Raw genomic sequence first — 56,874 nt, forward strand, 5'->3', positions numbered from 1 at the left:
CCAGTCCCCACCCACCAGGACACCCGTGCCGGAGGGCAGGTAGCGGGAGGCCACTTCGAGATCGCCGTGCGGGAAGGTGGGCTCGGACAGCAGCGCCTGCTGCAGTTCCAGGGCCATCCCCTGCTCCCGGGCGAACCGTTCCGCCTTGGCGAGGCTGGCGGCCGCCCGCTCGGCCAGCGTCCGGGCCACGACGACGTCCTCGCGCCCGAAGGCCGGCGAGTCCCCGGCACGCACCAGGGTGAGGGTGCCGATCGGCCGGTCCTGGGCGATCAGGGGGACCACGACACCCGAGTGGATGCCCGCATCCCGGTACGCGGTGACCCGGTCCGCGCTCGGCGCCGCCCGGCTGAAGGCCTCGTCGGAGGAGAAGTTGCCCAGCCACGGCTCGCCGCTCTCCAGGCACTGCCTGACCGCCGAACCGGGCTGGTAGTCCACGTACTCCCCGGCCGCGCCGAGCGCCCGCACCCGCGGGGAAAGATCCCGTACCGAGGCCACCGCGACCCGCCGCAGCCGCAGGGCCCCGCCGTCGGGCAGCTCCCCGCCCTGCCCCTCCCGCGGGATGAGCTCCACGCTCGCGGCGTCGGCCAGCCCCGGCACCAGGAACTCGGTCAGCTCACGACAGGTGGTGTCCAGATCGAGGGTGGTGCCGACCCGCACCGCGGCGGTGTCCAGCAGGAGCAGGCGCCGGTTGGTGCGCGACAGCTCCCGCTGCCGCTCCCTGGGGGCGCTGACCTCCAGGCCGATCCCCGCCAGCCCCAGCACCCGCCCGTCCTCTTCCAGCCGGTGGTAGGTCCCCCGCCACACCCGCGACTCGTACGGGGAATCGGCCAGGGTACGGCCCTCCAGGACCAGCTCCCGGGGTTCCCCGTCCCGCAGCACCGCGTGCAGCACCTCGTCGGGACGCTCGACGTCCGGCAGCACCTCGTTCAGCGTCCGCCCCAGCAGCGCCTCGGCGGGCAGGCCGTTCATCACGGCCATGTGCGGGCTGACGTACAGATAGCGCCGGTCGGTGTCGAGCAGGGCGATCCCCGCCCGGGCCCCGTCGAGGACCTGCCGCAGCAGCCGGTACTCACGCACCAGCCGGTCCACACCGGACGGATCACCCGCCAAGGCGGCGGCGACCACCTCGTCCGCGTCCTCGCCGAACAGCGGACGCGGGCCGGCACCCTCAGTCCACATCACGGGACCTCCATCAGCCGGTCTGCCCCTCCGATGTGGTCCCAACATAGCAAAAGGGCAGGTCAGGGCGGCATTGCGTCGCTCTGACCTGCCCTGTTGCGCCGATCAGGACCGGCGGGCCGACGGTCTGCGGCTCAGCGCCAGCAGGCTCAGGGCAAACATCAGGACACCCAGGGGGACATGGACCGACGGCACGCGCGCGATGCCCAGGACCACCTGCACCGAGGCGAGGACCAGGAAGCCCGACGAGTACAGGATGGGCCGGGGCGACCCGCCGCCCGGCCGCCACGCCAGCACCGCGGCGATCACGTACAGCATCGTCGCCCCGTACATCACGCGCGCTCCGATGCCGTGCAGCAGCTCGCCGTGGGCCGAGGACAGCAGCACCCCGGCGGTGGCCGCCTGGAAGAAGATGGCCAAGGTCTGCAGGGCGACGGTGACCTGCAGGAAAGTGAAGGTACGCGGCTTCTCCGTGGTCAGTGTGGCCATGGTGACGGTCCCCTCTTCTGCCTCACGGCGTAGATCGATATGGTCTCGGTAGTCCGACGACGTGGGCCCGCGAAATGTGAGGCGAGGCACCGAGAGGCGGGCCAGGGGGAGCAGCCGTGAGCATGGGTACGTCGTCCGATCCGCACCTGGACGTGATCGTCGGAGAGCGGGGACACCTCACCAACCTCGCCTACCGGCTGCTCGGTTCGCTGTCCGAGGCCGAGGACGCGGTACAGGAGACCTACGCGCGCTGGTACGCGATGCCGAGGCAGAAGCAGGAGGCCGTCGAGTCACCCGGCGCCTGGCTGACGACGGTCGCCGGCCGCATCTGCCTGGACCTGCTCGGCTCGGCGCGGGCGCGCCGCGAGCGCTACGTCGGCGAATGGGTACCCGAGCCGCTGCCCGACCGCGCGGAGTGGATCGGCGGGCCGGCGGGCGGCGGGGCGGGGCCGGTCGACCCGGCCGACCGGGTCACCCTGGACGAGTCGGTCAACATGGCCTTCCTCGTCGTACTGGAGTCGATGACCCCGGCCGAACGCGTCGCCTTCATCCTCCACGACGTCTTCCGCTACCCCTTCGCCGAGATAGCCGAGATCGTCGGCCGGACGCCGGCGGCCTGCCGGCAGCTGGCGACGTCGGCCCGCCGACGGGTGAGCGCCGCGCAGGTCCCGACGGCCCCGACGGCCGGACAGGCCCCACTGGTGCGGAACTTCAAGGAGGCGTGGGAGGCCAGGGACATCAAAGCCCTCGTCGGCCTGCTGGCCCCCGACGCCGCGATGATCGCCGACGGCGGCGGACTGGTCGGCGCCGCCCTGCGACCGATCGAGGGCAGCGCGCGCATCGCCGAGTACCTGATCCAGATCGCCGACAGGGCTCCCGGACTGGAGCTCCTGGAACGCTCGGTCAACGGCCGGCCCGGCCTGGTCGCCCAGCACACCGGGGTCACCGTGACCGTGGCCGCGTTCGAGCTCGGCGGCGATCGCGTGACCCGCATCTGGGCGGTCCGCAATCCGGAGAAGCTCCGCCCCTGGGTGGAGGACGGACAGGGCTGACCCGGCGCGCCCCCGGTGACCGGCACCACCGGCCACACCGGGGGCGCCACGTGCCCCGTGCCACGGGACGACGAAAGAGCCGGTCAGTGCGACTTCGCGTCGCTCTGACCGGCTCTTCCTGGTCGTTTGACCATGGTGTCCGAGGGGGGACTTGAACCCCCACGCCCGATAAAGGGCACTAGCACCTCAAGCTAGCGCGTCTGCCATTCCGCCACCCGGACAAGGTGTCTGTCTCGCGTCCCTCGCGGGCCGTTCCGACGTGGAAAACATTACCAAACATTCCGGGGTCCTCGATCACACCCCCCGACGGCCGGGGATCGCCCTTGGGGAGAACGGCCCGGAGCGGGAGGATGGGGGTTCGGTACTGATCAGTGGGAGGAAGCAGCGTGAGCGAGTCGAGCACGGGCAGGACCGTCTCCGGCGAGGACGAGGTGGTCGACCTCTGCCGGGACCTCATCCGGATCGACACCAGCAACTACGGGGACCACTCGGGCCCCGGGGAGCGCAAGGCGGCGGAATGGGTCGCCGAGAAGCTCGCCGAGGTCGGGCTGGAGCCGCAGATCTTCGAGTCGCACAAGGGGCGCGCCTCGACCGTGGCGCGGATCGAGGGGGAGGACCCCTCGCGGCCGGCGCTGCTGATCCACGGGCACACCGACGTGGTTCCGGCCAACGCCGCCGACTGGACGTACGACCCCTTCGCGGGCGAGATCGCCGACGGCTGCGTGTGGGGCCGCGGCGCCGTCGACATGAAGGACATGGACGCGATGACGCTGGCCGTCGTACGCGACCGGATGCGCAGCGGGCGCAAGCCCCCGCGGGACATCGTGCTGGCCTTCCTCGCCGACGAGGAGGCGGGCGGCATCTACGGGGCCCGGCACCTCGTCGACAAGCACCCGGGCCTGTTCGAGGGCGTCACCGAGGCCATCGGCGAGGTCGGCGGCTTCTCCTTCACGGTCAACGAGAACCTGCGGCTCTACCTCGTGGAGACCGCCCAGAAGGGCATGCACTGGATGCGGCTCACGGTGGAGGGCACCGCGGGCCACGGCTCCATGACCAACAGCGACAACGCCATCACGGAGCTGTGCGAGGCCGTGGGCCGACTCGGCCGCCACCAGTGGCCGGTCCGCGTGACCAAGACGGTGCGCAGCTTCCTGGACGAGCTCTCGGACGCGCTCGGGACCCCCCTGGACCCGGACAACATGGACGCGACGCTCGCCAAGCTCGGCGGCATCGCCAAGATGGTCGGCGCGACGCTGCGCAACTCGGCCGCCCCGACGATGCTCGGCGCCGGTTACAAGGTCAACGTCATTCCCGGCCAGGCGACGGCCCACGTCGACGGCCGCTTCCTGCCGGGCTACGAGGACGAGTTCTTCGCCGACCTGGACCGGATCCTCGGCCCGCGCGTGAAGCGGGAGGACGTGCACGGCGACAAGGCGCTGGAGACGGACTTCGACGGCAGGCTGGTGGACGCCATGCAGGGCGCCCTGAAGGCCGAGGACCCGATCGCGCGGGCGGTCCCGTACATGCTCTCGGGCGGTACGGACGCCAAGTCCTTCGACGACCTCGGCATCCGCTGCTTCGGCTTCGCGCCGCTGCAGCTGCCGCCGGAGCTGGACTTCGCCGGGATGTTCCACGGTGTGGACGAGCGGGTGCCGGTCGACGGACTGAAGTTCGGCGTGCGGGTGCTCGACCGATTCATCGACAACGCCTGAGATTCGAGAAGGTGTGCGCATCCCACTGAGAAGAGTGAATGCACTCATACGCTCGTAGCCCCGGTGATCCCTCCTCGTTACAGGTGTTGCGGTCCGCGGCTGGGACCGCATTTGCCTACTAGGAGGAACAATGATCAAGAAGGTTGTCGCCGCTGCGGCTGCCACCGGTGGCCTGGTTCTCGCGGGTGCGGGCCTGGCCCACGCCGACGCGGGTGCGCAGGGTGCGGCCATCGGCTCGCCCGGTGTCCTGTCCGGCAACGTGCTGCAGGTTCCCGTCCACGTTCCCGTGAACGTCTGCGGCAACACGGTCTCCGTGATCGGCCTGCTGAACCCGGCCTTCGGCAACACCTGCGTCAACGCCTGACGCGTCTGAAGTCTTCGGCCCCGGAGCGCATCCCAGCGCTCCGGGGCCACCGGGCTTTTCGGCCCGGATCCTTCTCACTTCCGGCGTACCGGGCAGGGGAGCCAGGTGGGCCGAGCCGTCGGACGACGGCCGAAACGTACACACCAGGGGACGAGTACAGATGCGACGACCGGCACAGGTCACCAGGAAGACCCTGATCACCATGGCGGCCGCGGGGGGTGTCCTCGCGATGGGCGGGGGCTACGCACACGCGGACTCCGGCGCCTCGGGGCACGCCGCGAACTCTCCGGGCCTGCTGTCCGGGAACAACCTGCAGGCGCCCGTGGACGCGCCGGTGAACGTCTGCGGGAACACGATCAATGTGGTGGCAGCCCTCAACCCGGCCTTCGGGAACCACTGCGCGAACGGACCGGGCCACGCCAAGCCGCCGAAGCCCGGCAACCCGGGCGACGACGAACCGTGCGACGACCACCCGGGCGGTCCCGGTGGTCCGGGTAACCCCGGCAACCCGGGCGGTCCGGGTAACCCCGGCAACCCGGGTAACCCTGGCGGCCCCGGCAACCCGGGCAACCCGGGTAACCCCGGTACCCCGGGCAATCCCGGTGGTCCGGGCACCCCCGGCAACCCGGGTGGACCGGGGAATCCCGGTGGTCCGGGCACTCCCGGTAACCCCGGTGGTCCGGGCACCCCGGGCACTCCCGGTGGTCCGGGCACCCCCGGCAACCCGGGTGGGCCGGGCACTCCCGGTGGTCCGGGTACCCCCGGCAACCCCGGTACCCCCGGTACGCCGGCCAACCCCGGCACGGGATCCGTCACCCCGGTCACGCATCCCGGCGGTCCGGGGACCGGGAACAACCCGGGACAGGCCGGCGGTCTCGCCGCCACCGGGTCCGGTGACGTCCTCACCGCCGGGCTGCCGCTCGCGGGCGGCCTGCTGCTCGCCGGCAGCGTGCTCTACCGGCGGGCCCGCAACGCCGCCTGACGAATGGTCACGGCGCGGGCCCCGCCCCCGGGGCCCGCGTCACCAGGTCGCGCGGACCTGACGGATGATCCGGCGGCGCAGTCGCACACGGCGGCTGCCGTCCCGGTACAGGCTCAGCCGGTCGAGTTCCCAGTTCCCGTACTCGGCATGATCGGTCAACAGGCGGGTCGCCTCCTTGCGAGGAACGCCGCGGGGCACGTACACGTCGACAAATTCGTATTCCGGCATCGCATCTATTGTGCGGGCAGAGCCCTGCTACGGATAGCGTCTGCTCTATGTCTGATGCCGATCTGCCCACTGTTGCCGAGGTACGCGCCGCCGCCGAGGCGGTCAAGGCCGCGCTCGACCGTCACCTCGCCGCGGTCGAGCGCAGGATCGGGGACGAGGACCCGGACGTCTACGCCGCGTTCAACGAACTCGCCGCCGCGGCCGAGGTGTACGACGAACTCCTCTACGACCGCTACGACGAGGTCACCCCCTTCGAGATCCCCACGCCCGAGGACGGCGTCCCGTACACCGGGCCCGCCGAGCCCGCCGCCTTCAGCGTGCTCATCCGCCGCGACTACGCCGTCGTCGAACCGGCCCGGCTGATCGCCCAGGCCGAGCGGGTCGCCGCGCACGACCGGGACGCCGATTTCGTGGGCGACGGCGGCAGCGCCGACGCGCTGGGCGTCCTCTTCGGGGAGTACGAGCCCGACGAGATCGCCTCCCGCTACAAGGACTTCGGGCTGGAGGAGGGTGACTCCACGCTGTGGATCGCGGCCTCGGAGGAGGTGGCGGAACCGGGGGAGTGGCTGGGCTCGCCCTTCGGGCACATCGATCCCCAGGACGTGCTGCACCGGTTCGACGTCAGCTCCGTCTTCGACGAGGAGGCCGACGAGTTCGACGAGGACGAGGCCGCGGAGCCGGGGCTTACCCCGGCCTGACCCCGGCCTGATCACGGCCCCGCACGTGCCGGCCCCGTGGCCCCCGCCCTTCCGGGCGGGGGCCACGGCCGTTTCACTCCGGCTGCGCGCCCGCCGTCGCGAGGGCCGTCAGCAGGCCCGTCAGGCGCGTCGTACGCGGCTTCGCCGGCACCTCGGCCACCGCGTGCGGCAGCGCCTGGTCGACCCCGTGCACCACGGACAGGTGCCGCTCGCCCCGCCCGAACGCCGTGTAGACCCAGTCCCGCGACAGCGCCTGCGCCGCGTCACCCGGCAGTACGACGACCACCGCCGGCCAGCGCGTGCCCACGGCCTGGTGCGCCGTCACCGCCCAGCCGTGCCGCACCTGGGACTCGACGAGCTCCTTCGGTACGACGATCCGCACGCCCGCCCGGTCCAGATGCAGGCCCTCGGCGTCGGCCGACACCACCCGGGCCGCCAGCGCCCGCCCGGCGGACGGCACGTGGACCACCCGGTCGCCGGGGTCGAAACCGCCGAAGCGGCCCGGACCGGGGTTCAGGCGCTCCTTCAGGGCGGCGTTCAGCGCCCGGGTGCCCGCCGAGCCGCCGTGGCCCGGGGTGATCACCTGCACGCTGTCCGCCGGGATCCCGAAGGCCCGCGGCACCGATTCCGCCACCAGCTGAACGGCCCGGTGCACCGCTTCCCCGGCGTCCTTCACCGGGACGATGACGACCTCCTTGCCGGGGGCGTCGACCTGGTTCAGCTCCCCGATGCCCACCCCGGAGACGAGCTCGCCGAGGGGGCCCGGGTCGGGGGTGCGGGAGACCAGCTGCGGGCAGGTACGGGCCGCCAGCACATCGGCGAACACCCGCCCGGCCCCGGCGGACCCGAGCACGCCGGGGTCCCCGGAGAGCACCAGCCGGGCCCCGTCCGGGACGGACTCCACCAGCGCGGCCGCGGTCTCCACGTCCAGCTGCGGCGCGTCCAGCACCACCAGCAGGTCCAGTGCGAACTGCCCGTCCGCGTCCCGCCCGGGCCCCTCGGCGCCGGACAGCAGCCCCGCCACGGTCACCGGGTCCGGGCCGCCGCCGGGGGCGTGCGCGGCCACGCAGACCCGCAGGCCCAGCTCCCGGGCCGCGGCGGCCAGGGCGACCGGTTCCGCGCGGGCGGCCTCGCCGCCGGTGTGGGTGACCAGGCCGTGGCCCGCGACCGCGCGGATCAGCTCGGCGGCGGAGGGGCTCGGCGCGGACCCGGCGGCCCGCTCCCACTCCGCCGCGTCGTCGAAGGTGCCGGCAGCCAGCCGGGCCAGGCCGTCGGCCAGGCTCTCCTCGGCCATGGCGGCACCCTCCAGGCCCACGAGCACCCGTACGGGCCGCTCCGTGTCCTCGGCGTCCTCGGCGTCCTGGGAGTCCTGGGAGTTCTTGCCGGCCGGCGGCCCCAGGGGTTCGTGGAAGACCAGCACCGAGCCTTCGCCGATGGCCTGTTCCAGCGCCTCGGCCGGATCCGGTACGCCGTACTGGGCCAGGGCCTTCTCCAGCACCGGGGCCTCCAGGGCGGTGTGCCCCTTCAGCCCGGCCTGGGCCAGCAGCCAGCCCACCAGGACGGTGGTGCGGCGCTCGTCACCGGGACCCGCCTCGTCGCCCAGCAGGGCCCGGGCGAAGCCGTCGGCCTGGGCCGGACGCACGGCGGGGAGCGACAGCAGCCGCCAGGGGTTCTCGGTGAGCTGCCCGGCGGCGTCCTCGCCCAGGGCCGCCGCGGCGGGGGCGGCCAGGGCCTCGGGGGCGCCACCGCGGGCCAGTACGGCCCGTACGCCCTCGACGGTGTCGGCGGAGGGTGCGGTCGCTGTCACCGGCGCCGGAGCGGCCGGGCGCGGCGCGGCGGGAGCGGCCGCCGGCCTGCGGGGTGCGGCCGGGGCCTCGTCGAAGTACACGGCGGAGGGCTTCGCACCGCTCTCCACGGCCCGTACGGCGGCCAGCAGGTCGGCGGCCTGCCCGCTGAGCTTTGCCCCGGCCTCGACGGGCGCCTCCCGCTCGGCCTTGCGCCGGGCGATCCGCTCCCGCTCGATCTTCTGGGCGGCCAGCTCGGCCTGGGCCTCGGAGAGCGCGGGCGTCGCCTGGGCCCCGGCGTCCGCGCCGGCCTCGGCTCCAGCCCCGGACCCGGCGGGGTCGTCGGCTGCCGCAGGGGCGGTCTCCAGGCCTGCCTCGGCCTCGGGCCCTGCGGGGCTTTCCCCCGCCCCGCCCCTTCCGGAAACCGGGGGCTCCGCCCCCGGACCCCCGTCACCGGCTTCGCCGTGCACGGCGACGGGCCCGTCCTCGGCCCCGGCCGGTTCGGCGGTCCCGGACCCGTCCGGCTCCGCCTCGGGTTCCGCGGCCCGTGCCTCGGCGGGTCGGTTCTGGTCCGCGTCGGCCGGCGAGGCCTCGGCGGCCGGTTCCTCGGCGGCGGCGGGCTCGGCCTGGCGGTCCGTACTCACAGCGTGCTCCAGTCCTGATCGGGGTAGCGGTGCACCGGAGCCGAAACATCGTCCAGCGCCCGGCAGATCTCCTCGGGAAGACTAAGGGCCTCCACCGACAGTGCCGCCCCGAGCTGCGCGGACGTCCGCGCACCGACGATCGGCGCCACCACCCCCGGCCGGTCCCGGATCCACGCCAGGGCCACCTGGAGCGGGGTGACGGCCAGACCCTGGGCCGCCGTCACCACCGCGTCCACGATCCGCCCCGCCGCCTCGTCGAGGTACGGGTCCACCAGGGCGGCCAGCGACTCCGAGGCGCCCCGGGAGTCGGCCGGGGTGCCGTCCCGGTACTTGCCCGTCAGCACCCCGCGGCCCAGCGGCGAGGAGGGCAGCAGGCCGATCCCGAGGTCCAGCGCGGCCGGCAGCACCTCCCGCTCCACGCCCCGCTGGAGCAGGGAGTACTCCATCTGCGTCGAGGCGATCCGGGTACGCACCCCGGGGACCGCGAGCTGCCAGGTCGCCGCCTTCGCCAGCTGCCAGCCGCAGAAGCCCGCCAGCCCCGCGTACCGGGCCCGGCCGCTGCTCACCGCCAGGTCCAGCGCCTGCAGGGTCTCCTCCAGCGGGGTCGCGGGGTCGAAGGCGTGCACCTGCCACAGGTCGACGTAGTCGGTACCCAGCCGGTCCAGAGAGGCGTCGAGGGCGGCGAGCAGGTGCCCGCGCGAGCCGTCGAATCTGCGGTCGGGGTCCGGCACGCTGCCCGCCTTGGTCGCGATCACCAGGTCCCGGCGCGGGACGAGCCCGCCCACCAGCCGCCCGAGGAGGTACTCCGCCTCACCGCCGCCGTACACGTCGGCGGTGTCGACGAGCGTGCCCCCCGCCTCCCAGAACGTCTTCACCTGCTCGGCGGCGGCTTCCTCGCCGGTGTCGCGGCCCCAGGTGAGGGTGCCGAGGCCGATCCGGGAGACGCGCAGTCCGGTGCGGCCGAGATGCCTCTGCTCCATGAGCGCTGAGACTACTGGGGCGCTGACGCGGAGGACCTTGGCGCGCTACAGTCCCCGCACACCAACGTTACTGATCGGTAAACCGGTAAGGGGACGACACATGCGGCTCGGCATCAATCTTGGTTACTGGGGCGCGGGCATGGACGCCGACAACCTCGCCGTCGCCCAGGAGGCCGACCGCCTGGGTTACGACGTCTGCTGGGCCGCCGAGGCCTACGGCTCCGACGCCCCGACCGTGCTCGCCTGGGTCGCCGCCCAGACCCAGCGCATCGACGTGGGTTCGGCGATCCTCCAGATCCCGGCCCGCCAGCCCGCCATGACCGCCATGACCGCGGCCACCCTCGACTCGCTGACCAAGGGCCGCTTCCGGCTCGGCCTCGGCGTCTCCGGACCGCAGGTCTCCGAGGGCTGGTACGGCGTCAAGTTCGACAAGCCGCTGGCCCGCACCCGCGAGTACGTGGAGATCGTCCGCAAGGCCATGACCCGCGAGCGGCTCTCCTACGAGGGCGAGCACTGGACCCTGCCGCTGCCGGACGGCCCGGGCAAGCCGCTCAAGCTGACCGTGCACCCCGAGCGCGAGCACATCCCGCTCTACATCGCCGCCATCGGGCCGAAGAACCTGGAGCAGACCGGCGAGATCGCCGACGGCGCCCTGCTGATCTTCCCGGCCGCCGAGCACCTGGAGGCCACCGCCCTCACCCACATCCGGGCGGGCCGCGAGAAGGCCGGGCTGACCATGGAGGGATTCGACGTCTGCCCGACCGTGCCGCTGGCCCTCGGCGAGGACGTGAACGCGCTCGCGGACATGTTCCGCCCGTACACCGCCCTGTACGTGGGCGGCATGGGCAGCCGGAAGCAGAACTTCTACAACCAGCTGGCCCAGCGCATGGGCTACGAGAAGGAAGCCGCCGAGATCCAGGACAAGTACCTGGCGGGCGACAAGACCGGCGCGGCCGCGGCCGTCCCGCACAAGCTGATCGACTCGACCACCCTGCTCGGCCCGGTCGCCCGGATCGCCGACGGGATGCGGGCCTACGCGGAGGCCGGGGTCACCACCCTCACGCTCGCCCCGGCCGGATTCACCCTGGACGAGCGGATCGCCGCTCTGCGCGCCGGCACCGAGGCGATGGAGCTGGCGGGTCTCGCCTGATCGCCTGACCGGCAGATCCGGGGCCGGCGGACGGAGGCCGGCCCCGGTGAACGCTTCTGCGGCCGTGGTGGGGGCTCGGGGGGTCTTCCCCGCCACGGCCGACACAGCGAACAACGCCGCGGACACCCGCCGGGTTACGCGTGGCGGCCCAACCCCCGATTTCGTTCATTCGGACGAGTAGTGCGACCTATCGGTTGCCCGCCCCGCCCACCGGCGTTTGACTCGTTCCATGCTCTCTGCCCGCAGCCTGTTCCAGGAGATCGTCGACAACGACGACTCCTTCCAGCTGTTCTGCTCCATCGCCGCCAGCGGGGAGACCCAGGGCGGCTGGGAGAACGCCCGTATCGCGGCCCTGGTGCCGGACGGCATGCGCCACCTCGCGCCCAAGATCACCCGACACGGTGCCGACGAGGACAAGCACGGCCGGATCTTCCACGCCCTGCTCCGCAAGCGCGGCCTGCCCGCCGTCCCGGTACCCCCCGAGACCGACTACACGATGCTGCTGGAGCGCCGCGGCATCGGCCTCGCGCACGAGAAACTGCGCCGCGAGGTGGCCCTGACCGACGAGGACATCGTCGTCTACCTCGCGCACAGCCGCGTCACCGAACAGCGCGCCGCCGACCAGATGGACATGCTGGTCAGGTACTTCGGCGACCACCCCGAGGTGGGCAAGGCGATCCACATGATCAGCCACGACGAGGACAACCACCTCGCCTACTGCCACGAGGAACTGCTGCGCCTCGCCCGGTCCGGCCACGGCCGGACCATCCAGCGGGTGCTACGCGAGAGCGCGCTCGCCGAGATCTCCGTCTACCGCGACGTGAGCCTCGCCGTCATGAGCCACATGGGACGGCTGCTGCACTGGCCCGCCCCGAAGGCGGCCGCGCTGGCCGCCGGCATCCGCGCGATGTACGCGTACGAGCGGTTCAGCGGCTGGCACCGGATGGTGAACCTGCGGCTGCCGGAACGCCTGGACGCCCTCGGCGGCGCACCGGCCGCCGCGGGCGGGTTCGCCTACGCCCCGCGCGAGAGGGAACTCAGAGCCAGCCCCGGCGCTTGAACATCCGGTGCAGGCCCAGGCACGCCCCTGCCATGACCACCAGTACCGCCGGATAGCCCCAGACGTGCCGCAGCTCCGGCATGTGGTCGAAGTTCATCCCGTAGATCCCCGCCACCATCGTGGGGACGGCCGCCATCGCCGCCCAGGCCGAGATCTTGCGCATGTCGTCGTTCTGCCGCAGGCCCATCTGCGCGAGATGCGCGGAGAGCGCGTCCGACAGCAGCCGGTCCAGCCCCTCGATGTACTCGTTCGCCTTGGTCAGGTGGTCGGCGACATCGCGGAAGAACGGCTGCGCGTGCTCGTGGACGAAGGGGACCTCCCCGAAGGCCAGCCGGTCCATCGGCTGGAGCAGCGGGCTCGTCGCCCGCCGGAACTCCAGCACCTGCCGCTTGAACCCGTAGATCCGGGCGGCGGTGTTCTTGGTGTCCGAGGCGTTCGGGGCGAAGACCTCGGCCTCCAGCTCCTCCAGGTCCGCCTGGAGCTCGGCCGCCACCTCGATGTAGTGGTCGACCACCGCGTCGGACACCGCGTACAGCACCGCCGTCGGGCCGTGCCGCAGCACGTCCGGCTCCTGCTCCAGCCGGTGGCGCACGGCGGCCAGCGGGGCCCCCTCGCCGTGCCGGACCGTGACGACGAACGAATCCCCTATGAAGACCATCAGCTCGCCCGCGGTCACCGTGTCCGAGTCCTCGTCGTACTGCACCGGCTTGAGGACGACGAACAGCGAATCGTCGTACACCTCCAGCTTCGGGCGCTGGTGCGCGGTCAGCGCGTCCTCCACCGCCAGCGCGTGCAGGCCGAACTCCTGGCTGACGTGGTCGAATTCCTTCGCCGTCGGCTCGTGCATGCCGATCCACAGGAAGGCGTCACCGGTCGCCCGGGCCTCGTCGAGGGCGTCCGAGAAATCGTCCGGTCCCTCGGTACGGCGGCCGTCCCGGTAAATCGCGCAGTCCACAATCACGCGGGGCATTCTTCCCTGCCCACGGCCCGCCCGCACACCCGCGGCAGCGCATACGCTGGCCCCATGGCCACGCTGATCCTCGTACGACACGGGCGGTCCACCGCCAACACCGCTGGGCTGCTCGCCGGATGGACCCCCGGAGTGGCCCTCGACGAGCGCGGCGCGGAGCAGGCCGCCGCGCTGCCCGGCCGGCTGGCGGGCGTGCCGCTGGCCGCCGCCGTCACCAGCCCGCTGCAGCGCTGCCGGGAGACCCTCGCACCCCTGCTGGCCGCCCGGCCGGAGCTGGAAGTGCACACCGACGAGCGGATCGGCGAGTGCCACTACGGCGAATGGTCCGGCCGCAAACTGTCCGAGCTCTCCGACGAACCGCTGATGAAGATCGTCCAGCAGCACCCGTCGGCCGCCGCCTTCCCCGGCGGCGAGTCCATGCGCGCCATGCAGGCACGCGCCGTGGAGGCCGTACGCGACTGGGACGCGCGGATCGAGCAGGAGCACGGCAGCGACGCCGTCTTCCTGATGTGCTCGCACGGCGACATCATCAAGTCCCTTGTCGCGGACGCCCTGGGCATGCACCTGGACCTCTTCCAGCGCATCCACGTCGACCCCTGCTCGGTGACCGCCATCCGGTACACCCCCACCCGGCCCTTCGTGTTCCGGCTCGGCGACACCGGGGACTTCGGCTCGCTCGTCCGGCGCCCCGCCGCACCGGAGACCGTCGCATCGGACAAAGACACCGAAGACGCCGGGAACGCCGTCGTGGGAGGCGGTGCGGGCGCGGCTTGATCGCCCGGCGCAGTAGGGTGGACGGGCCAACAACAAGGGCGCAGACCTGCCCCCTGCCGCCGAGACTTGGAGACTGGACGTGCCCCGTCAGGTGTTCCTCTACGACCCCCCGGACCGCTTCGTGGCCGGCACGGTCGGTCTGCCGGGACGCCGTACGTTCTTCCTGCAGGCCTCCGCCGGCCCCCGCGTCACCAGCGTCTCCCTGGAGAAGACCCAGGTCGCAGCACTGGCCGAGCGGATGGACGAGCTGCTGGACGAGGTCGTACGGCGGACCGGGGGCAACGCCCCGGTCCCGGCCGTCGCCCCCGCCGAGGCCGCCGACACCGCGCCGCTGGACGTCCCGGTCGACGAGGAGTTCCGCGTCGGCACCATGGCTCTGGCCTGGGACGGCGAGGAACAGCGCATGATCGTCGAGGCCCAGGCACTGGTCGAACTCGACGCCGACTCCGACGAGGACCTCGCCGAGGCCGAGGAGCGGCTGCTCCAGGACGAGGAGAACGGCCCGCCGATGCTGCGCGTCCGCCTCAGCGGCGCCCAGGCCCGGGCCTTCGCCAAGCGGGCCCTGGACGTCGTCAACGCCGGCCGCCCGCCGTGCCCGCTGTGCAGCCTCCCGCTGGACCCGGAGGGGCACGTGTGCCCGCGCCAGAACGGCTACCGGCGCCAGGCGTGACGGACACGGGGGAGAAGATGGAGGAACTGCTCGCCAAGGGCGAGCTCACCGTCATAGGCCGGATCCGCGAGGCGTCGAACGCGGTCCTGCTGTGCAGCGTCACGTACGGGGGCGTGAGCGCCGACTGCGTGTACAAGCCGGTCAAGGGCGAGCGGCCGCTGTGGGACTTCCCCGACGGGAACCTCGCCCGCCGGGAGGTCGCCGCCTACCTGATCTCCGAGGCCACCGGATGGGGCCTGGTCCCCGCCACCGTGCTGCGCGACGGACCGTACGGCGAGGGCATGGTCCAGCGGTGGATCGACGCGGAGCAGCCGGACGAGGACGCCCCGCTGGGCGCGCTCCTCGGGCTCGTCGACGCCGAGGAGGCGGGGGAGGGCTGGAAGGCCGTCGCCCTCGCCGAGGTCGGCGAAGGCCGCACCGCGCTGCTCGTGCACGCCGACGACCCCCGGCTGCGCCGGCTCGCCGTCCTCGACGCCGTGATCAACAACGGCGACCGCAAGGGCGGCCACCTGCTGCCCGCGCCCGACGGACGGCTCTACGGCATCGACCACGGTGTGACCTTCCACGCAGAGGACAAGCTGCGCACCCTCCTGTGGGGCTGGGCGGGCGAGCCGCTGACCGACGAGGCGCGCGAGGTGCTGGCCGCCCTGGCCGAAGGGCTGGCCGAGGGCGCCCCGCTCGCCACCCGGCTGGCCGAACTGATCACGCCGGTCGAGCTGGCCGCCGTACGGGACCGGGTGGAGCACCTGCTGCGCACCGGAACCCATCCCCAGCCGTCCGGGCAGTGGCCGGCGATCCCCTGGCCACCGGTCTGAATCGGCCATCGGCCATACGCACAGAACCGGCCAGACCGCAAGAGTGCCGATCAAGACAACAGTGCAGGTCCAGTTCGTTTCCGGAACATCAGTCCGGTTAGGCTCGACGCATGCATGCCTGGCCCGCTTCTGAGGTCCCCGCCCTTCCTGGCAAGGGCCGCGACCTCCAGATCCACGACACCGCGACCCAGGGGACGATCACCCTCGCCCCCGGTCCCGTCGCCCGTATCTACGTCTGCGGCATCACTCCGTACGACGCGACCCACATCGGTCACGCGGCGACCTACAACGCGTTCGACCTCGTACAACGCGTGTGGCTCGACACCAAGCGGCAGGTCCACTACGTCCAGAACGTCACGGACGTGGACGACCCGCTCCTGGAGCGGGCGCTGCGTGACAACCAGGACTGGACCGAGCTGGCGGAGCGCGAGACCGCGCTCTTCCGCGAGGACATGACGGCCCTGCGGATGCTGCCCCCGCAGCACTACATCGGAGCCGTCGAGGCCATACCCGGAATCGTGCCGCTGGTCGAGCGGCTGCGGGACGCGGGCGCGGCGTACGAGCTGGACGGCGACACCTACTTCTCGGTCGAGGCCGACCCGCACTTCGGCGGGGTCTCCCACCTCGACGCCGAAGCGATGCGGCTGCTCTCGGCGGAGCGGGGCGGCGACCCCGACCGGCCCGGCAAGAAGAACCCGCTGGACCCGATGCTGTGGATGGCCGCGCGTCCGGGCGAGCCGAGCTGGGACGGCGGCTCGCTGGGCCGCGGCCGGCCGGGCTGGCACATCGAGTGCGTGGCGATCGCCCTCGACCACCTGGGCATGGGCTTCGACATCCAGGGCGGCGGCTCCGACCTGGCGTTCCCGCACCACGAGATGGGCGCGTCGCACGCACAGGCGCTGACGGGCGAGTTCCCGATGGCCAAGGCGTACGTGCACGCGGGCATGGTGGCGCTGCACGGCGAGAAGATGTCGAAGTCGAAGGGCAACCTCGTCTTCGTGTCGGCGCTGCGGCGCTCCGGGGTGGACCCGGCGGCGATCCGCCTCGCGCTGCTGTCGCACCACTACCGGGCCGACTGGGAGTGGACCGACGAGGTCCTCGCCGAGGCCGTGGCCCGGCTGGAGCGCTGGCGCGCGGCCGTGTCCAGGCCGGACGGCATCCCGGCCGACGCGGTGCTCGAAGAGGTCCGCGAGGCCCTGGCGAACGACCTGGACGCCCCTGCGGCGCTGGCGGCCGTGGACCGCTGGGCGGAGCTCCAGAACGCCACCGACGGCGACGACGAGTCGGCCCCGGGCCTGGTCTCCCGCACGGTGGACGCGCTGCTGGGCGTGGCGCTCTAGGCAACCGAAGAAGGCGCGCCCCCGGCCCCGTGCCGGGGGCGCGTCCTGCCGTTTCAGGCCCTCACTGCATGACGGTGACCGGCGGGTGCCGGGGATCGGCGGGGCACGCGTAGAACTGCAAGGTGTAGCCGCGGCCCACGGTGACCTCCGTCGGGGTCGCGGACGCGCCCTGCGCCTCCTCGACCGGCCGCCAGCTCTCGGTTTCGCCGTTCCACTCGGTGTGGCCGAGGGTGAGCAACGGTTCGCCGACGGCCGAACACCGCGCGCAGCGCAGCTCCGCCGGGCCGCCGGAATCACGGAAGGTGAAGGGGGCGGCCCAGCCGCCGGCCTTCCACCCGGGTGCGACGGACAGGGCTCCCCGGTAGCCCGTGGCCCCGTCCTCGTCCCAGCGGTGGATCCGCCCGGCCAGTTCGGGCTCCAGATCGTGCTCGGCCGGGTACTCGAGGACCTGCTCCGGATGGAGCACGCACGGGAGGGGCACCAGCTCGGACGTACCCACGTACGCCGGCTCCGGCGGGGAAACCAGGACCTCCGCCACATCGGCGGCCCGCCGCCACCGCAGCTGGACGGCCTCCGAGCCACTCTGGTCCTCGATGTCGATGAACGGGCACCACAGCACCTGGAGCAGGTCCGTGCCCTCGGGGAACGGCAGGCCGGGGACGTCCCGGGCGTACAGCTGCGCCACCGGTATCAGCGGGTGCGGCCCCTCGGGCAGCAGCGACGGATCATGGCCGGCGTGGATCCGCGAGACCTCGGCGTGGTCCTCGTCCGTCCAGACGTCGCGGGCGAGGATCCGCCGGAGCGTGCGGACCTCCTCGGGCGTGTTCAGCTCGAAGGGAGCGTCGTGCTCCTGCGAGCACGACGCCCAGGGTTCGCCGGCCGGCCACAGCAGGGGCCCGCCCACCGAGCTCTCGTGCACGGTGGGCGCGCCGGGCCGCGGGTGCAGCCGGGTGGCGGTCCTGGACGTCCCTGCGAGCTCCGGGAAGACCGAAGCCACGTCGAGCGGGCGGGGCGGGGTGGTACGAGTCATGCTTCCCTCTCTCGGAACGGCAACCCGTATCCAAGCAGGGGGTACTGACACACGGACAGCCTGGTGGGACTAGTCCTCCGAGGTGTCCCCGACGCCGTCCGACGTGCCTTCCGACGTGCCGTCCGGCTTGCCCTTCGACGTGCCGTCCGGCTCGTCCCCCGCCTTGTCGTCCGGAGCTACGGGACCTTCCGGCGCGCCGGTGCCCGTCTGCTGCTGCCCGTCCTGCGGCTCCGCGGTGTCCTCCGGCTCCGCCGCGCCCTCCGGCTTCGGCTTCGCCTGGGGGCGCGTGCCGCCGGACAGGTCGCGGAAGTAGGAACCCGTGTCGGTGGCCGTCTCCGGGCTACCCGCCGGGTCACGCCGCCGCAGGTACCGCTCGAACTCCCGGGCGATCGCGTCGCCCGAGGCCTCCGGCAGATCGGCCGTGTCCCGCGCCTCCTCCAGCGTCTGGACGTACTCCGCCACCTCGCTGTCCTCGGCGGCCAGTTGGTCCACGCCCAGCTGCCACGCCCGCGCGTCCTCGGGCAGCTCGCCCAGCGGGATCCGGATGTCGATCAGATCCTCCAGCCGGTTCAGCAGGGCCAGCGTCGCCTTCGGGTTCGGCGGCTGGGAGACGTAGTGCGGCACCGCCGCCCACAGGGACACCGCCGGGACACCCGCGTGCGTACAGGCCTCCTGCAGGATGCCCACGATGCCCGTCGGGCCCTCGTACTTGGTCTCCTCCAGGTCCATCGTCCGCGCCAGGTCCGCGTCCGAGGTCACCCCGCTCACCGGCACCGGCCGCGTGTGCGGGGTGTCCCCGAGCAGCGCGCCCAGGATGACCACCATCTCCACGCCCAGCTCGTGCGCGAACCCGAGGATCTCGTTGCAGAACGACCGCCACCGCATGGACGGTTCGATGCCCCGCACCAGCACCAGGTCCCGCGGCTTGGCACCGCCGATCCGGACCACCGACAGCCGTGTCGTCGGCCACGTGATCTTCCGTACCCCGTTGTCCAGCCACACCGTCGGCCGGTTGACCTGGAAGTCGTAGTAATCCTCGGCGTCGAGTGCCGCGAAGACCTCGCCCTTCCACTCCCGGTCCAGGTGTGCGACCGCACCGGAGGCCGCGTCACCCGCGTCGTTCCAGCCCTCGAACGCGGCCACCATGACCGGGTCGATCAGCTCGGGCACGCCCTCAAGCTCGATCACCCAGGTCTCCTTCCGAAGTTCCCTTGCGTACGTGGGTCAGCCTAAGCCTTGATGAGGCACTGGCCACAGCCCACGACAGAGGGGCGGTTCCCCTCGGAACCGCCCCTCTTCCCCACCTGCGTAGGAGCTATGCCTTACGGCCCAGCATCTCCTCGACCCGGGCACGTACGGACTCGTCGTCCAGGCCGCGGATCGTCACCGTCGTACGGCGGCGCAGCACGTCGTCGACCGTCTCGGCCCACTCGTTGTCACGGGCGTAGGCGACCTGCGCCCAGATCTCCGGACCGTCCGGGTGGATCCGCTCGGCCAGCGCCGGGTCCTCGTTCGCGATGCGCGCGATGTCGAAGGCCAGCGAGCCGTAGTGGGAGGCCAGGTGGCGGGCCGTCAGCGGGTCCATCCGCGTCCCCGGCTCCCGGTCCACGAGCAGCCGGTGCGCGACCGCGTTCGGGTTGGCGACACCGGGCAGCGCGATCCGGCGCACCAGCGACTTCACCGGCTCCATGTCCTCGGTCAGCGGGCTGCCCGGGAGCTTCGCCAGCTTGTCCATGACCACACGGCCGATGTGGCGGTACGTCGTCCACTTGCCGCCGGCCACCGACAGCATGCCGCCGGCGCCCTCGGAGACGACCGTCTCGCGCTTGGCCTTCTCGACGCCGCCGGGGCCGCCGGGCAGCACCCGCAGGCCCGCGAAGGCGTACGTCATCAGCGAGCGGTCCAGGTCCGCGTCCTTCACCGAGAAGGCCGCCTCGTCCAGGATCTGCGCGATGTCGGACTCGGTGGCGCGCACGTCCGCCGGGTCGCCCTCGTACACCTCGTCGGTGGTGCCGAGGAGCAGCTGGTCCTCCCACGGGAGGGCGAAGGTGATGCGGTACTTGTCGATCGGGGTGGCCATGGCGGCCTTCCACGGCGACTTGCGCTTCATGACGATGTGCGCGCCCTTGGAGAGGCGGATCGACGGCATGGAGTGCTTGTCTTCCATGCGCCGCAGGTGGTCCACCCACGGGCCGGTGGCGTTGAGCACGACGCGCGCGTCGACCCCGAACTCGGTGCCGTCGAGACGGTCCTTGAGCTCGGCGCCGGTGACCCGGCCGCGCGTCTTGCGCAGTCCGGTGACCTCGGCGTGGTTGAGGACGACCGCGCCCGACTCGACGGCCGCGCGGACCGTCATGACGGCGACGCGGGAGTCGTTCATCTGGTGGTCGTAATAGACCGCGACGGCCTTGAGGTTGTCCGTCTTCAGACCCGGGTTGTCGGCGACGGCACGGGCCGGGGATATGACCTTGCCCATGCCGTCGCCGAAGGCCGAGAGGGCGGAGTAGGCGAAGACGCCCGCGCCCAGCTTGGCCGCACCCACCGGACCGCCCTTGTAGACCGGCAGGTAGAAGGTGAGCGGGTTGACCAGGTGCGGGGCCACGTCCTTGGCCAGCACCCGGCGCTCGTGGTGGTTCTCGGCGACCAGCTTGACCGCGCCGGTCTGCAGGTAGCGCAGACCGCCGTGGACGAGCTTGGAGGAGGCCGAGGAGGTGGCGCCGGCGAAGTCGCCGGCGTCCACCATGGCAACCCGCAGGCCCGACTGCGCGGCGTGCCACGCCACGGAGGTGCCCAGGATTCCACCGCCGATGACCAGCAGGTCGTACGTGGCCTTCGACAGCTGCTCACGGGTCTGGGCGCGGCTGACGTTGGCACCGGCGGTCGGGTGCGTGCCCAGTGCGGGAACGCTCTGCAGGCTGCTCATATCTCTCTTAGCTCCTCGTCGATTGACTCAGCTGAGTGCGGTCAGCTGGCGTCTTCGTCGTCGACCCAGCCCATGGAACGCTCCACGGCCTTGAGCCAGCTCTTGTACTCGCGGTCCCGCTGGTCGGCGGGCATCCGCGGGGTCCACTCCGCCGCGCGGCGCCAGTTGGCGCGCAGGGCGTCGGTGTCGGGCCAGAAGCCGACGGCCAGGCCGGCGGCGTAGGCGGCGCCGAGGCAGGTGGTCTCGGCGACCATCGGGCGCACCACGGGGGCGTCCAGGAAGTCCGAGAGCGTCTGCATCAGCAGGTTGTTGGAGGTCATGCCGCCGTCGACCTTGAGGGCCGCGAGCTCGACGCCCGAGTCCTTGGTCATGGCGTCGGTGATCTCGCGGGTCTGCCAGGCGGTGGCCTCCAGGACGGCACGGGCGATGTGCGCCTTGGTGACGTACCGGGTGAGGCCGGCGACCACGCCACGGGCGTCGGAGCGCCAGTACGGGGCGAAGAGGCCGGAGAAGGCCGGCACGAAGTAGACGCCGCCGTTGTCCTCGACCGAGGAGGCCAGGGTCTCGATCTCGGCCGCGGACTTGATCAGGCCCATCTGGTCGCGCATCCACTGGACGAGCGAGCCGGTGACGGCGATGGAGCCCTCCAGCGCGTAGACCGGCTTCTGGTCGCCGATCTGGTAGCCGACCGTGGTCAGCAGGCCGCTGTAGGAGTTGATGATCTTGTCGCCGGTGTTCATCAGCATGAACGTTCCGGTGCCGTACGTGGACTTGGCCTCGCCCTCGGCGAAACAGGTCTGGCCGAAGAGGGCGGCCTGCTGGTCACCGAGCGCCGAGGCGACCGGGACACCGGCGAGGACGCCTTCCTTGACGTGGCCGTAGACCTCGGCGGAGGACTTGATCTCCGGAAGGACGTTGAGCGGGACGCCCATGGACTCGGCGATCTTGTCGTCCCAGGCCAGGGTGTGCAGGTTCATCAGCATGGTGCGCGAGGCGTTGGTGACGTCCGTGACGTGCACACCGCCCTGCGGGCCACCCGTGAGGTTCCAGATGATCCACGAGTCCATGGTGCCGAAGAGGATGTCGCCGGCCTCGGCGCGCTCCCGCAGGCCCTCGACGTTGTCGAGCAGCCAGCGGACCTTCGGGCCGGCGAAGTAGCTCGCCAGCGGCAGGCCGGTCTCGCGGCGGAAGCGGTCCTGGCCGACGTTGCGGCCGAGCTCCTTGCACAGGGCGTCGGTGCGGGTGTCCTGCCAGACCAGCGCGTTGTGCACCGGCTCGCCGGTGTGGCGGTCCCACAGGACCGTGGTCTCGCGCTGGTTGGTGATGCCGACGGCCTTGACGTCCGCGGCGGTGATCTCCGCCTTGGCGATCGCGCCGGCCACGACCTCCTGGACGTTGGTCCAGATCTCGGTGGCGTCGTGCTCGACCTGGCCCGGCTTCGGGAAGATCTGCTCGTGCTCCTTCTGGTCGACGGCGACGATGCGGCCGTCGCGGTCGAAGACGATACAGCGGGAGGAGGTGGTGCCCTGGTCGATCGCGGCGATGAAGGGACCGGTGCTGGTGGTCATGTTGGCTGCTCCTGGCAGGTCGGGTGAGTAGGCGGAATCAGAAGGGCGGTGCGGATCTTACGATCTTGCCGGTACTGCTGATCAGGCGAACGCGATGTTGTAGAGACCACCGGCGAGCGCGGCACCGACGAGCGGGCCGACCACCGGGATCCAGGAGTAACCCCAGTCGGAGCCGCCCTTGTTGGGCAGCGGCAGCAGGGCGTGAACGATACGCGGACCGAGGTCGCGCACCGGGTTGATGGCGTAGCCGGTCGGGCCGCCGAGCGAGAGACCGATGCCGACGACCACGAACGAGGTGATCAGGACGCCGATGACACCGAGGCCCTTGCCGCCGTCCTGGAGGCCCTGGGTCAGGATCGCCAGGATCAGGACGGCGGTACCGATGATCTCGGTCGCCAGGTTCTGCACGACGTTACGGATCTCGGGGCCGGTGGAGAAGATGCCGAGCACCGGACCGGCCACATCGTGCGGGTGCGGGTCCTCGGGACCGAGCTTGGCGTCGCGGATGTGCTCCGGGTCGGCCAGGTGGACGCGGAACTGTCCGTAGTAGGTGATCCACATCAGGACCGCTCCGAGCATCGCGCCCAGCAGCTGGCCGGCGAAGTAGACCGGGGTGTCACCCCACTCGCCGGTCTTGACGGCGAGACCGACGGTGACCGCCGGGTTCAGGTGCGCACCGGAGAGCGGCGCGGAGACGTAGGCGGCGATCAGTACGGCGAAACCCCAGCCGAACGTGATGGCGAGCCAGCCCGCGTTGCGGGCCTTGGAGCTCTTGAGTGTCACTGCGGCGCAGACGCCACCGCCGAGCAGTGTGAGCAGGGCGGTACCGATGGTCTCGCCGATGAAGATGTCGGAGCTGGACACCCGCGACTCCTTTGTACGTCCAGGGGTGGGCGGACACCGGGTCCCTCCGGTGGTTCCGCGCACTCGGTGAGTGCTGCACCGGTCCGTGGCTTGTCGCATCCTAGCGCGTATTGCCGGTAGGTGTTCGACAATGCCGACCGATGAACGGCAGTTTTCCGCCCAAGTGAAGAACGCGTCAAGAGTCGGCCAGGCCAAAGTGTCGGATCGTTACCAGTAGGTGTGATCAGCCAAATCCAGCCATCCCATGGTCGGGTTATGGCGAAAAATGGGCATAGAGAGGCCAGGGTGTGGCCTGGACCTGTTAAAGGAAGCTCAGAACCGGCCCGCGCCGAGATCGCGTGAAACCGCGCGCGCACAGTCCCGCACCGACGCCACCAGGGCCGCACGGGGTTCTCCGGCCTCGCCGCAGACCCGTTCCACGGCGCCCGCGACCGCCACCGCGCCGACCGGCATCCGGCGCCGGTCGTGGATCGGCGCCGCCACCGAGGCGATGCCCTCCCAGGTCTCCTCGACGTCGGAGGCCCAGCCGCGCGCCCGGGTCAGGCCCAGGATCGCCTCGAAGCCGGTGCCGTCCGTGACCGTGCGGGGGGTGAAGGCCTCGCGCTCGACCTCGTGTGCCTGGGTGTGCGCCACGGGGTCGTACGCCGACAGCACCTTGCCCAGCGCGGTCGAGTGCAGCGGCTGCATGGCCCCGACCTCCAGCACCTGACGGCTGTCGTCGGGCCGGAACACGTGGTGCATGATCAGCACCCCGCTCTGGTGCAGCACGCCCACGTACACGCTCTCGCCGCTCGCCCGGGCCAGGTCGTCCGTCCACACCAGGGCGCGGGCGCGCAACTCGTGCACGTCGAGGTAGCTGTTGCCCAGGCGCAGCAGCTCCGCCCCCAGCTGGTACCGGCCGGAGGCCGGGTCCTGCTCCACGAAGCCCTCGGCCTGCAAGGTGCGCAGGATGCCGTGGGCCGTGCCCTTGGCCAGGCCCAGCGAGGACGCCACGTCCGAGAGTCCCAGCCGGCGCTCGCCGCCCGCCAGAAGTCGCAGCATCGCAGCGGCTCGTTCGAGCGACTGGATGTTCCGTGCCATCGCGCAGCCTCCTGCAGACCTTCGGTATTACTGACCATCTTGACGCGGTTCGACAATGCTGAACAGTATCGGTCGATGCCGACCTAGCGCACCGTCGGACAACTGTTCGCCGTACCCGCCGCCGGGACACACCCCGGGAAGTCCCCGCCACAGAATGCAGTCCGCCACGTGGGACACCCACACCGGGGCGGGTGCCTCGCGGTTACCCTGGCCGCGTGCACCCTTGACACAGAGGGGGTGCAAAGCCGACAGCCGTCGCATCCCAGGGAGCACAACCATGGCTTCGTTGCCCACCTTGCCCGCTGACACCCAGACCCGGGCCGATGCCCTCCGGGAGGCGCTTGCGACCCGCGTGGTCGTCGCCGACGGAGCCATGGGAACGATGCTCCAGGCGCAGGACCCCACCATGGAGGACTTCCAGCAGCTCGAAGGCTGCAACGAGGTCCTCAACATCACCCGCCCCGACATCGTGCGCTCCGTCCACGAGGCGTACTTCTCGGTGGGCGTGGACTGCGTCGAGACCAACACCTTCGGCACGAACTACGCGGCGCTCGCCGAGTACGACATCGCCGAACGCAATTTCGAGCTGTCGGAGGCCGGCGCGCGCATCGCCCGCGAGGTCGCCGACGAGTTCACCGCCTCCACCGGTCAGCAGCGCTGGGTCCTCGGCTCCATGGGCCCCGGCACCAAGCTCCCCACGCTCGGCCACATCAGCTACGCCCAGATCCGCGACGCCTACCAGATCAACGCCGAGGGCCTGCTCTCCGGCGGCGCCGACGCGCTGCTCGTCGAGACCACCCAGGACCTCCTGCAGACGAAGTCCTCGATCATCGGCGCCCGCCGCGCCATGGAAGCCCTCGGCGTCACCGTCCCGCTGATCTGCTCCGTCACCGTCGAGACCACCGGCACCATGCTCCTCGGCTCGGAGATCGGCGCCGCCCTGACCGCGCTGGAGCCGCTCGGCATCGACATGATCGGGCTGAACTGCGCCACCGGCCCCGCCGAGATGAGCGAGCACCTGCGCTACCTCGCGCGCAACGCCCGCATCCCGCTCTCCTGCATGCCCAACGCCGGCCTGCCCGTCCTGACCAAGCAGGGCGCGCACTACCCGCTCAGCGCCCCCGAGCTGGCCGACGCCCAGGAGACCTTCGTCCGCGAGTACGGGCTCTCCCTGGTCGGCGGCTGCTGCGGCACCACCCCCGAGCACCTGCGCCAGGTCGTCGAGCGCGTCCGCGGCACGGCGATCACCGAGCGCACCCCCCAGCCCGAGCCCGGCGCCGCCTCGCTCTACCAGACCGTGCCCTTCCGCCAGGACACCTCGTACATGGCGATCGGTGAGCGCACCAACGCCAACGGCTCCAAGAAGTTCCGCGAGGCCATGCTGGAGGCCCGCTGGGACGACTGCGTGGAGATGGCGCGCGACCAGATCCGCGAGGGCGCGCACATGCTCGACCTCTGCGTGGACTACGTGGGCCGCGACGGCGTCGCCGACATGGAGGAGCTCGCCGGCCGCTTCGCCACCGCCTCCACCCTGCCCATCGTCCTGGACTCCACCGAGGTCCCCGTCATCCGGGCGGGCCTGGAGAAGCTCGGCGGCCGCGCGGTCATCAACTCCGTGAACTACGAGGACGGCGACGGACCCGAGTCCCGCTTCGCCAAGGTCACCCGACTGGCCCAGGAGCACGGCGCCGCGCTGATCGCGCTGACCATCGACGAGGAGGGCCAGGCCCGCACCGTCGAGCACAAGGTCGCCATCGCCGAACGGCTCATCGACGACCTGACGGGCAACTGGGGGATCCGCGAGTCGGACATCCTCATCGACACCCTGACCTTCACGATCTGCACCGGCCAGGAGGAGTCCCGCAAGGACGGCATCGCCACGATCGAGGCGATCCGCGAGCTCAAGCGGCTCCACCCGGACGTCCAGACCACCCTCGGCCTGTCCAACATCTCCTTCGGCCTCAACCCGGCCGCCCGCGTCCTGCTGAACTCGGTCTTCCTCGACGAGTGCGTCAAGGCCGGCCTGGACTCCGCCATCGTCCACGCCTCCAAGATCCTGCCGATCGCCCGCTTCGACGAGGAGCAGGTCACCACCGCCCTCGACCTGATCTACGACCGGCGCGAGGGCGACTACGACCCGCTGCAGAAGCTGATGGCCCTCTTCGAGGGCGTCAACACCAAGTCGCTCAAGGCCGGCCGCGCCGAGGAACTCCTCGCCCTGCCCCTGGACGAGCGACTGCAGCGCCGCATCATCGACGGCGAGAAGAACGGCCTGGAGACCGACCTCGACGAGGCCCTCCAGACCCGCCCCGCCCTCGACATCGTCAACGACACCCTCCTGGAGGGCATGAAGGTCGTCGGCGAGCTCTTCGGCTCCGGCCAGATGCAGCTCCCCTTCGTCCTGCAGTCCGCCGAGGTCATGAAGACGGCCGTCGCCTACCTCGAACCGCACATGGACAAGACCGACGACGAGGGCAAGGGCACGATCGTGCTCGCCACCGTCCGCGGCGACGTCCACGACATCGGCAAGAACCTCGTCGACATCATCCTCACCAACAACGGCTACAACGTCGTCAACATCGGCATCAAGCAGCCCGTCTCCGCGATCCTCGAAGCCGCGCAGGAGCACAAGGCCGACGTCATCGGCATGTCCGGCCTGCTCGTGAAGTCGACCGTGATCATGAAGGAGAACCTGGAGGAGCTGAACCAGCGCAAGCTGGCCGCCGACTACCCGGTGATCCTCGGCGGCGCCGCCCTCACCCGCGCCTACGTCGAGCAGGACCTCCACGAGATCTACGAGGGCGAGGTCCGCTACGCCCGCGACGCCTTCGAGGGCCTGCGCCTCATGGACGCCCTCATCGCCGTCAAGCGCGGCGTCCCCGGCGCGACCCTGCCCGAGCTCAAGCAGCGCCGCGTCGCCAAGCGCGACACTCCCGCCCTGCAGGTGGAGGAGCCGGACGAGCCGGGCGGCCGCTCCGACGTCTCGGTCGACAACCCGGTCCCCACCCCGCCGTTCTGGGGCACCCGCGTGGTCAAGGGCATCCCGCTCAAGGACTACGCCTCCTGGCTCGACGAGGGCGCCCTGTTCAAGGGCCAGTGGGGCCTCAAGCAGGCCCGCGCGGGCGGAGCCACGTACGAGGAGCTCGTCGAGAGCGAGGGCCGGCCGCGGCTGCGCGGCCTCCTGGACAAGCTGCACACCGAGAACCTGCTCGAAGCCGCGGTCGTCTACGGGTACTTCCCCTGCGTCTCCAAGGGCGAGGACCTGATCATCCTCGACGAGGCCGGCAACGAGCGGACCCGCTTCACCTTCCCGCGCCAGCGCCGCGGCCGGCGCCTGTGCCTCGCCGACTTCTTCCGTCCCGAGGAGTCCGGCGAGACCGACGTCGTCGGCCTCCAGGTGGTCACGGTCGGCTCCAGGATCGGCGAGGCCACGGCCAAGCTGTTCGAGTCGGACTCCTACCGCGAGTACCTGGAGCTGCACGGCCTCTCGGTCCAGCTCGCCGAGGCCATGGCCGAGTACTGGCACGCCCGCGTCCGCGCCGAGCTCGGATTCGGCGGCGAGGACCCGGCGCAGGTCGAGGACATGTTCGACCTCAAGTACCGCGGTGCCCGCTTCTCGCTCGGCTACGGCGCCTGCCCCGACCTGGAGGACCGCGCGAAGATCGCCGACCTCCTGGAGCCGGAGCGGATCGGGGTCCACCTGTCGGAGGAGTTCCAGCTCCACCCGGAGCAGTCCACCGACGCGATCGTGATTCACCACCCCGAAGCGAAGTATTTCAACGCACGCTGAGCTCCGCCGACGTACACTTGTCGGTCCCATACAGGCCGGTCGCCTGTTCCCCGGGGTGGTATGCCCCGCGGAAGAGGTGACCGGCCTTCTCGTCCCTTCTGAGAGGCATGCGCATGACGAGCACCGTTCCCGCCCCCGTCGCCCGTACGGCCGACGGTTCTGCCCTGCAGGCGGTGCTGCTCGACATGGACGGCACCCTCGTCGACACCGAAGGCTTCTGGTGGGAGATCGAGGCGGAGATCTTCCAGGAGCTGGGCCACCGCCTCGACGAGGCCTGGCGCGACGTGGTCGTCGGCGGCCCCATGAGCCGCAGCGCGACCTTCCTGATCGAGGCGACCGGCGCCGCCATCGGCCTCGCCGAGCTGAGCGTCCTGCTCAACGAGCGCTTCGAGGCCCGCATCGCCGACCGGGTGCCGCTGATGCCCGGCGCCGAGCGGCTGCTGTCCGAGCTCGCCCGGCACAACGTGCCCACCGCGCTCGTCTCCGCCTCCCACCGCCGGGTCATCGACCAGGTCCTGCTCACCCTCGGCCGCGACCGCTTCACGATGACCGTCGCCGGCGACGAGGTGGCCCGTACCAAGCCGCACCCCGACCCGTACCTGTTCGCCGCGCGCTCCCTGGGCGCGCACCCCTCGCGCTGCGCGGTCATCGAGGACACCCGCACCGGGGTGGCGGCCGCCGAGGCCGCCGGCTGCCGGGTCGTGGCCATCCCCTCGGTCGGCGTGATCGAACCCGCGCCCGGGCGCACGGTCGTCCGCTCGCTGGAGGACGTGGACCTGGCGTTCCTGCGCTCGCTCATCGCCCCGATGAACTGAGAGTGACGACCCGCCCTCCGGCCGGGCCTGCACCCAACCCAAGCGGACACATCGGCATGCACTGGTCCACATCGGTATGCATTGCCACGCACCGGAACCCTCTGAGCACGCTCCGTGCCGAACGGAACGCCGCCTGACTGCGCCCTGGCGGAAGGATCTTCCGTCCTGGGCCCCGGAGGCTGAAATTCCATCCCCTCCGCGGTCGTTGCGCAGGGTGACCTTGGTCACGCTCCGCACCCCCGACGGGTCTGTCCCGGGGCTCCCACGGCTTCCAATGTGTCCACATTGATCAGCCCCTGACCGAATCTGCGCAGCCCTGCGCGTGAACAGGCAGTTCGCTCCGATCACGGTGCGATTACGCCCCAAGTCCGGTCAGTTCCAGCCATCCCGTCCCGGACCACTAGTGTCGACGCGGGCACTACGCCGCACCTCAGCCGTCCCGACACACACCCCTGTGCCGGGAACGCGTGGACCGATCGTCACAACACCGGCCCGATCGTTCCGCCCCGAACGGGCGACCGCCGCGAAGTGCCCTCTACGCCGCTTTGACCAAGTGCCGGTTACAGGGAGTACTTCCAGCATGAACCGCAAGACCATGGTGCTGACGGCCGCGGCCGGACTGCTCACCCCCGCGCTGGCCGCCTGCGGCAGCGCGAGCGGCGGAGGAGCAGGATCCGGAGCGATCGTCGTCGGAACCACCGATCGGTTCGAGGCCGCAGACTTCGCTCCCGCCCCCTTCGACCCGGCCTACGCCTACGACGCCGGCGCCTGGAACATCCTGCGCCAGACCGTCCAGACGCTGATGCACACCCCGCGCGGCGGCGGCCAGCCCGTCCCCGAAGCCGCCTCCGCCTGCCGCTTCACCGACGCCGGCAACGAGAGTTACCGCTGCACCCTGCGCCCCGGCCTGAAGTTCGCCGACGGTGAGCCCCTCACCGCCAAGGACGTCAAGTTCTCCATCGACCGCGTCCTCGCCATCAAGGACGAGAACGGCCCCTCCTCGCTGCTCTCCACCCTCGACAACGTCGAGGTCAAGGGCGCCGACACCGTCGTCTTCCACCTGAAGACCCCGGACGCGACCTTCCCGTTCAAGCTCTCCACCCCCGCCGCCGGCATCGTCAGTCAGAAGAACTACGACGCCAAGAAGCTCCGCGAGGGCTTCGCCGTGGACGGCTCCGGCCCGTACACGATGAAGGCCGAGGTCAAGGGCAACCGGCTGGTCCGCGCCGTCTTCACCAAGAACCCGCACTACAAGGGCGACCTCAAGCTGCAGAACGACAAGGTCGAGCTGCGCACCTTCACCGACTCCCCGGCCATGGGCAAGGCACTCACCGACGGGAAGATCCACATGGTCTCCCGCACCCTGTCGCCCGCCCAGATCACCGAGTTCAGCGCCCAGCCGCCCAAGGGCGTCAAGCTGGTCCCGATGCCCGGCCTGGAGATCCGCTACCTCGGCTTCAACACCGAGGCCCCGGTCGTCAAGGAGAAGGCCGTACGCCAGGCGCTCGCCGCCGCCGTCGACCGCGGCCAGCTCATCTCCAAGGTCTACGGCAAGTCCGCCCAGCCGCTCTACTCGCTGGTCCCCACCACCGTGACGGGCCACGTCAACTCCTTCTACAACAAGTACGGCGACGCCAACACGCCCAAGGCCGCCGCCCTGCTGAAGGAGGCCGGGATCAAGACCCCGGTCAAGCTGACCCTGCACTACACCAGCGACCACTACGGCGACGGCACTGCCGCCGAGTTCGAGGCCCTCAAGGCCCAGCTGAACTCCACCGGTCTGTTCGACATCACCGTCCAGGGCAGCGAGTGGGCGGACTTCCGCCCCGCCCAGAAGAAGGGCGACCACGCCGCCTACGGGCTCGGCTGGTTCCCCGACTACCCGGACGCCGACAACTTCCTCGCCCCGTTCCTGGAGCAGGACAACTTCCTGGGCACGCCGTACGCCAACAACGCGGTACGCAGCAGGCTCATCCCCGAATCCCGGCGGGCGGTCGACCGTACGGTCGCCGTCCCCGCGATCACGGAGATACAGGACATCGTCGCCGAGGACGTGCCCGTCCTGCCCCTGTGGCAGGGCAAGCAGTACGTCGCCGCACGCGACGGGATCACCGGAGTGGAGTGGTCGGTCAACGCCATCTCCGACCTCCAGCTGTGGGAGCTCGGCCGTGGCGTAAGCGGCTGAGCAAGGCAACGACCGGCAGCGGAAGTCGCGGGCCGGACCAACGAAACAGTTCGACTGTGAAGGACGTTCGCGTGAATCGACGTAACCAGTGGCTGGCGGCCCCGCTCGGCGCAGCCACCGCCGCCGCGCTGCTCAGCGGTTGCGGTTCGACCGATGGCTCCAATGCCGGCAGCGGCAAGGGCGTGGTCATGGGCATATCCGACAAGGTGAAGTCCGTCGACCCGGCATCGGGCTACGACCCGGGCTCCTGGCTGCTGTTCAACAACGTCTTCCAGTCGCTGCTGAGCTTCCCCAAGGGCGGCACCACCCCCGAGCCCGACGCCGCCCAGGCCTGCGGCTTCGAGGGCGCCGACAGCAAGCTCTACAAGTGCACCCTGCGGGACGGCCTGAAGTTCAGCAACGGCCACAGCCTCACCTCGAAGGACGTCAAGTTCTCCTTCGAGCGCACCCTGAAGATCAACGACGCGAACGGCCCGGCCGTGATGCTCGCGTCGATCGCGAGCATCGACGCCCCGGACGACAAGACCGTCGTCTTCAAGCTCAAGACCTCCGACGCCACCTTCCCCAGCAAGATCGCGTCGGGCGCCGGCTCCATCGTCGACCACACCGAGTACCCGGCCGACAAGCTGCGCGCCGACAACAAGGCCGTCGGCTCCGGTGTCTACAAGCTCGACTCGTTCGGCGAGAAGAGCGCCACCTTCTCCGTCAACGAGTCCTACAGCGGCAAGGCCAAGGCCAAGAACACCGGCGTCACGCTGAAGTTCTTCAACGGCGACCAGGCCGGCCTCAAGACCGTCCTGGAGAGCGGCGACGTCGACTTCGCCTTCCGCGGCCTCGCCGCCAAGGACATCGCCGCCCTCGCCTCCAGCAAGACCGGCGACAACAAGGTCGACGTCGTCCAGGGCACCGGCGCCGAGGTCGAGCACATGGTGTTCAACGTCAGCGACCCCGTCGTCGGCAAGCTCCCCGTGCGCAAGGCCATCGCCTACCTCATCGACCGCGAAGCCCTCGTCCGGGACGTGTACGCGGGCACCGCCACCGCGCTCTACTCCATCGTGCCCACCGGCATCGCCGGCCACACGACCCCCTTCTTCGACCGCTACGGCGGCACCCCGCAGCCCGAGAAGGCCAAGGCCGTCCTCAAGGCCGGCGGCATCAACGGCAAGGTCAAGCTGACCCTGTACTCCACCCCGTCCCGCTACGGCCCCTCCACGGACCAGCAGTTCGAGGTCATCGCCAAGCAGCTCAACGACAGCGGTCTCTTCGACGCCGACGTCAAGTCCGTCGAGTACGAGCAGTACGAGAAGGACATCCAGGCCGGCAAGTACGGCGTGTACGTCAAGGGCTGGGTGCCCGACTACCCGGACGCCGACAACTTCACGCAGCCCTTCTTCGGCCCGGACAACGTGCTGAACAACAACTACGAGAACAAGGAGATCACCGGGACGATCATCCCGTCGACCTCCGCGAAGTCCGACCGCACCGCGGCCAACACCGACTACAACCGCCTCCAGGACATCGTCGCCGACGAGCTCCCGCTCATCCCGCTCTGGCAGGGCAAGCAGTACGCCGTCACCCGCCAGAACGTGAGCGGCCTGCAGTGGTCCCTCGACGCCTCCACCGTCTTCCGCTTCTGGGAGATCAGCAAGGGCTGAGCCACCGGAGCCGGGCCCGCCCAGAGCGGGCCCGGCACCACGCGAAGGGGGCCGTACGCGTCAGCACGTACGGCCCCCTTCGCGCATGCGCGCCCCGCCCCGCCTACTGGGCCCCGGGACGCACCAGACCGCTCTCGTACGCGTACACCGCCGCCTGGACCCGGTCCCGCAGCCCCAGCTTCGTCAGCACGTGTCCCACATGCGTCTTGACCGTCGTCTCGCTCACGAACAGATCCGCCGCGATCTCCGCGTTCGACAGCCCCCGGGACACCAGCTTCAGCACCTCGACCTCACGCTCGGTCAGCGTCCCCAAGGTGTTCGGAAGGCTCTCCTCACCCGACGGAAGATGCCCCGCGTACTTGTCCAGCAGCCGCCGCGTGATACTCGGCGCGAGCATCGCCTCACCCGCCGCGACCACCCGGATCGCCTGCACCAGCTCGTTCGCCGGCGCGTCCTTCAGCAGGAACCCGCTCGCCCCCGCCCGCAGCGCCTCCACCACGTACTCGTCCAGATCGAACGTGGTCAGCACCAGCACCTTCGCCGGCCCGTCGCGCTCCGGACCCGTGATCTGCCGGGTCGCCTCCACCCCGTCCATCCGCGGCATCCGGATGTCCATCAGCACCACATCGGGCTGCAACGCCCGCACCTGGTCCAGCGCCTGAAGACCGTCCCCGGCCTCACCGACCACCGCCAGGTCCTCCTCCGCCTCCAGGATCATCCGGAAGCCGGTGCGCAGCAGCGGCTGGTCGTCGACCAGAAGGACGCGGATCGCCACGGGGTCTACCTCGTATTCGTCGGACGGCTACGGCGGGCCCGACCATTCTGCCCTGACACCAAGATCAGGACTCCGCCGGGCGCTCCGCCCCCGGCCGCGGGGAGATCACCAGAGGATAAGGCGGGGGAGTGCCGCCGAACTCCGGACACACCGCCTGATGATCACACCAGCCGCACAGCTTCGTCGGCCGCGGCCGCCACTCACCCGACTCCGTCGCCTCCCGGATCGCCTCCCACAACGCGAGCAGCTTGCGCTCCACCCGCTCCAGATCCGCCACCACCGGGTCGTACGTCAGCACGTCCCCACTGCCCAGATACACCAGCTGCAGCCGCCGCGGCACCACCTGCTTCAGCCGCCACACCACCAGCGCGTAGAACTTCATCTGGAACAGCGCACCCTCGGCATACTGCGGCCGCGGCGCCTTCCCCGTCTTGTAGTCGACGATCCGCACCTCACCCGTCGGCGCCACGTCCACCCGGTCGATGATCCCGCGCAGACGCAGCCCCGACTCCAGCTCCGTCTCCACGAAGAACTCCCGCTCCACCGGCTCCAGCCGCGTCGGGTCCTCCAACGTGAACCACCGCTCGACCAGCGCCTCGGCCTCCGTCAGCCACCGCGCCAGCCCCGCCCCCTCGTCACCCTCCGGGAACAGCTCCGTCAGCTCCGGCTTCGACTCCAGCAACCGGTCCCACTGCCCCGGAACCAACGCCTTCGCCCGCGGCGCCGTCCGCTCCTGCGCCGGATGATCGAAAAGCCGCTCCAGCACCGCATGCACCAGCGTCCCGCGGGTAGCAGCGGCACTGGGCTTCTCCGGCAGCCTGTCGATCACCCGGAACCGGTACAGGAGAGGGCACTGCATGAAATCGCTCGCCCGCGAAGGGGAGAGCGAAGAGGGCGCCACAGCGCTCCGCGCATCGGCATCGGCTGCGCCAGGCACAGCACCGGGGCTCGTCGTCATGCACAAAACCCTACGACCCACCACCGACAGGACGCGCATACCATCGACGACAAGCCCCCTCGCACTGCATGATCGGAGCATCACAACCCGCTACAGCACCACCCCGTACGCGAACAGAACACACTGGAAACACCAGCACCGAACGAAGGACAGCCGTGGCAGACACCGACGAAACCGGCGAGCGCTCACGCGGCCGCTCCGGACCGGGCGGCGGACTCCTCATGGGCCGCCCCTTCGGCGTACCCGTCTACGTCTCGCCCAGCTGGTTCCTCGTCGCCGCCCTCATCACCTGGGTCTTCGGCGACCAGCTCGACCGCGTCCTGCCCGACCTCGGACCCGTCCGCTACCTCGTCTCCCTCTTCTTCGCCGTCGCCTTCTACGCCTCCGTCCTGGTCCACGAACTCGCGCACACCGTCGCAGCCCTGCGCTTCAAGCTCCCCGTGCGCCGCATCCAGCTCCAGTTCTTCGGCGGAGTCTCCGAGATCGAAAAGGAATCCGAGACACCCGGCCGCGAATTCGTCCTCGCCTTCGTCGGCCCCCTGCTCTCCCTCCTCCTCACCGGAGCCTTCTACCTCGGCATGAAAGCCGTCGACCCGGCCACCGTCCCCGGCGTCCTCCTCGCCGGCCTGATGATCTCCAACCTCCTCGTCGCCGCCTTCAACCTGCTCCCCGGCCTCCCCCTCGACGGCGGCCGCATGCTCCGCGCCGTCATCTGGGGCATCACCGGCAAACCCATGGCCGGCACCGTCGCCGCCGCCTGGGTCGGCCGCGGCCTCGCCCTCGCCGTCCTCCTCGGCCTCCCCCTCCTCACCCACACCGGAGTCCTCGGCAACCGCACCGAGGAAATCGGCGGCATGAACACCGTCATGGACGCCCTGCTCGCCGCCATCCTCGCCGGCATCATCTGGACCGGCGCCGGCAACAGCCTGCGCATGGCCCGCCTGCGCGAACACCTCCCCGAACTGCGCGCCCGCACCCTCACCCGACGCGCCATCCCCGTCGAGAACGCCACCCCCCTCTCCGAAGCCCTGCGCCGCGCCAACGAAGCCGGCGCCCGCGCCCTCGTCGTCGTCGACGGACAAGGCGACCCCACCGCCATCGTCCGCGAAACCGCCATCGCCTCCGTCCCCGAACACCGCCGCCCCTGGGTCGCCGTCAGCACCCTCGCCCAGGACCTCACCGACGGCATGAAGGTTTCAGCGGACCTCACCGGCGAAGAACTCCTCGACCACCTCCGCGCCACCCCCGCCACCGAATACCTCGTCCTCGAACCCGGCGGCGCCATCTACGGCGTCCTGTCCACCCTCGACGTCGAAAAGGCCTTCGTGAAGGCCATGGCACGGCCCCAGTCCTGAAGCCAATACACTGGTCACATGTCCGAACCGACCGGTGCCGCCCGCCGACGCGGGCCCTTCGAGGTCGGGGACCAGGTACAGCTCACCGACCCCAAGGGCCGCCACTACACGTTCACGCTCGAAGCCGGGAAGAATTTCCACACCCACAAGGGTTCCTTCCCGCACGACGAGCTGATCGGTGCTCCCGAAGGCAGCGTTGTCCGCACCACGGGCAACGTCGCATACCTCGCGCTGCGACCCCTGCTCCCCGACTATGTCCTGTCCATGCCCCGCGGCGCCGCCGTGGTCTACCCCAAGGACGCAGGCCAGATCCTGGCCTTCGCCGACATCTTCCCCGGCGCACGCGTCGTGGAAGCGGGAGTGGGCTCCGGCTCCCTGAGCAGCTTCCTGCTGCGCGCCATCGGCGACCAGGGCATGCTCCACAGCTACGAGCGCCGCGCGGACTTCGCCGAGATCGCCACCGCCAACGTCGAACGCTACTTCGGCGGCCCCCACCCCGCGTGGCAGCTGACCGTCGGCGACCTCCAGGACAACCTGTCCGACACGGACGTCGACCGCGTCATCCTCGACATGCTCGCCCCCTGGGAATGCCTGGAAGCCGTCTCCAAGGCCCTGGTCCCCGGCGGCATCCTCTGCTGCTACGTGGCCACCACCACCCAGCTGTCCAAGACCGTCGAGTCCATCCGCGAGATCGGCTGCTTCGCCGAGCCGCAGCCGTGGGAATCGATGATCCGCAACTGGCACGTGGAAGGCCTCGCCGTCCGCCCGGACCACCGCATGATCGGCCACACCGGCTTCCTCGTCACCGCCCGCCGCCTCGCGGACGGCGTCGAGCCCCCCATGCGCCGCCGCCGCCCCGCCAAGGGCGCCTACGGCGAGGACTACGACGGCCCCGGCAGCGACCGCTCCGCATAACGGCCCCGCAGACCCAACACAAAGGCGCTGTGGCACAGTTCCCCCGACCCACCCGGGAACTGCGCCACAGCGCCTTTTCGTTGTCCCGTGCACCAGCCCCGGACCCAGCCGTTCCACCTCCCTGTGAGGTGTGGCACGATGCTGGCTCCTCGTCACCCTTCGCACAGGAGACACCCCGCGTGCCGCACAGCCACGCCGAGACGGCCCCGCTCCCGCACACCCTGGAGCACAGCCGCACCAGGCCCGTCCACTGGCTCGCCACGGCCACCGCCATGGCAGCCGTCATAGCCGCCGCAGGACTCGTACAGCCCGCCACCGGCACCCCGGCCACCGACACCACCGCGAGCACCGCGGAAACCCCCGCGAAGGGCCCCCAGGCCACCGCACCCGACCCGGCAGGGGTCACCTACCCCCTCGACTGCAAGGGCGCCCCGCAGACCGTCACCACCAGCGCCCAGGGCGACCTCGACGGCGACGGCCGCCCCGAGACCGTCGCCGCCGTCCGCTGCGACGCCGGCTCCGGCACCCCGCCCCACGCGATCTACGTACTCACCCGGGACCGGGCCGACGGCGCCCGCCCCCGCGTCGTCGCCACCCTGCTCGACAGCGCGCGACGACAGACCGCCACCGAGCTCACCGTGCGCGACGGACTCGTCACGGCAACCCTCGTCGGCTACTCCTCACCCGACGTACCCCGCTACAGCCCCGACACGAAACAGCTCGCCAAGTGGCGCTGGCACGACGGAAAATTCCGCCAGGAGCTGACGGACTCGGCCGCCAGGAGTGTTTGAAGCGTCACTCCGCGTCGGGACCGAAGACCTCCACCCTGTCCGAAACGCGCCTCACATGAATGCAGTCCCCCGGACATTCCTTCGCCGAGTCGACCACGTCCTGGAGCAGCGTCAGCGGAACCGGAGTGGTCGCCCCCGCGTCCTGCAGCAGCTCGTCCTCCGGGCTCTTCACGTACGCCAGACCATCGATGTCCAGCTCGAACACCTCAGGCGCGTACTGCACGCAGATGCCGTCCCCGGTGCACAGGTCCTGATCGATCCAGACCTCAAGCGGCTCGCCGGCCTCGCCGCCGCCGCCCGTCGGAGCCTCCTGCTGCACGGTCATATCTCCTGCCGTTCCCTGCGCTGAGTGATCCATCCCGGTCACAACCCGCAGCAAGTCGCGCGGGCCCTGACGGGTGTTGAACAGTTCGACCTTACAACCGGCTGCTTCCCGAGTTTGATGGGTGGGTATTTCCTTGGCGTGAGGGAGTACGCAAGGGTGAAGATCGGACACACCTCTACCGTCTTTGTGATCTAGGGGTTTCAATCACCACCAGCCCAGGTAGGGTCAGGAAGCGTCCAGCTCCCCTTGGAGGAGGTGAGGACCGTGGCAGCCCACGACGACGACATCAACCGCGGCATCCGGCCCGCGCGAGGGTCCGAGGACCCCGCCGGCCAGGTTGCCTATCTCGAGCAGGAAATCGCCGTCCTGCGACGAAAGCTCGCCGACTCTCCGCGACACACGAGGATTCTCGAAGAGCGGATCGTCGAGCTCCAGACAAATCTGGCCGGCGTATCCGCACAGAACGAACGACTCGCGAATACCCTCCGTGAGGCCCGAGACCAGATCGTGGCCCTCAAGGAAGAAGTCGACCGGCTCGCACAGCCGCCGGCCGGTTTCGGTGTCTTCCTGCAAGCGAACGAGGACGGCACCGTCGACATCTTCACCGGAGGCCGAAAGCTCCGCGTGAACGTCAGCCCCAGCGTCGACCCGGAAGACCTCCGGCGCGGCCAGGAGGTCATGCTCAACGAGGCCCTCAACGTGGTCGAGGCCATGGAATTCGAGCGGGCCGGGGACATCGTCACCCTCAAGGAGATCCTTGAGGACGGCGAGCGCGCCCTGGTCGTCGGGCACACCGACGAGGAAAGGGTGGTGAGGCTCGCCGAGCCGCTCCTGGACATCACCATCCGCCCCGGCGACGCCCTCCTGCTCGAACCCCGCTCCGGCTACGTCTACGAGGTCGTCCCCAAGAGCGAGGTCGAAGACCTCGTCCTCGAAGAGGTCCCCGACATCGACTACGACAAGATCGGCGGCCTGGGCGACCAGATCGAGCTGATCCGCGACGCGGTCGAGCTCCCGTACCTCTACCCCGACCTCTTCAAGGAACACGAACTGCGGCCCCCGAAGGGCATCCTGCTCTACGGCCCGCCCGGCTGCGGCAAGACGCTCATCGCCAAGGCCGTCGCCAACTCCCTTGCCAAGAAGGTCGCCGAGGTGACCGGACAGGCAGCAGGAAAGTCCTACTTCCTGAACATCAAGGGACCCGAACTCCTCAACAAGTACGTCGGCGAGACCGAGCGGCACATCCGCCTCGTCTTCCAGCGTGCCCGGGAGAAGGCGAGCGAGGGCACCCCCGTCATCGTCTTCTTCGACGAGATGGAATCCCTCTTCCGCACCCGCGGATCCGGAGTCAGCTCGGACGTGGAGAACACCATCGTCCCCCAGCTGCTCGCCGAGATCGACGGCGTGGAAGGCCTGGAGAACGTCATCGTCATCGGCGCCTCCAACCGCGAGGACATGATCGACCCGGCCATCCTGCGCCCCGGCCGGCTCGACGTGAAGATCAAGATCGAGCGCCCGGACGCCGAGGCCGCGAAGGACATCTTCGCCAAGTACCTCAAGGCCTCGCTGCCCCTGCACACGGACGACCTGTCCGAACACCAGGACTCCAGGGACGGCACCGTCCACAGCATGATCCAGACCGTCGTCGAGCAGATGTACGCCGAAACCGAGGAGAACCGCTTCCTTGAGGTCACGTACGCCAACGGCGACAAGGAAGTCCTCTACTTCAAGGACTTCAACTCCGGCGCGATGATCCAGAACATCGTCGACCGGGCCAAGAAGATGGCGATCAAGGCCTTCCTCGAACACAACCAGAAGGGCCTGCGGGTCTCCCACCTGCTCCAGGCCTGCGTGGACGAGTTCAAGGAGAACGAGGACCTGCCCAACACCACCAACCCGGACGACTGGGCCCGCATCTCCGGAAAGAAGGGCGAGCGGATCGTATTCATCCGCACCCTCGTCACCGGAAAGCAAGGCGCGGACACCGGACGCTCCATCGACACGGTGGCGAACACCGGTCAGTACCTCTGACAAAGCGGGGCGGCTGCGGATGCCCACCCCGGGCATCCGCAGCCGACTGCTTTACCCCACCGCATTGCCGGCCGCTTTTCAGCCGGTGACGAGGCGGATCCAATGACGGAAATGATCTCCCCACGAGCGCGCAGTGGTTCTAGGCTCTTCCGTACCGCCGGACGCGCAGTGCGGGGACGGGCACCGCACAGGCACACGCACCGGAGCACCAGCGGTACTTGAGCGCCGCTCCCGAAAGGGGAGCGCCGCCGGGCAAGGAGGGCCGCATGACCGTACGGCGAGTAATGGGGATCGAGACGGAGTACGGGATCTCCGTCCCGGGGCACCCGAACGCCAATGCCATGCTCACCTCATCCCAGATCGTCAACGCATACGCGGCGGCGATGCACCGGGCGCGACGCGCCCGCTGGGACTTCGAGGAGGAGAATCCGCTGCGGGACGCCCGCGGCTTCGACCTCGCCCGCGAGGCCGCCGACAACAGCCAGCTGACCGACGAGGACATCGGCCTCGCCAACGTCATCCTCACGAACGGCGCACGGCTCTACGTCGACCACGCACACCCCGAATACAGCTCGCCCGAGATCACCAACCCGCTCGACGCCGTCCTCTGGGACAAGGCCGGCGAGCGGATCATGGCCGAGGCGGCCGTCCGCGCCGCCCAGCTCCCCGGCGCCCAGCCGATCCACCTCTACAAGAACAACACCGACAACAAGGGCGCCTCCTACGGCACGCACGAGAACTACCTGATGAAGCGGGAAACCCCCTTCTCGGAGATCGTGCGCCACCTGACCCCCTTCTTCGTCTCGCGACAGGTCGTGACCGGCGCGGGACGCGTGGGCATCGGCCAGGACGGCCGCGAACACGGCTTCCAGATCAGCCAGCGCGCGGACTACTTCGAGGTCGAGGTCGGCCTGGAGACCACCCTCAAACGCCCCATCATCAACACCCGCGACGAGCCGCACTCGGACGCCGAGAAGTACCGCCGGCTCCACGTGATCATCGGCGACGCCAACCTCTCCGAGATCTCCACGTACCTCAAACTCGGCACGACCGCACTTGTCCTGTCCATGATCGAGGACGGGTTCATCAACGTCGACCTGGCCGTCGACCAGCCCGTACGCACCCTGCACCAGGTCTCCCACGACCCGGACCTGCAGCACCTGATCACGCTGCGCAGCGGCCGGACACTGACCGCGGTGCAACTGCAGATGGAGTACTTCGAGCTGGCCCGCAAGTACGTGGACGAACGTTTCGGGTCCGACGCGGACGAGCAGACCAAGGACGTGCTGGCCCGCTGGGAGGACGTGCTGGGCCGGCTGGAGAGCGACCCGATGAGCCTGTCGGGGGAGCTGGACTGGATCGCCAAGAAGGAGATCCTGGAGGGCTACCGGCGCCGGGACGGGCTGAACTGGGACGCGGCGCGGCTGCACCTGGTGGACCTCCAGTACTCGGACGTACGGCCCGAGAAGGGCCTGTACAACCGCCTGGTGGCCCGCGGCAAGATGCAGCGCCTGGTGGAAGAGCCGGCGGTGGAGCGGGCTCAGAGCAAGCCTCCGGAGGACACCCGGGCGTACTTCCGCGGCCGCTGCCTGGAGCAGTACGCGGACGACGTGGCCGCGGCGTCCTGGGACTCGGTGATCTTCGACCTCCCCGGCCGGGACTCGCTCCAGCGGGTCCCGACGCTGGAACCCCTGCGGGGGACCCGTAACCACGTCAAGGAGCTCCTGGACCGCTGTCGCACGGCGGAGGACCTGGTCCGGGTGCTTTCGGGGCAGTGAGCGGGCCTGAAAGGCCTCCGGTCCGGGAATCATGAAGAGAACCGGACGTTGTTCCGCGACCTTTTGAACAAGTGCGGGGACGAATGTCGGACCCTCCCTATAGGGTCCGACGTAGGGTCTGATCTTGAGAGATCCCGAATCCCGGGGTCTCTCGACATGAGCGTGCGAACCGAGCGGGGTGAGGTAGACATGGCGACCAAGGACACCGGCGGCGGACAGCAGAAGGCGACGCGCTCGACCGAGGAGGTCGAGGAGGCGGCGGTCGAGGAATCGACCGACCTCAAGGAGCGCCAGGAGAAGCTCTCCGACGACGTCGACTCCGTACTTGACGAGATTGACGATGTCTTGGAGGAGAACGCCGAGGATTTCGTGAGGTCGTTCGTGCAAAAGGGTGGCCAGTAGGGCTCGCTGGATTCATATAGCCTTCGAATTGAAGGTTGGGGGCGGGGTGGCCGAAGCGGCGCCAGAAGGCATGAAGTGCTGCTCGCGGTGCAAACGCGTTCAGTTGTGCGAGGCCTTCGCAAGTAATCGCGCGATGCGGGACGGTCTGCAGGCGTACTGCCGTGAATGCCAGGCCGAGCATTACAAGCAGAAGCAAGAGGCGAAGGGGCGGACGGTGCGGGTGAAGGTACCTGTGCCGTCCGGCCACAAACGGTGCCCCCAGTGCGGGGAGATCAAGCCTCACTCGCAGTGGGAGCGTAACAAGACGAGTTCGGACGGCTGGGCCAGCTACTGCAAGGAGTGCCGAGCTCAACGGAACCGGGCCTCGTACTTCAAGCGCCACTACGGCATCACCGAAGACGAGCGTGACGCCATGATCGAGGCCCAGGGCGGGAGCTGCCTGCTCTGCCGGAATGCTCCTGCAGAACATGTGGATCACGATCATCCGACGGGTAAGGTCCGAGGCGTACTGTGCTTCAGCTGTAACGCAGCCCTGGGGCAGTTCAAGGATCGGCCGGACGTCATGAGGCGTGCAGCCGCTTACGTGGAAGGAAACCTGTGGAACCCAACACTCGTAGCACAGGGCGTCTACCGGCAGCCTTCCTGACGCCGGGGTCGTCGTCCTTCATGGACTTCCTGGGCGCGCACTCGCCCGAGATGCTGCCCGGCAACCGCAGGCTGCCGGAAGGCGTGATCGAGGCGCCGCACGGGACGACCATCGTCGCCGCCACCTTCCCCGGCGGGGTGGTCCTCGCCGGTGACCGGCGGGCGACCATGGGGAACATGATCGCGCAGCGGGACATCGAGAAGGTGTTCCCCGCCGACGAGTACTCCGCCGTCGGTATCGCCGGTACGGCCGGCCTGGCCGTGGAGATGGTGAAGCTGTTCCAGCTGGAGCTGGAGCACTTCGAGAAGGTGGAGGGGACGACCCTGTCCCTGGAGGGCAAGGCCAACCGGCTCTCCACCATGATCCGGAGCAATCTGGGGATGGCCATGCAGGGCCTGGCCGTCGTGCCGCTGTTCGCGGGCTTCGACGAGGCCAAGGAGAAGGGCCGGATCTTCTCCTACGACGTGACCGGCGGCCGCTCCGAGGAGCACGGCTACGCCGCCACCGGTTCCGGTTCGATCTTCGCCCGGGGCTCGATGAAGAAGCTCTACCGTCCCGATCTGACGGAGGAGCAGGCCACCACCCTGGTCGTCCAGGCGCTGTACGACGCCGCCGACGACGACTCGGCGACCGGTGGGCCGGACCTGTACCGCCACATCTACCCGATCGTCACCGTGATCACGGACGAGGGGTTCCGCAGGCTGACCGACGACGAGTCGCAGGAGCTCGCCCGTACGGTCACCAACCGTCGGCTGGAGCAGCCCGACGGCCCGCGCGCCGCCCTGCTCTGACCATCCGTCGCCCCGTAGGAGCCCAGAAGAAAGGGACGGACAGCCGGTGTCGACTCCGTTCTATGTGTCACCCCAGCAGGCCATGGCCGACCGGGCGGAATACGCCCGCAAGGGCATCGCCCGCGGTCGCAGCCTGGTCGTGCTGCAGTACGCCGACGGCATCGTGTTCGTCGGCGAGAACCCGTCCCGTGCGCTGCACAAGTTCAGCGAGATCTACGACCGGATCGGCTTCGCGGCCGCCGGTAAGTACAACGAGTACGAGAACCTGCGGATCGGCGGTGTGCGGTACGCGGATCTGCGCGGGTACACCTACGACCGTGACGATGTGACGGCCCGTGGGCTGGCGAACGTCTACGCGCAGACGCTCGGCACGATCTTCTCCTCGGCGGGTGAGAAGCCGTACGAGGTGGAGCTGGTGGTCGCGGAGGTCGGTGCGACGGCCGCGGGTGACCAGATCTACCGGCTTCCGCACGACGGGTCGATCGTGGACGAGCACGGTTCGGTCGCGGTCGGCGGCAATGCCGAGCAGATCAGTACCTTCCTGGATCAGCGTCACCAGGACGGGATGACGTTGTCGGAGGCGTTGAAGCTGGCGGTGCAGGCGCTGTCCAGCCAGGCCAACGGCGCGGACAAGACGATTCCGGCGGAGCGGCTGGAGGTCGCGGTGCTGGACCGTACGCGGGCGCAGCAGCGCAAGTTCAAGCGGATCCGGGGCCGGCAGCTGGCGCGGTTGCTGGAGGCGGATGTGACGGCGGCGGTGCAGGCCGATGCCGTGTCGAACGACGAGGCGCCGGAGGACGACGCCGAGTAGTCGCCGTGTGTGCGGGGCCCCGGTTCGCCGTTCTCGGCGGGCCGGGGCTTCGTCGTGTCCGGGCACGCGTCCCGGGTGCGGTCAGGGGGCGGGGGCGGGGCCCGTGGAGGCGCGGACGACGAGGCGGACGGGGATGTCGGGGGCGGTCCAGGGGGTGCCTTCGAGGACGGCGAGGAGGGCGGTCATGCCCTGTTCGCCGACGCGTTCGGCGGGGAGGTGGACGGTGGTGAGTTCGGGTTCGACGGCGGTGGCGAGGGCGAGGTCGTCGAAGCCGGTGACGGAGAGGTCCTCGGGGATGCGCAGGCCGAGGCGGCGGGCGGCCTTGCAGGCGCCGGCGGCGAGGATGTCGTCGTCGCAGACGATGGCGGTGGGTCGGTCCTGGGGGGTGGCCAGGGCGGCCTCCATGGCCGTGCGGGCGGCGTCGACGGTGAGGGGGGCCCGTACGGTGCGCAGCTCGGTGTCGGGGCCCAGGAGGGCGGTGAGGGCTTCGGCGCGGGTGTCGAAGGTCCAGGAGTCGACGGCGGAGGCGAGGTGGAGGAAGCGGCGGTGGCCGTGGGCCAGGAGGTGTTCGGTGACCTGGCGCATGCCGTCGGCCATGGCGAGGTTGACGTGGGCGGCGGCGGTGTCGGCGGCGGGGTCGCTGTCGAGCATGACGAGGGGGAGGGCGTTGCCGCCGATGGCGTCGAGGGTGTGGGCGGCCATGGAGGAGGCGATGACTCCGTCGAGGGCGGCGCGGGCGGAGGCGAAGGGGTCGCGGGCGGGGCCGGTGCCGTCGGGGGAGGGGTAGAGGACGACGCCGAAGCCGTGTTCGGCGGCGACGCGGGCGGCTCCGGTGTAGACGCGGGCGAAGAATTCGTTGGTGAGGGCGGGGACGACGAGGAGGGCGGTGCGGGTGGTGCCGAGGCGGAGGTTGCGGGCGGCGAGGTTGGGGCGGTAGCCGAGGCGGGTGGCGGTTTCGCGGACGTGTGTGGCGGTGCGTTCGGAGACGCGGCCGGGCCATTTGTCGCCGAGGACGAGGGAGACGGTGGCCTGGGAGACCCCGGCGGCGGTGGCCACGTCGCGGCTGGTGGGTCTCGTCACAGGGTGCTCCTGAAGTGCGAGGTCGGGGGTGTGGGCGGGTCTGCGGGGTGGACCGGCGGACTGCGGCCATGGTACGTATGACAGGTCTAGTTATACGTATTACTTGGGTACTCCCCGGCGGGATCCGGGCAGAAGGGGGCCGACATGGCCGCGGGATACGCGGAGCTGCTGAGGACCAGGCACGCCGCGAGGCTGCTGGTGGGCACGCTCGTGGGCCGGCTGCCCAATGCCACGGGGCCGATCGCGATCGTGCTGTTCACGCGTGCCGAGGGCGGCAGCTACAGCCTGGCGGGGGCGCTGGCCGCCGTCTACGGGCTGGCGAACGCGGTGGGTCAGCCGCTGCTGGGGCGGGCCGTGGACCTGTTCGGGCAGCCGCGGGTGCAGCTGCCGGCCGCGGTGGTCTCGGCGCTGGGCATGGTGTGGCTGGCGCTCGCGGGTACGGGGTCGGCGGTGGCCGCGTACGCCGCGGTGGTGGTCGCGGGGCTGTTCACGCCGCCGCTGGAGGGCGGGCTGCGGGCGCTGTGGCCGGGGGTGCTGGGCGGCCGCGAGGAGAAGGTGCACGCGGCGTACGCGATGGACGCGGTGGCCCAGGAGGTCATGTTCACCGTCGGTCCGCTGCTGGTGACGCTGTTCGTGGCGATGTGGTCGCCGGCGGGGGCGCTGCTGGCGCTGAACGCGATCGGTGTGCTGGGTGCGCTGTCCGTGGTGGTCAGTGAGCCGTCCCGGAAGTGGCGTTCGGCGCCGCGGGAGGCGCACTGGCTGGGGGCGCTGCGTTCGCGTGGGCTGCTGGCGCTGCTGGGTGCGTTCTTCTTCGTGGGCATGGCGCTGGGTTCGATCACCGTGGCGGGTGTGGCGTACGCGGATGATCACGGCGGTCAGGCGGTGTACGGCTGGCTGATGGCGGCGCTGGGGCTGGGCGCGCTGATCGGTGGTGTGTTCTACGGTGCGCGGCAGTGGGCCGGTGCGCCCGAGCGGCGGCTGCGGCTGCTGGTGGCGCTGCTGGCGGTCTGCTATCTGCCGCTGATGCTGGTTCCGGGCGCGGTGGCGATGACGGGGCTGTCGGCGCTGGCGGGTGTGTTCCTGGCGCCCGCGCTGGCGTGTGCGTTCATCGTGGTGGACCGGCATGCTCCGGCGGGCACGGTGACGGAGGCGTTCTCGTGGCTGGTGACGTTCTTCGGGGTGGGTGCGGCGATCGGTACGGCGGCGGCGGGGCCGGCGGTGGAGCTGGGCGGTACGGCGGCGGGCTTCGGTGTGGCGAGCGTGGCGGGCTTTTCGGCGCTGCTGGTTCTGATGGTCACTCAGCGGGTGCTGGCGACGGGTGGGCGCAGTCGCGCGGTGGCGGGCTCGTCCGGCGGTGTGCCGGAGGGCTCTTCTGACGTGCCGTCGGAGGTGCCGTCGGCGTCCTGATCGGTGGGTGCGCCGGATGGGCCGATCGGGCCGTGATCGGGGCGTCGATGGGCCCGCTGCGGGGGGCTGATCGAAATGGCGCTCCCGAACCCGGTTTCAGAAGAGGGCAGAAGGCGTAATGTTCAGTCATGGACCGCCGCATTTTCGGGCTGGAGAACGAGTACGGCGTCACGTGCACGTTCAGGGGACAGCGCCGACTGTCTCCTGACGAAGTGGCGCGCTACCTCTTCCGCCGTGTTGTGTCATGGGGCCGCAGCAGCAATGTCTTCCTGCGGAACGGCGCCCGCCTGTACCTCGACGTGGGTTCGCATCCGGAATATGCAACTCCCGAATGCGACAACGTGACCGAGCTGGTCACTCACGACAAAGCAGGCGAGCGCATTCTCGAAGGTCTGCTCGTCGACGCCGAACGCCGCCTGCACGAGGAGGGAATCGCGGGCGACGTCTATCTCTTCAAGAACAACACCGACTCGGCGGGCAACTCGTACGGCTGCCACGAGAACTACCTGGTGGCCCGGCACGGGGAATTCTCCCGCCTGGCGGACATTCTCATTCCGTTCCTTGTCACGCGGCAGCTGATCTGCGGCGCGGGCAAGGTGCTGCAGACGCCGCGGGGTGCGGTCTACTGCGTGAGTCAGCGGGCCGAGCACATCTGGGAGGGCGTCAGCTCTGCCACGACCCGTTCGCGGCCGATCATCAACACCCGGGACGAGCCGCACGCGGACGCCGAGCGCTACCGCAGGCTGCACGTCATCGTGGGTGACTCGAACATGTCCGAGACGACCATGCTGCTCAAGGTCGGGGCCACCGACCTGGTGCTGCGCATGATCGAGGCGGGCACGGTGATGCGGGACCTGACCCTGGAGAACCCGATCCGGGCGATCCGTGAGGTCAGCCACGACATCACGGGTCAGCGCAAGGTGCGCCTCGCGAGCGGCCGGGAGGCCTCGGCGCTGGAGATCCAGCGGGAGTACTACGACAAGGCGGTGGACTTCGCCGAGCGCCGGGGGATCCGTACCGGCGTGGTGGACCAGGTGCTGGAGCTGTGGGGTCGCACGCTCGACGCGATCGACGCGGAGGACCTGGACCGGATCGGGACCGAGATCGACTGGGTCATGAAGTACCAGCTGATCGAGCGGTACCGGGCCAAGCACAACATGACCATGTCGAATCCGCGGGTGGCTCAGATAGACCTCGCGTATCACGACATCCACCGCCGGCGCGGGCTGTACTACCTGCTGGAGCGCAAGGGGCAGGCGGCGCGGATCTGCAACGACCTGAAGATCTTCGAGGGCAAGTCGGTGCCCCCGCAGACGACGCGGGCACGGTTGCGCGGGGACTTCATCCGCCGGGCGCAGGAGCAGCGGCGGGACTTCACGGTCGACTGGGTGCACCTGAAGCTCAATGACCAGGCGCAGCGGACGGTGCTGTGCAAGGACCCGTTCCGGTCGGTGGACGACCGGGTGGAGAAGCTGATCGCGGGCATGTAGGACCCGCAGAGTGACCGCAGTGTGACATCGCACTCCTCGCCAGGGCCTCGTACGTCTCTCGTACGGGGCCCTGTGCACGGCTTAGAGTGGCGAGCGACCGCTTTGCCGTCTGAGATCTGAGGAACACGTGCGCCGACTTGCCGGCCTGCTTGTCGTACCCCTGCTGCTGCTGACGACCGCAGCGTGTGGCGACGACAGCGGCTCCGACTCCGCCCAGATGAAGAACGGGGCCCCCGCGATCACCAAGGGTGCCGCCTTCGGGGAGACGCCCACCCTGTCGAAGGGGAAGGGCGCGCCGCCCAAGGAACTCAAGGTGGTGACCATCAGCGAGGGCGCCGGGCAGGTGCTCAAGAAGAACGACATCGCGCAGGTCAACTACCTCGGCCAGGTGTGGGACGGCAAGGAGCCGTTCGACCAGAGCTTCGGGCGGCCCGCGCCGTTCGACGTGACGATCGGCGCCGGCGCCGTCATCAAGGGCTGGGACCAGGGCCTGGAGGGCCAGAAGGTCGGCAGCCGTGTCGAGCTGGTGATCCCGCCGGAGCTCGGTTACGGAGCCCAGGGCTCGGGCGAGAAGATCAAGCCGAACGCCACGCTGGTCTTCGTCGTGGACATCGTCAAGGGCGCGACCGTCCCGGCCTCGGCCACGGGCAAGGAAGTCGCCCAGGACAACAAGGACCTGCCCAAGGTCGGCACGAACACGGACGGCAAGGAAGTCTCCGTGACCGTCCCGAAGGACACCGCCGAGCCCACCAAGCTGGTCTCGGACTACGTCCTGGAGGGTGATGGCGCGGTCGTGAAGGACACCGACAGCGTCGTCGTCAAGTTCAACGGCAAGACGTGGAAGGACGACAAGTCCTTCGAGAGCACCTACACCAGCGACCAGACGGTCACCTGGCCGCTGGGTGAGCTTTCGGTCAAGGGTCTGAAGGACGGCATCGTCGGCAAGAAGGCCGGCAGCCGCATCCTGCTGGTCATCCCGCCGGACCAGGCCTTCGGTGACAAGGAGCAGGGCACCATCCCGGCGAAGTCGACGCTGGTCTTCAGCCTCGACATCCTCGCGGTGATGTAAGACTGTTCCGGTTGACCGTTTCGTACGTATGAGGAGAAGTTCCGTGAGTGACCTCCAGAAGCCCGAGATCGACTTCCCCGAGGGCGAGGCCCCCAAGGACCTCGTGATCGAGGACATCTGGCTGGGCGACGGCGCCGAGGCCAAGAAGGGCGACCTGGTCTCCGTCCACTACGTGGGTGTGGCCTTCTCCACCGGCGAGGAGTTCGACGCTTCCTGGAACCGCGCTTCCGCGCTGCAGTTCCAGCTCGGCATCGGTCAGGTCATCGCCGGCTGGGACCAGGGTGTCCAGGGCATGAAGGTCGGCGGCCGCCGCAAGCTGGTCATCCCCGCCCACCTCGCCTACGGCGACCGTGGCGCGGGCGGTGCGATCGCCCCGGGCGAGACGCTGATCTTCGTCTGCGACCTGGTCAAGGTCGGCTGATCCGGACCTCCGCGATCGGTTGAGGGGCCCCCGCCGTCCGGAGGGGGCCCCTCGTTTTTTGCCCGGGCGCGCCGGGGCGGTACGGTCAACGGTCAATGGGTCCGTCCGTGTCGGGTCGCGGCCCGTGTGACGGTCCGACGGATGTGCAGGCGGAGAAGGGCGGAAGGGCGTCGATGGCGATTGCCAAGGCCGAGCGGCTGATGAATCTGGCGCTGTGTCTGCTGGGGACCCGCCGGCCGCTCAGCAAGCGGGAGTTGCGCGGTTCCATCGAGGCCTACATGGAAGCCGGCAACGACGAGTCCTTCAACCGCATGTTCGAGCGGGACAAGGACGACCTGCGTGAACTCGGCCTCGTCATCGAGACGGTGGAGAACCTGGACGGCGAGACCGGATACCTGGCCCGCCGGGACAGCAACCGGCTGCCTCCCGTCTCGCTGGACGCCGAGGAGGCCGCCGCCCTGGGGCTGGCGGCCAAGGTCTGGCAGCAGGCGCGGCTGGCGGGGGCCGCCAGCGGGGCCCTGCAGAAGCTGCGCGCGGGCGGGATGCCCGAGGCGGAGGACCCGTACGCGGGGCAGCACAGCGCGATCGAGCCGCGCATCCCGGTCCACGAGGCGGCCTTCGAGCCGCTGATGCTGGCCTGCCGGGACCGCCGGCCGGTGGTCTTCGACTACCGCAAGTCCACCGCCGCCAGCCCCGAGACCCGGCAGGTCGAGCCCTGGGCGCTGGAGTGCTGGCGCGGCCACTGGTACCTGGCCGGCTACGACCGCGACCGCGGGGCGGAGCGGGTGTTCCGGCTCTCCCGGATCACCGGCAAGGTCCGCTCCCGGGCCGCGAAGTACACCGCCGAGGTGCCGGACGTGGTGACCGTACGGGAGACCGTGGCGAGCTGGGCCGGGGAGAGCGCGGACCGCAGCGCGCTGATCCGGCTGCGGGCCGGGGCGGGCTACCCGCTGCGGGCCAAGGCCACCGCGGTGCGCGAGGGCGGGGACGGCTGGGACGAGCTGGAGATCCCGTACGGGCACGGGCTGGACGCCTGGCTGGTGGAGTTCGGGCCCGACGTCGTCGTGGTCGGTCCCGCCGACCTGCGGGCGGACGTGGTGGACCGGCTGCGGGCCGTGGCCGGGGCCTGACCGGGGCCGATCCCGGGGCCCGCGGGCCCGGCGGCCGATCCGCGGCCGCACCGTTCCACACGAGCGACATCCACAGATGTGCCCTGAGGGGGAGACGTACCAGCATGGCTGCCAACGCCATCGACCAGACCCGCCGGATGCTGTCCCTGGTGACCTATCTGCGCGAGCGCCCCGGTGCGCACGTCGCGGACGTCGCGCGCGCCTTCGGGATCACCGAGGACGAGCTGATCTCGGACCTCGACGTGCTGCCCATGTGCGGGACGAGCTTCCGGGGCGGGGACCTGCTCGACATCGACACCGACGGGGAGCGCATCTGGTGGCGCAACCCCGACGCCTCCGGAGAGTCCACCGCCGAGCCGCTGCGGCTGGCCGCCGACGAGGCGACCGCGCTGCTGGTGGCAGCCCGCGCGGTGGCCACCCTGCCCGGGCTGCGCGAGAGCGACCGGGACGCCCTGCTGCGGGCCACGGCCAAGCTGGAGGCCGCCGCGGGCGAGGTGGCCGGGGCCAGCTCCCGGCTGTCGGTGACCTTCGAGTCCGAGGGCGGGGTCTTCGCGGACGTCGACCGGGCCATCGCGGAGCGCCGGCGGCTGTGGCTGCGCTACTACTCGCCCGCGCGGGACGAGCTCACCGAGCGCACGGTCGACCCGATCCGGCTCTTCGCGGTGGGGCACACGTACATGGAGGGCTGGTGCCACCTCTCGGAGGCCCGGCGCACCTTCCGCCTCGACCGGGTCGCGGAGATCCGGCTGCTGGACGAGCGGGCCGAGCCGCCCGCCATCGAGCCGCGCGACCTGTCCGAGGGCCTGGTCCAGCCGGCCGCCGAGGACCCGGAGGTCGTGGTCGAGGTGGGGCCGGGCGGGCGCTGGGTCGCCGAGTACTACCCGCACGACAGCGCGGAGGAGCTGCCCGGGGGCGGTCTGCGGATCACCCTGCGCAGCCCGGACCCGGCCTCGCTGCGCCGGCTGGCGCTGCGGCTGGGCCGTGAGGGCCGGATCGTGGCTCCGGCCGAGCTGGCGGACAGCGCGCGCAGCGCGGCCCGGGAAGCACTGGCGGGGTACGGGGAACAGGTCTGAGGGGAGCGCGGTCGATGTCGCCAACGTCCGGGCCCGTCGCCTTCAAGGCCTCCTGTCCCGACTGCCGCGCCCGCTTCGAGCTGGACGCGGGCGCCCTGCGGCTGGCCATCGGCGGTAGCCGGCGGACCACTTTCTATTCCTTCACCTGTCCTGACTGTGGTGCCGCCGTACGCAAACCCGCCGGCGAGCGGATCGTGGAACTGCTCACCGGTGGTGGCGTGAGCACCCTGCGCAGCATCTGACCGGGCGGGTGGCCTAGGCTCGCCCCATGCTGTGGCCGATGTTCGCAATTGCCCTGGGTTTCCTCGGAGTGACGGTGCTCGCCGTGCTCGCGGTGCGGGTGTACGTGGAGGTGCGCAGACTGGCCTCCCAGGTGGCGCAGGCCAGCCGCCGGGTCACCGACGCCTCCGCGGATCTTGAGCGGGCGGCCGTCGACCTGGCCCGGGCCGGACACGGCGTACGCCCCTAGGGGGGTGTCTTGCCGCAGGACGAATGTGTGTGTCCGGGGCATTGCGAACCTGCCCGAGTGGAAGCGGGAGGACCCCCGGGGATTGCCGGGCGTTAACCCCCTGGGGTTACGATCCTCGGTAGAGCAAGTCCTAGGCGCCCGTCCGGCGTGCTGTGAACCTCGGAGAAGAAGGAAGATACCTATGGGCAACTTCAGGGGTTGGGAAATCCTCGTCATCGTCGGACTCATCATCCTGCTGTTCGGCGCCAAGAAGCTTCCCGACATGGCCCGCTCCCTCGGCAAGTCGGCCCGCATCCTCAAGAGCGAGGCCAAGGCCATGAAGAAGGACGGCGAGAGCGACGACGACGCCGCCGCCACCGCCGCGCCCGCGGACCAGTCCGCGCAGCCCGTCGCCCCGCGTACCATCCAGGCCGCTCCGGGTGACGTCAGCAGCTCGCGTCCGGTCGGCGAGCCGAACCGCACCGCCCAGGGCTGACACCCGCCGTACACGCCAGTCATCTGCAACGAGACAAGGGACGTGGGTTGCTCAAGTCTGCCCGCAAGCAGGAGAAGAAAGAACGACAGGCGAAGGACGCCGAAGGGCGCATGCCTCTCGTCGAGCACCTGCGTGAGCTTCGAAACCGCCTGCTGAAGTCGGTCCTGGCGATCGTGCTGATCACGATCGTTGCCGCGTTCTTCTACCGGGAGATCATCAACTTCCTGTTGAAGCCGATGTTGGACTCCGTCGGCTGTACGGACGGCGTGGTGACCCAGCGCAACGGCCGCCCCTGCGCCGACATGACCGTGAACGGCCTGATCTCGGCGTTCTCGATCGCCCTGAAGGTCGCGCTGATGGCCGGTGTGGTGCTGTCCGCCCCGGTGTGGCTGTACCAGCTGTGGGCATTCGCCGCGCCCGGGCTCCACAGTCACGAGAAGAAGTACGCGCGCAGTTTCGTCGCGGTCGGTGTGCCCCTCTTCCTGACCGGCGCGGTGATCGCGTACAAGATCCTCCCGCAGACCGCGACGATCATGCTGGAGTTCACTCCCGACCACGCGCGCAACCTGCTGCCGGTCGACGACTACCTCGACCTGGTCACCCGCATGGTGATCGTGTTCGGCCTGGCCTTCGAGCTGCCACTGCTGCTGATCCTGCTGAACTTCACCGGTGTGCTCACCGGCAAGCGGCTGGCGAGCTGGTGGCGGGGCATGGTCCTCGGCATCACGATCTTCGCCGCCTTCGCGACCCCCACCGGTGACCCGCCGACGATGCTCGCGCTGGCCGTGCCCATCGTGGCCCTCTACTTCGCCGCGCTCGGCATCTGTCTCCTCAACGACCGCAGGCGCAGGCGCAACGACCCCGACGCGGATCTGAGCGACGACGAGGCCTCCCAGCTGGATCTCACCCCGGCGCCGATCGGCGAGCTGGAGTCCTTGCCGGCTCCCGCGGGCCTGCCCGAGCAGGCCGACGGCGGCCGCCAGCGGATCAACGGTTACGACGACGCCACCTGACGGGTACGCCACCGGCTGCCGCCGGGAGGTGTCCCCGGGGGCGACCGAGGCCCGGGAACGGGCTCCGGTACATTCCCGTGGATGAGTTACGAGGTCACCCTCTTCGTCAATCCCACAGCCGGACGCGGCCGGGGCGCGCACGCCGCGCAGCCGGCCGCTTCGGCCGTCCGGGCGGCCGGTTTCTCCGTACGGACCGTGGTGGGCGCCGACGCGCCGGACGCGCTGGCCCGGCTGACGGCCGCCGTCCGGGAGGGCACCGGTGCGGTGATCGCGGTGGGCGGTGACGGGATGGTCTCCCTGGCGCTCCAGGCCCTGGCGGGGACGCCGGTGCCGCTCGGGGTGGTCGCGGTGGGCACCGGCAACGACTTCGCGCGCGCGATGGGGCTGCCCGTACGGGAGCCGGCGCGGGCCGGGCAGATGGCCGCCGAAGCCCTCAAGGAGAGCCGGATCCGGGAGATCGACCTGGGCCGGGTGGGCGGCGCCGACTACGAGAAGTGGTTCGGGACGGTGCTGTGCTCCGGCTTCGACTCGCGGGTCAACGACCGGGGCAACCGGATGCGGCTGCCGGTCGGCCGGTTCAAGTACGACCTGGCGATGATCGCGGAGCTGGCCGCCTTCCGGCCGTTCCCGTACCGGATCACCCTGGACGACGGGCCGGTGATCGAGACCGAGGCCACGCTGGTGGCCGTCGGCAACGGGTCCTCCTACGGCGGGGGCATGCGCATCTGCGCGGACGCCGTCCCCGACGACGGGCTCTTCGACGTCACGGTGGTCGGCGACTGCAGCCGGGCCACCCTGCTCAAGGTGTTCCCGCAGGTCTACAAGGGCCGCCACCTCGGCCATCCGAAGGTGACCGTCCACCGGGCCAGGAAGATCACCCTGGAGGCTGCGGGCCTGGGCGCGTACGCGGACGGCGAGCCGCTGGGGGTGCTGCCGGTGACCGCGGAGTGCGTTCCCCGGGCGGTCGGGCTGCTCACTTAAATGATCGCGACTGTTGTCGGAGGTGGCGGGTAGGCTCGACAGCAAGATGACCGAAGAACTCTCACCCGCCGAGCGGTACGCCGCTGCCCGGATCCGCGCCGCCGAAGAGGCCTCTGCCCTGGCCCCCTTCCGCGAGATGTACGACTTCGACCTGGACCCGTATCAGGTCGAGGCCTGCAAGGCGCTGGAGGCCGGCAAAGGCGTCCTCGTCGCCGCCCCGACCGGCTCGGGCAAGACCATCGTCGGCGAGTTCGCCGTGCACCTGGCCCTCCAGCAGGGCCGCAAGTGCTTCTACACGACGCCGATCAAGGCGCTGTCGAACCAGAAGTACGCCGACCTCGTCAAGCGCTACGGTGCCGACAAGGTGGGCCTGCTGACGGGTGACAACAGCGTCAACTCCGAGGCGCCGGTGGTCGTGATGACCACCGAGGTGCTCCGCAACATGCTGTATGCGGGCTCGCAGTCGCTGCTGGGCCTCGGCTACGTCGTGATGGACGAGGTCCACTACCTCTCCGACCGGTTCCGCGGGGCCGTCTGGGAGGAAGTGATCATCCACCTCCCCGAGTCGGTGACCCTGGTCTCCCTGTCGGCCACCGTGTCCAACGCCGAGGAGTTCGGCGACTGGCTGGACACCGTGCGCGGGGACACCGAGGTGATCGTCTCCGAGGAGCGGCCCGTACCGCTGTGGCAGCACGTCATGGCCGGCCGCCGGATCTACGACCTCTTCGAGGAGGAGTCCGACCACGGCGGCCGCGGCTCCGCGCGCCGGGAGGTCAATCCCGATCTGCTGCGCATGGCGCGCGAGGAGAACAGCCGCACCTACAGTCCGAAGGACCGGCGGCGCGGCAAGATGGTCCGCGAGGCCGACCGCGAGCGCGAGCGGCGCTCCCGCGGCCGGATCTGGACCCCGTCCCGCCCCGAGGTCATCGCCCGGCTCGACGGCGACGGGCTGCTGCCCGCCATCAACTTCATCTTCAGCCGGGCCGGCTGCGAGGCCGCCGTCCAGCAGTGCCTGTACGCGGGCCTGCGGCTCAACGACGAGTCCGCGCGGCTCAAGGTGCGCGAGCTCGTCGAGGCGCGGACCGCCTCCATCCCCACCGAGGACCTGCACGTCCTGGGGTACTACGAGTGGCTCGAAGGGCTGGAGCGGGGCATCGCCGCGCACCACGCGGGCATGCTGCCCACCTTCAAGGAGGTCGTGGAGGAACTGTTCGTACGCGGCCTGGTGAAGGCCGTCTTCGCCACGGAGACCCTGGCGCTGGGCATCAACATGCCCGCGCGCACGGTGATCCTGGAGAAGCTGGTCAAGTGGAACGGCGAGCAGCACGCCGACATCACCCCCGGCGAGTACACGCAGCTGACCGGCCGGGCCGGGCGGCGCGGCATCGACGTCGAGGGCCACGCGGTGGTGCTCTGGCAGCGCGGCATGGACCCGGCGGGGCTCGCCGGGCTCGCGGGTACCCGTACGTATCCGCTGCGTTCCAGCTTCAGGCCGTCCTACAACATGGCCGTGAACCTGGTCAGCCAGTTCGGGCGGCACCGCTCGCGCGAGCTCCTGGAGACCTCCTTCGCGCAGTTCCAGGCCGACCGCTCGGTCGTCGGGATCTCCCGGCAGGTCCAGCGCAACGAGGAGGGCCTGGAGGGCTACCAGGAGGGCATGACCTGCCACCTGGGGAACTTCGAGGAGTACGCGCAGCTGCGCCGTGACCTCAAGGACCGCGAGACGGACCTGGCCAAGCAGGGCGCGGCGCAGCGCCGGGTGCAGGCGGCCGGTTCGCTGGAGAAGCTCAAGCCGGGCGACATCATCCACGTGCCGACGGGCAAGTTCGCCGGGCTGGCGCTGGTCCTGGACCCGGGCGTGCCGGCCGGGCGGGTCAACGGGCACCG

Annotated in this window: 52 protein-coding genes and 1 tRNA gene (2 of these 53 only partly in view); 36 read left to right on the plus strand and 17 right to left on the minus strand. The window is 70.5% G+C overall.

All coding sequences use genetic code 11. The annotated features are described in order from the left end of the window. A protein-coding gene (locus tag ACFY0D_RS33070) for a SpoIIE family protein phosphatase (RefSeq protein WP_390801673.1) crosses the window boundary here: on the minus strand, nt 1–1,179 show its 5' portion. It extends 597 nt beyond the left edge of the window; only the first 1,179 of its 1,776 coding nucleotides appear in the window; the start codon lies at nt 1,177–1,179; the stop codon falls past the left edge of the window. A 105-nt stretch (nt 1,180–1,284) separates the two neighbouring features. Then, the gene (locus tag ACFY0D_RS33075) at nt 1,285–1,668 is read right to left on the minus strand and encodes a hypothetical protein (protein ID WP_301372165.1); all 384 of its coding nucleotides are present in this window, start codon (nt 1,666–1,668) and stop codon (nt 1,285–1,287) included. Between the two features lie 122 nt (nt 1,669–1,790). On the opposite strand from ACFY0D_RS33075, the gene sigJ reads away from it, so the two are divergent. Next, the gene (gene sigJ / locus ACFY0D_RS33080; RefSeq protein ID WP_390801630.1) at nt 1,791–2,720 is read left to right on the plus strand and encodes an RNA polymerase sigma factor SigJ; all 930 of its coding nucleotides are present in this window, start codon (nt 1,791–1,793) and stop codon (nt 2,718–2,720) included. Between the two features lie 133 nt (nt 2,721–2,853). On the opposite strand, the gene ACFY0D_RS33085 is transcribed toward sigJ, so the two are convergent. Beyond that, a tRNA-Leu gene (locus ACFY0D_RS33085) sits at nt 2,854–2,941 on the minus strand. 165 nt (nt 2,942–3,106) lie between these two features. Between ACFY0D_RS33085 and ACFY0D_RS33090 the strand changes: the two genes are divergently transcribed. The 3 genes from ACFY0D_RS33090 to ACFY0D_RS33100 all read left to right on the plus strand — a co-directional run bounded on the left by ACFY0D_RS33090 (nt 3,107) and on the right by ACFY0D_RS33100 (nt 5,778). Next, a complete protein-coding gene (locus ACFY0D_RS33090; RefSeq protein ID WP_030009121.1) occupies nt 3,107–4,432 on the plus strand; it encodes a M20/M25/M40 family metallo-hydrolase in 1,326 nt (441 codons plus the stop codon). Between the two features lie 130 nt (nt 4,433–4,562). After that, entirely contained in the window at nt 4,563–4,796 is a 234-nt protein-coding gene (gene chpH, locus ACFY0D_RS33095; protein ID WP_033223906.1) for a chaplin ChpH, read from the plus strand. A gap of 160 nt (nt 4,797–4,956) precedes the next feature. Then, nucleotides 4,957–5,778: a chaplin gene (locus tag ACFY0D_RS33100; protein ID WP_390801631.1), complete on the plus strand. Its 822-nt coding sequence runs from the start codon at nt 4,957–4,959 to the stop codon at nt 5,776–5,778. A 39-nt stretch (nt 5,779–5,817) separates the two neighbouring features. On the opposite strand, the gene ACFY0D_RS33105 is transcribed toward ACFY0D_RS33100, so the two are convergent. Continuing rightward, nucleotides 5,818–6,006: a DUF5703 family protein gene (locus ACFY0D_RS33105; protein WP_030009118.1), complete on the minus strand. Its 189-nt coding sequence runs from the start codon at nt 6,004–6,006 to the stop codon at nt 5,818–5,820. Between the two features lie 47 nt (nt 6,007–6,053). Between ACFY0D_RS33105 and ACFY0D_RS33110 the strand changes: the two genes are divergently transcribed. Further along, complete coding sequence (locus ACFY0D_RS33110) at nt 6,054–6,704, plus strand: hypothetical protein (protein WP_301372174.1); 651 nt, start codon at nt 6,054–6,056, stop codon at nt 6,702–6,704. Nucleotides 6,705–6,777: 73 nt separating this feature from the next. On the opposite strand, the gene ACFY0D_RS33115 is transcribed toward ACFY0D_RS33110, so the two are convergent. Further along, nucleotides 6,778–9,132: an ATP-binding domain-containing protein gene (locus ACFY0D_RS33115; RefSeq protein ID WP_390801632.1), complete on the minus strand. Its 2,355-nt coding sequence runs from the start codon at nt 9,130–9,132 to the stop codon at nt 6,778–6,780. Beyond that, a complete protein-coding gene (locus ACFY0D_RS33120) occupies nt 9,129–10,112 on the minus strand; it encodes an aldo/keto reductase (protein ID WP_390801633.1) in 984 nt (327 codons plus the stop codon). Before ACFY0D_RS33120 ends, ACFY0D_RS33115 begins: the two co-directional genes overlap by 4 nt. Nucleotides 10,113–10,212: 100 nt before the next feature. Here ACFY0D_RS33120 and ACFY0D_RS33125 point away from each other — a divergent pair, with 100 nt between their 5' ends. Further along, nucleotides 10,213–11,262 (plus strand): LLM class F420-dependent oxidoreductase, encoded by a 1,050-nt coding sequence (locus tag ACFY0D_RS33125; RefSeq protein ID WP_390801634.1) that lies wholly within the window; start codon nt 10,213–10,215, stop codon nt 11,260–11,262. A gap of 229 nt (nt 11,263–11,491) precedes the next feature. Beyond that, complete coding sequence (locus tag ACFY0D_RS33130) at nt 11,492–12,322, plus strand: ferritin-like domain-containing protein (RefSeq protein WP_390801635.1); 831 nt, start codon at nt 11,492–11,494, stop codon at nt 12,320–12,322. On the opposite strand, the gene corA is transcribed toward ACFY0D_RS33130, so the two are convergent. Further along, nucleotides 12,300–13,292 carry a magnesium/cobalt transporter CorA gene (corA, locus tag ACFY0D_RS33135; protein ID WP_390801636.1) on the minus strand — a complete coding sequence of 331 codons (993 nt, stop codon included), beginning with the start codon at nt 13,290–13,292 and terminating at the stop codon, nt 12,300–12,302. The two genes, ACFY0D_RS33130 and corA, sit on opposite strands and share 23 nt — an antisense overlap. 54 nt (nt 13,293–13,346) lie before the next feature. Between corA and ACFY0D_RS33140 the strand changes: the two genes are divergently transcribed. The 4 genes from ACFY0D_RS33140 (at nt 13,347) to mshC (ending at nt 16,891) form a co-directional block, all read left to right on the plus strand. After that, on the plus strand, nt 13,347–14,066 hold the full coding sequence (locus ACFY0D_RS33140) for a histidine phosphatase family protein (RefSeq protein ID WP_390801637.1): 720 nt from the start codon (nt 13,347–13,349) through the stop codon (nt 14,064–14,066). Nucleotides 14,067–14,145: 79 nt separating this feature from the next. Next, complete coding sequence (locus tag ACFY0D_RS33145; RefSeq protein ID WP_390801638.1) at nt 14,146–14,736, plus strand: DUF3090 domain-containing protein; 591 nt, start codon at nt 14,146–14,148, stop codon at nt 14,734–14,736. Further along, nucleotides 14,700–15,551, plus strand: a complete 852-nt coding sequence (locus tag ACFY0D_RS33150; RefSeq protein ID WP_390801639.1) for an SCO1664 family protein — start codon at nt 14,700–14,702, stop codon at nt 15,549–15,551. The genes ACFY0D_RS33145 and ACFY0D_RS33150 overlap by 37 nt, the downstream gene beginning before the upstream one ends. A gap of 110 nt (nt 15,552–15,661) precedes the next feature. Continuing rightward, nucleotides 15,662–16,891 carry a cysteine--1-D-myo-inosityl 2-amino-2-deoxy-alpha-D-glucopyranoside ligase gene (gene mshC / locus ACFY0D_RS33155; RefSeq protein WP_390801640.1) on the plus strand — a complete coding sequence of 410 codons (1,230 nt, stop codon included), beginning with the start codon at nt 15,662–15,664 and terminating at the stop codon, nt 16,889–16,891. A gap of 61 nt (nt 16,892–16,952) precedes the next feature. Here the strand turns inward: mshC and ACFY0D_RS33160 are convergent, their stop codons facing one another. The 6 genes from ACFY0D_RS33160 to ACFY0D_RS33185 form a co-directional block, all read right to left on the minus strand. Next, nucleotides 16,953–17,921 carry a hypothetical protein gene (locus ACFY0D_RS33160; protein ID WP_390801641.1) on the minus strand — a complete coding sequence of 323 codons (969 nt, stop codon included), beginning with the start codon at nt 17,919–17,921 and terminating at the stop codon, nt 16,953–16,955. Nucleotides 17,922–17,990: 69 nt separating this feature from the next. After that, nucleotides 17,991–19,109: a PAC2 family protein gene (locus tag ACFY0D_RS33165; protein ID WP_390801642.1), complete on the minus strand. Its 1,119-nt coding sequence runs from the start codon at nt 19,107–19,109 to the stop codon at nt 17,991–17,993. 127 nt (nt 19,110–19,236) lie between these two features. Further along, the gene (locus ACFY0D_RS33170) at nt 19,237–20,844 is read right to left on the minus strand and encodes a glycerol-3-phosphate dehydrogenase/oxidase (RefSeq protein WP_301372185.1); all 1,608 of its coding nucleotides are present in this window, start codon (nt 20,842–20,844) and stop codon (nt 19,237–19,239) included. Nucleotides 20,845–20,885: 41 nt separating this feature from the next. Then, the gene (gene glpK / locus ACFY0D_RS33175) at nt 20,886–22,412 is read right to left on the minus strand and encodes a glycerol kinase GlpK (RefSeq protein ID WP_390801643.1); all 1,527 of its coding nucleotides are present in this window, start codon (nt 22,410–22,412) and stop codon (nt 20,886–20,888) included. A gap of 81 nt (nt 22,413–22,493) precedes the next feature. Continuing rightward, on the minus strand, nt 22,494–23,276 hold the full coding sequence (locus ACFY0D_RS33180) for an MIP/aquaporin family protein (RefSeq protein ID WP_327734682.1): 783 nt from the start codon (nt 23,274–23,276) through the stop codon (nt 22,494–22,496). A gap of 312 nt (nt 23,277–23,588) precedes the next feature. Then, nucleotides 23,589–24,356: an IclR family transcriptional regulator gene (locus tag ACFY0D_RS33185; RefSeq protein WP_390801644.1), complete on the minus strand. Its 768-nt coding sequence runs from the start codon at nt 24,354–24,356 to the stop codon at nt 23,589–23,591. Nucleotides 24,357–24,633: 277 nt separating this feature from the next. On the opposite strand from ACFY0D_RS33185, the gene metH reads away from it, so the two are divergent. The 4 genes from metH to ACFY0D_RS33205 all read left to right on the plus strand — a co-directional run bounded on the left by metH (nt 24,634) and on the right by ACFY0D_RS33205 (nt 32,801). After that, nucleotides 24,634–28,146, plus strand: a complete 3,513-nt coding sequence (metH, locus tag ACFY0D_RS33190) for a methionine synthase (protein WP_390801645.1) — start codon at nt 24,634–24,636, stop codon at nt 28,144–28,146. A 113-nt stretch (nt 28,147–28,259) separates the two neighbouring features. After that, nucleotides 28,260–28,961, plus strand: coding sequence for an HAD family hydrolase (locus ACFY0D_RS33195; RefSeq protein ID WP_390801646.1), 702 nt, complete (start codon nt 28,260–28,262; stop codon nt 28,959–28,961). Nucleotides 28,962–29,541: 580 nt separating this feature from the next. Further along, nucleotides 29,542–31,146: an ABC transporter substrate-binding protein gene (locus ACFY0D_RS33200; RefSeq protein WP_390801647.1), complete on the plus strand. Its 1,605-nt coding sequence runs from the start codon at nt 29,542–29,544 to the stop codon at nt 31,144–31,146. Between the two features lie 71 nt (nt 31,147–31,217). Continuing rightward, a complete protein-coding gene (locus tag ACFY0D_RS33205) occupies nt 31,218–32,801 on the plus strand; it encodes an ABC transporter substrate-binding protein (protein ID WP_390801648.1) in 1,584 nt (527 codons plus the stop codon). A gap of 103 nt (nt 32,802–32,904) precedes the next feature. Here the strand turns inward: ACFY0D_RS33205 and ACFY0D_RS33210 are convergent, their stop codons facing one another. Together ACFY0D_RS33210 and ACFY0D_RS33215 are read right to left on the minus strand one after the other, a co-directional pair. After that, nucleotides 32,905–33,576, minus strand: coding sequence for a response regulator transcription factor (locus ACFY0D_RS33210; protein ID WP_030016364.1), 672 nt, complete (start codon nt 33,574–33,576; stop codon nt 32,905–32,907). A gap of 64 nt (nt 33,577–33,640) precedes the next feature. Then, a complete protein-coding gene (locus tag ACFY0D_RS33215; protein ID WP_390801649.1) occupies nt 33,641–34,534 on the minus strand; it encodes a RecB family exonuclease in 894 nt (297 codons plus the stop codon). 221 nt (nt 34,535–34,755) lie between these two features. On the opposite strand from ACFY0D_RS33215, the gene ACFY0D_RS33220 reads away from it, so the two are divergent. From ACFY0D_RS33220 to ACFY0D_RS33230, 3 genes are all read left to right on the plus strand, one after another. After that, a complete protein-coding gene (locus tag ACFY0D_RS33220; RefSeq protein ID WP_390801674.1) occupies nt 34,756–35,889 on the plus strand; it encodes a site-2 protease family protein in 1,134 nt (377 codons plus the stop codon). 18 nt (nt 35,890–35,907) lie between these two features. Further along, complete coding sequence (locus ACFY0D_RS33225; protein ID WP_030016358.1) at nt 35,908–36,804, plus strand: tRNA (adenine-N1)-methyltransferase; 897 nt, start codon at nt 35,908–35,910, stop codon at nt 36,802–36,804. Between the two features lie 179 nt (nt 36,805–36,983). Beyond that, nucleotides 36,984–37,595, plus strand: coding sequence for a hypothetical protein (locus tag ACFY0D_RS33230; RefSeq protein ID WP_390801650.1), 612 nt, complete (start codon nt 36,984–36,986; stop codon nt 37,593–37,595). Between the two features lie 4 nt (nt 37,596–37,599). Here ACFY0D_RS33230 and ACFY0D_RS33235 read toward each other — a convergent pair whose 3' ends face one another. After that, nucleotides 37,600–37,920 (minus strand): ferredoxin, encoded by a 321-nt coding sequence (locus tag ACFY0D_RS33235; protein WP_030016354.1) that lies wholly within the window; start codon nt 37,918–37,920, stop codon nt 37,600–37,602. Between the two features lie 264 nt (nt 37,921–38,184). Here ACFY0D_RS33235 and arc point away from each other — a divergent pair, with 264 nt between their 5' ends. The 6 genes from arc (at nt 38,185) to prcA (ending at nt 44,379) form a co-directional block, all read left to right on the plus strand. Further along, nucleotides 38,185–39,951, plus strand: a complete 1,767-nt coding sequence (gene arc, locus ACFY0D_RS33240; RefSeq protein WP_390801651.1) for a proteasome ATPase — start codon at nt 38,185–38,187, stop codon at nt 39,949–39,951. Nucleotides 39,952–40,217: 266 nt separating this feature from the next. Next, complete coding sequence (dop, locus tag ACFY0D_RS33245) at nt 40,218–41,729, plus strand: depupylase/deamidase Dop (RefSeq protein ID WP_390801652.1); 1,512 nt, start codon at nt 40,218–40,220, stop codon at nt 41,727–41,729. A gap of 189 nt (nt 41,730–41,918) precedes the next feature. Further along, entirely contained in the window at nt 41,919–42,131 is a 213-nt protein-coding gene (locus ACFY0D_RS33250; RefSeq protein ID WP_030016348.1) for a ubiquitin-like protein Pup, read from the plus strand. Nucleotides 42,132–42,201: 70 nt separating this feature from the next. Next, nucleotides 42,202–42,777 carry an endonuclease VII domain-containing protein gene (locus ACFY0D_RS33255; RefSeq protein WP_390801675.1) on the plus strand — a complete coding sequence of 192 codons (576 nt, stop codon included), beginning with the start codon at nt 42,202–42,204 and terminating at the stop codon, nt 42,775–42,777. Beyond that, the gene (gene prcB / locus ACFY0D_RS33260; RefSeq protein ID WP_390801653.1) at nt 42,729–43,568 is read left to right on the plus strand and encodes a proteasome subunit beta; all 840 of its coding nucleotides are present in this window, start codon (nt 42,729–42,731) and stop codon (nt 43,566–43,568) included. Before ACFY0D_RS33255 ends, prcB begins: the two co-directional genes overlap by 49 nt. Before the next feature lie 46 nt (nt 43,569–43,614). Further along, on the plus strand, nt 43,615–44,379 hold the full coding sequence (prcA, locus tag ACFY0D_RS33265; RefSeq protein WP_301372204.1) for a proteasome subunit alpha: 765 nt from the start codon (nt 43,615–43,617) through the stop codon (nt 44,377–44,379). A gap of 81 nt (nt 44,380–44,460) precedes the next feature. Here the strand turns inward: prcA and ACFY0D_RS33270 are convergent, their stop codons facing one another. Continuing rightward, a complete protein-coding gene (locus tag ACFY0D_RS33270; RefSeq protein ID WP_390801654.1) occupies nt 44,461–45,459 on the minus strand; it encodes a LacI family DNA-binding transcriptional regulator in 999 nt (332 codons plus the stop codon). Between the two features lie 144 nt (nt 45,460–45,603). Between ACFY0D_RS33270 and ACFY0D_RS33275 the strand changes: the two genes are divergently transcribed. The 12 genes from ACFY0D_RS33275 to ACFY0D_RS33330 form a co-directional block, all read left to right on the plus strand. Then, complete coding sequence (locus ACFY0D_RS33275) at nt 45,604–46,866, plus strand: MFS transporter (protein ID WP_390801655.1); 1,263 nt, start codon at nt 45,604–45,606, stop codon at nt 46,864–46,866. A 128-nt stretch (nt 46,867–46,994) separates the two neighbouring features. After that, nucleotides 46,995–48,356, plus strand: a complete 1,362-nt coding sequence (gene pafA / locus ACFY0D_RS33280; RefSeq protein WP_030016332.1) for a Pup--protein ligase — start codon at nt 46,995–46,997, stop codon at nt 48,354–48,356. 127 nt (nt 48,357–48,483) lie between these two features. After that, entirely contained in the window at nt 48,484–49,425 is a 942-nt protein-coding gene (locus ACFY0D_RS33285; protein WP_382548888.1) for an FKBP-type peptidyl-prolyl cis-trans isomerase, read from the plus strand. A gap of 28 nt (nt 49,426–49,453) precedes the next feature. Then, on the plus strand, nt 49,454–49,846 hold the full coding sequence (locus ACFY0D_RS33290) for an FKBP-type peptidyl-prolyl cis-trans isomerase (protein ID WP_390801656.1): 393 nt from the start codon (nt 49,454–49,456) through the stop codon (nt 49,844–49,846). Nucleotides 49,847–50,019: 173 nt separating this feature from the next. After that, entirely contained in the window at nt 50,020–50,976 is a 957-nt protein-coding gene (locus ACFY0D_RS33295) for a YafY family protein (protein WP_301372210.1), read from the plus strand. A gap of 104 nt (nt 50,977–51,080) precedes the next feature. After that, nucleotides 51,081–52,049 (plus strand): WYL domain-containing protein, encoded by a 969-nt coding sequence (locus ACFY0D_RS33300; RefSeq protein WP_351158384.1) that lies wholly within the window; start codon nt 51,081–51,083, stop codon nt 52,047–52,049. 14 nt (nt 52,050–52,063) lie between these two features. Beyond that, nucleotides 52,064–52,291 (plus strand): hypothetical protein, encoded by a 228-nt coding sequence (locus ACFY0D_RS33305; RefSeq protein WP_390801657.1) that lies wholly within the window; start codon nt 52,064–52,066, stop codon nt 52,289–52,291. 26 nt (nt 52,292–52,317) lie between these two features. After that, nucleotides 52,318–52,518, plus strand: a complete 201-nt coding sequence (locus ACFY0D_RS33310) for a hypothetical protein (RefSeq protein ID WP_390801658.1) — start codon at nt 52,318–52,320, stop codon at nt 52,516–52,518. Nucleotides 52,519–52,699: 181 nt separating this feature from the next. Then, complete coding sequence (gene tatA, locus ACFY0D_RS33315; protein ID WP_390801659.1) at nt 52,700–52,993, plus strand: Sec-independent protein translocase subunit TatA; 294 nt, start codon at nt 52,700–52,702, stop codon at nt 52,991–52,993. 47 nt (nt 52,994–53,040) lie between these two features. Then, nucleotides 53,041–54,006, plus strand: coding sequence for a twin-arginine translocase subunit TatC (gene tatC / locus ACFY0D_RS33320; RefSeq protein ID WP_390801660.1), 966 nt, complete (start codon nt 53,041–53,043; stop codon nt 54,004–54,006). 81 nt (nt 54,007–54,087) lie between these two features. Then, nucleotides 54,088–54,987 (plus strand): diacylglycerol kinase, encoded by a 900-nt coding sequence (locus tag ACFY0D_RS33325; protein ID WP_390801661.1) that lies wholly within the window; start codon nt 54,088–54,090, stop codon nt 54,985–54,987. Between the two features lie 46 nt (nt 54,988–55,033). After that, nucleotides 55,034–56,874 carry the 5' portion of a DEAD/DEAH box helicase gene (locus tag ACFY0D_RS33330; RefSeq protein WP_390801662.1) on the plus strand. 1,000 nt of this gene lie beyond the right edge of the window, so the window shows 1,841 of its 2,841 coding nt (coding positions 1–1,841); the start codon lies at nt 55,034–55,036; the stop codon falls past the right edge of the window.

Source organism: Streptomyces sp. NPDC001502, from assembly GCF_042894785.1.
GTDB lineage: Bacteria > Actinomycetota > Actinomycetes > Streptomycetales > Streptomycetaceae > Streptomyces > Streptomyces kutzneri.

What these genes read in the sequence shown, in the direction of transcription:
- ACFY0D_RS33075 (WP_301372165.1), bottom strand. Translation starts at nt 1,668, where the DNA reads ATGGCCACACTGACCACGGAGAAGCCGCGTACCTTCACTTTCCTGCAG.
- sigJ (WP_390801630.1), top strand. Translation starts at nt 1,791, where the DNA reads ATGGGTACGTCGTCCGATCCGCACCTGGACGTGATCGTCGGAGAGCGG.
- chpH (WP_033223906.1), top strand. Translation starts at nt 4,563, where the DNA reads ATGATCAAGAAGGTTGTCGCCGCTGCGGCTGCCACCGGTGGCCTGGTT.
- ACFY0D_RS33100 (WP_390801631.1), top strand. Translation starts at nt 4,957, where the DNA reads ATGCGACGACCGGCACAGGTCACCAGGAAGACCCTGATCACCATGGCG.
- ACFY0D_RS33105 (WP_030009118.1), bottom strand. Translation starts at nt 6,006, where the DNA reads ATGCCGGAATACGAATTTGTCGACGTGTACGTGCCCCGCGGCGTTCCT.
- ACFY0D_RS33110 (WP_301372174.1), top strand. Translation starts at nt 6,054, where the DNA reads ATGTCTGATGCCGATCTGCCCACTGTTGCCGAGGTACGCGCCGCCGCC.
- ACFY0D_RS33120 (WP_390801633.1), bottom strand. Translation starts at nt 10,112, where the DNA reads ATGGAGCAGAGGCATCTCGGCCGCACCGGACTGCGCGTCTCCCGGATC.
- ACFY0D_RS33125 (WP_390801634.1), top strand. Translation starts at nt 10,213, where the DNA reads ATGCGGCTCGGCATCAATCTTGGTTACTGGGGCGCGGGCATGGACGCC.
- ACFY0D_RS33130 (WP_390801635.1), top strand. Translation starts at nt 11,492, where the DNA reads ATGCTCTCTGCCCGCAGCCTGTTCCAGGAGATCGTCGACAACGACGAC.
- corA (WP_390801636.1), bottom strand. Translation starts at nt 13,292, where the DNA reads ATGCCCCGCGTGATTGTGGACTGCGCGATTTACCGGGACGGCCGCCGT.
- ACFY0D_RS33140 (WP_390801637.1), top strand. Translation starts at nt 13,347, where the DNA reads ATGGCCACGCTGATCCTCGTACGACACGGGCGGTCCACCGCCAACACC.
- mshC (WP_390801640.1), top strand. Translation starts at nt 15,662, where the DNA reads ATGCATGCCTGGCCCGCTTCTGAGGTCCCCGCCCTTCCTGGCAAGGGC.
- ACFY0D_RS33160 (WP_390801641.1), bottom strand. Translation starts at nt 17,921, where the DNA reads ATGACTCGTACCACCCCGCCCCGCCCGCTCGACGTGGCTTCGGTCTTC.
- ACFY0D_RS33170 (WP_301372185.1), bottom strand. Translation starts at nt 20,844, where the DNA reads ATGAGCAGCCTGCAGAGCGTTCCCGCACTGGGCACGCACCCGACCGCC.
- glpK (WP_390801643.1), bottom strand. Translation starts at nt 22,412, where the DNA reads ATGACCACCAGCACCGGTCCCTTCATCGCCGCGATCGACCAGGGCACC.
- ACFY0D_RS33185 (WP_390801644.1), bottom strand. Translation starts at nt 24,356, where the DNA reads ATGGCACGGAACATCCAGTCGCTCGAACGAGCCGCTGCGATGCTGCGA.
- metH (WP_390801645.1), top strand. Translation starts at nt 24,634, where the DNA reads ATGGCTTCGTTGCCCACCTTGCCCGCTGACACCCAGACCCGGGCCGAT.
- ACFY0D_RS33195 (WP_390801646.1), top strand. Translation starts at nt 28,260, where the DNA reads ATGACGAGCACCGTTCCCGCCCCCGTCGCCCGTACGGCCGACGGTTCT.
- ACFY0D_RS33200 (WP_390801647.1), top strand. Translation starts at nt 29,542, where the DNA reads ATGAACCGCAAGACCATGGTGCTGACGGCCGCGGCCGGACTGCTCACC.
- ACFY0D_RS33215 (WP_390801649.1), bottom strand. Translation starts at nt 34,534, where the DNA reads ATGACGACGAGCCCCGGTGCTGTGCCTGGCGCAGCCGATGCCGATGCG.
- ACFY0D_RS33220 (WP_390801674.1), top strand. Translation starts at nt 34,756, where the DNA reads ATGGGCCGCCCCTTCGGCGTACCCGTCTACGTCTCGCCCAGCTGGTTC.
- ACFY0D_RS33225 (WP_030016358.1), top strand. Translation starts at nt 35,908, where the DNA reads ATGTCCGAACCGACCGGTGCCGCCCGCCGACGCGGGCCCTTCGAGGTC.
- ACFY0D_RS33235 (WP_030016354.1), bottom strand. Translation starts at nt 37,920, where the DNA reads ATGACCGTGCAGCAGGAGGCTCCGACGGGCGGCGGCGGCGAGGCCGGC.
- dop (WP_390801652.1), top strand. Translation starts at nt 40,218, where the DNA reads ATGACCGTACGGCGAGTAATGGGGATCGAGACGGAGTACGGGATCTCC.
- ACFY0D_RS33250 (WP_030016348.1), top strand. Translation starts at nt 41,919, where the DNA reads ATGGCGACCAAGGACACCGGCGGCGGACAGCAGAAGGCGACGCGCTCG.
- ACFY0D_RS33255 (WP_390801675.1), top strand. Translation starts at nt 42,202, where the DNA reads ATGAAGTGCTGCTCGCGGTGCAAACGCGTTCAGTTGTGCGAGGCCTTC.
- ACFY0D_RS33275 (WP_390801655.1), top strand. Translation starts at nt 45,604, where the DNA reads ATGGCCGCGGGATACGCGGAGCTGCTGAGGACCAGGCACGCCGCGAGG.
- pafA (WP_030016332.1), top strand. Translation starts at nt 46,995, where the DNA reads ATGGACCGCCGCATTTTCGGGCTGGAGAACGAGTACGGCGTCACGTGC.
- ACFY0D_RS33290 (WP_390801656.1), top strand. Translation starts at nt 49,454, where the DNA reads ATGAGGAGAAGTTCCGTGAGTGACCTCCAGAAGCCCGAGATCGACTTC.
- ACFY0D_RS33295 (WP_301372210.1), top strand. Translation starts at nt 50,020, where the DNA reads ATGGCGATTGCCAAGGCCGAGCGGCTGATGAATCTGGCGCTGTGTCTG.
- ACFY0D_RS33300 (WP_351158384.1), top strand. Translation starts at nt 51,081, where the DNA reads ATGGCTGCCAACGCCATCGACCAGACCCGCCGGATGCTGTCCCTGGTG.
- ACFY0D_RS33305 (WP_390801657.1), top strand. Translation starts at nt 52,064, where the DNA reads ATGTCGCCAACGTCCGGGCCCGTCGCCTTCAAGGCCTCCTGTCCCGAC.
- ACFY0D_RS33310 (WP_390801658.1), top strand. Translation starts at nt 52,318, where the DNA reads ATGCTGTGGCCGATGTTCGCAATTGCCCTGGGTTTCCTCGGAGTGACG.
- tatA (WP_390801659.1), top strand. Translation starts at nt 52,700, where the DNA reads ATGGGCAACTTCAGGGGTTGGGAAATCCTCGTCATCGTCGGACTCATC.
- ACFY0D_RS33325 (WP_390801661.1), top strand. Translation starts at nt 54,088, where the DNA reads ATGAGTTACGAGGTCACCCTCTTCGTCAATCCCACAGCCGGACGCGGC.